The 56,972-nt window shown below is 69.0% G+C and carries 53 protein-coding genes (2 of these 53 only partly in view); 34 read left to right on the plus strand and 19 right to left on the minus strand.

Going from position 1 to position 56,972, the window contains the following annotated elements; translation table 11 throughout:
- The 6 genes in view from V5740_RS07795 to grxD are tightly spaced (at most 32 nt apart) and all read left to right on the plus strand, a layout consistent with a single transcriptional unit that may run on beyond the window.
- A protein-coding gene (locus V5740_RS07795; RefSeq protein WP_347301936.1) for a DNA-deoxyinosine glycosylase crosses the window boundary here: on the plus strand, positions 1-385 show its 3' portion. The gene continues 143 nt to the left of window position 1, outside the view; 385 of the gene's 528 nt are visible here — the last part of the coding sequence; its start codon lies beyond the left edge, outside the window; the stop codon is at positions 383-385.
- Between the two features lie 2 nt (positions 386-387).
- A complete protein-coding gene (locus V5740_RS07800; RefSeq protein WP_347301937.1) occupies positions 388-552 on the plus strand; it encodes an isopropylmalate isomerase in 165 nt (54 codons plus the stop codon).
- Complete coding sequence (leuD, locus tag V5740_RS07805; RefSeq protein WP_347301938.1) at positions 552-1,163, plus strand: 3-isopropylmalate dehydratase small subunit; 612 nt, start codon at positions 552-554, stop codon at positions 1,161-1,163. Before V5740_RS07800 ends, leuD begins: the two co-directional genes overlap by 1 nt.
- Positions 1,160-1,483, plus strand: coding sequence for a DUF1476 domain-containing protein (locus V5740_RS07810; RefSeq protein ID WP_347301939.1), 324 nt, complete (start codon positions 1,160-1,162; stop codon positions 1,481-1,483). The genes leuD and V5740_RS07810 overlap by 4 nt, the downstream gene beginning before the upstream one ends.
- 4 nt (positions 1,484-1,487) lie before the next feature.
- Positions 1,488-1,721, plus strand: a complete 234-nt coding sequence (locus V5740_RS07815; RefSeq protein ID WP_347301940.1) for a BolA family transcriptional regulator — start codon at positions 1,488-1,490, stop codon at positions 1,719-1,721.
- 32 nt (positions 1,722-1,753) lie between these two features.
- The gene (grxD, locus tag V5740_RS07820; protein ID WP_347301941.1) at positions 1,754-2,083 is read left to right on the plus strand and encodes a Grx4 family monothiol glutaredoxin; all 330 of its coding nucleotides are present in this window, start codon (positions 1,754-1,756) and stop codon (positions 2,081-2,083) included.
- Positions 2,084-2,141: 58 nt separating this feature from the next.
- Here the strand turns inward: grxD and V5740_RS07825 are convergent, their stop codons facing one another.
- The 6 genes from V5740_RS07825 to V5740_RS07850 form a co-directional block, all read right to left on the minus strand.
- Positions 2,142-2,648, minus strand: coding sequence for a DUF4142 domain-containing protein (locus V5740_RS07825; protein ID WP_347301942.1), 507 nt, complete (start codon positions 2,646-2,648; stop codon positions 2,142-2,144).
- A gap of 97 nt (positions 2,649-2,745) precedes the next feature.
- A complete protein-coding gene (locus tag V5740_RS07830) occupies positions 2,746-3,420 on the minus strand; it encodes a TIGR02281 family clan AA aspartic protease (protein ID WP_347301943.1) in 675 nt (224 codons plus the stop codon).
- Positions 3,421-3,461: 41 nt separating this feature from the next.
- On the minus strand, positions 3,462-4,415 hold the full coding sequence (gene egtD, locus V5740_RS07835) for an L-histidine N(alpha)-methyltransferase (protein ID WP_347304470.1): 954 nt from the start codon (positions 4,413-4,415) through the stop codon (positions 3,462-3,464).
- 23 nt (positions 4,416-4,438) lie between these two features.
- The gene (egtB, locus tag V5740_RS07840) at positions 4,439-5,665 is read right to left on the minus strand and encodes an ergothioneine biosynthesis protein EgtB (RefSeq protein WP_347304471.1); all 1,227 of its coding nucleotides are present in this window, start codon (positions 5,663-5,665) and stop codon (positions 4,439-4,441) included.
- A gap of 105 nt (positions 5,666-5,770) precedes the next feature.
- Positions 5,771-7,144, minus strand: a complete 1,374-nt coding sequence (locus V5740_RS07845; protein ID WP_347301944.1) for a 3-deoxy-7-phosphoheptulonate synthase class II — start codon at positions 7,142-7,144, stop codon at positions 5,771-5,773.
- Positions 7,145-7,233: 89 nt separating this feature from the next.
- Positions 7,234-10,221 carry an insulinase family protein gene (locus V5740_RS07850; protein WP_347301945.1) on the minus strand — a complete coding sequence of 996 codons (2,988 nt, stop codon included), beginning with the start codon at positions 10,219-10,221 and terminating at the stop codon, positions 7,234-7,236.
- A gap of 103 nt (positions 10,222-10,324) precedes the next feature.
- Here V5740_RS07850 and V5740_RS07855 point away from each other — a divergent pair, with 103 nt between their 5' ends.
- The 7 genes from V5740_RS07855 to miaB all read left to right on the plus strand — a co-directional run bounded on the left by V5740_RS07855 (position 10,325) and on the right by miaB (position 15,186).
- The gene (locus tag V5740_RS07855) at positions 10,325-10,906 is read left to right on the plus strand and encodes a NifU family protein (RefSeq protein WP_347301946.1); all 582 of its coding nucleotides are present in this window, start codon (positions 10,325-10,327) and stop codon (positions 10,904-10,906) included.
- 14 nt (positions 10,907-10,920) lie between these two features.
- Complete coding sequence (gene tsaB, locus V5740_RS07860) at positions 10,921-11,529, plus strand: tRNA (adenosine(37)-N6)-threonylcarbamoyltransferase complex dimerization subunit type 1 TsaB (protein WP_347301947.1); 609 nt, start codon at positions 10,921-10,923, stop codon at positions 11,527-11,529.
- Entirely contained in the window at positions 11,526-11,981 is a 456-nt protein-coding gene (locus V5740_RS07865) for a GNAT family N-acetyltransferase (RefSeq protein WP_347301948.1), read from the plus strand. Before tsaB ends, V5740_RS07865 begins: the two co-directional genes overlap by 4 nt.
- A gap of 144 nt (positions 11,982-12,125) precedes the next feature.
- Positions 12,126-12,575 carry a MucR family transcriptional regulator gene (locus V5740_RS07870; RefSeq protein WP_347301949.1) on the plus strand — a complete coding sequence of 150 codons (450 nt, stop codon included), beginning with the start codon at positions 12,126-12,128 and terminating at the stop codon, positions 12,573-12,575.
- A gap of 102 nt (positions 12,576-12,677) precedes the next feature.
- Complete coding sequence (locus V5740_RS07875) at positions 12,678-13,100, plus strand: Fur family transcriptional regulator (protein WP_347301950.1); 423 nt, start codon at positions 12,678-12,680, stop codon at positions 13,098-13,100.
- Positions 13,100-13,834 (plus strand): lysophospholipid acyltransferase family protein, encoded by a 735-nt coding sequence (locus tag V5740_RS07880; protein WP_347301951.1) that lies wholly within the window; start codon positions 13,100-13,102, stop codon positions 13,832-13,834. Before V5740_RS07875 ends, V5740_RS07880 begins: the two co-directional genes overlap by 1 nt.
- A gap of 11 nt (positions 13,835-13,845) precedes the next feature.
- Positions 13,846-15,186: a tRNA (N6-isopentenyl adenosine(37)-C2)-methylthiotransferase MiaB gene (gene miaB, locus V5740_RS07885; protein ID WP_347301952.1), complete on the plus strand. Its 1,341-nt coding sequence runs from the start codon at positions 13,846-13,848 to the stop codon at positions 15,184-15,186.
- A 135-nt stretch (positions 15,187-15,321) separates the two neighbouring features.
- Here miaB and V5740_RS07890 read toward each other — a convergent pair whose 3' ends face one another.
- Positions 15,322-16,266: a 2-hydroxyacid dehydrogenase gene (locus V5740_RS07890; protein WP_347301953.1), complete on the minus strand. Its 945-nt coding sequence runs from the start codon at positions 16,264-16,266 to the stop codon at positions 15,322-15,324.
- A gap of 125 nt (positions 16,267-16,391) precedes the next feature.
- On the opposite strand from V5740_RS07890, the gene V5740_RS07895 reads away from it, so the two are divergent.
- From V5740_RS07895 to V5740_RS07910, 4 genes are all read left to right on the plus strand, one after another.
- On the plus strand, positions 16,392-17,441 hold the full coding sequence (locus V5740_RS07895) for a PhoH family protein (protein WP_347301954.1): 1,050 nt from the start codon (positions 16,392-16,394) through the stop codon (positions 17,439-17,441).
- 3 nt (positions 17,442-17,444) lie between these two features.
- Positions 17,445-17,936, plus strand: a complete 492-nt coding sequence (gene ybeY, locus V5740_RS07900) for an rRNA maturation RNase YbeY (protein WP_347301955.1) — start codon at positions 17,445-17,447, stop codon at positions 17,934-17,936.
- A gap of 37 nt (positions 17,937-17,973) precedes the next feature.
- A complete protein-coding gene (locus tag V5740_RS07905) occupies positions 17,974-18,900 on the plus strand; it encodes a hemolysin family protein (protein ID WP_347301956.1) in 927 nt (308 codons plus the stop codon).
- A gap of 72 nt (positions 18,901-18,972) precedes the next feature.
- Entirely contained in the window at positions 18,973-19,851 is an 879-nt protein-coding gene (locus V5740_RS07910) for a LysR substrate-binding domain-containing protein (protein WP_347301957.1), read from the plus strand.
- 22 nt (positions 19,852-19,873) lie between these two features.
- Here V5740_RS07910 and V5740_RS07915 read toward each other — a convergent pair whose 3' ends face one another.
- Complete coding sequence (locus V5740_RS07915) at positions 19,874-20,335, minus strand: peptidylprolyl isomerase (RefSeq protein WP_347301958.1); 462 nt, start codon at positions 20,333-20,335, stop codon at positions 19,874-19,876.
- 99 nt (positions 20,336-20,434) lie between these two features.
- Here V5740_RS07915 and mgtE point away from each other — a divergent pair, with 99 nt between their 5' ends.
- Together mgtE and V5740_RS07925 are read left to right on the plus strand one after the other, a co-directional pair.
- Entirely contained in the window at positions 20,435-21,850 is a 1,416-nt protein-coding gene (gene mgtE, locus V5740_RS07920) for a magnesium transporter (protein WP_347301959.1), read from the plus strand.
- A 49-nt stretch (positions 21,851-21,899) separates the two neighbouring features.
- A complete protein-coding gene (locus tag V5740_RS07925) occupies positions 21,900-22,274 on the plus strand; it encodes a DUF1489 family protein (protein WP_347301960.1) in 375 nt (124 codons plus the stop codon).
- Here V5740_RS07925 and nudC read toward each other — a convergent pair.
- The 3 genes from nudC to V5740_RS07940 all read right to left on the minus strand — a co-directional run bounded on the left by nudC (position 22,271) and on the right by V5740_RS07940 (position 25,768).
- Complete coding sequence (gene nudC / locus V5740_RS07930) at positions 22,271-23,155, minus strand: NAD(+) diphosphatase (protein WP_347301961.1); 885 nt, start codon at positions 23,153-23,155, stop codon at positions 22,271-22,273. The genes V5740_RS07925 and nudC overlap by 4 nt on opposite strands.
- A complete protein-coding gene (locus tag V5740_RS07935) occupies positions 23,152-24,447 on the minus strand; it encodes a serine hydrolase domain-containing protein (RefSeq protein WP_347301962.1) in 1,296 nt (431 codons plus the stop codon). Before V5740_RS07935 ends, nudC begins: the two co-directional genes overlap by 4 nt.
- Positions 24,448-24,595: 148 nt before the next feature.
- Complete coding sequence (locus tag V5740_RS07940; protein WP_347301963.1) at positions 24,596-25,768, minus strand: A/G-specific adenine glycosylase; 1,173 nt, start codon at positions 25,766-25,768, stop codon at positions 24,596-24,598.
- Between the two features lie 14 nt (positions 25,769-25,782).
- Between V5740_RS07940 and V5740_RS07945 the strand changes: the two genes are divergently transcribed.
- From V5740_RS07945 to smc, 4 genes are read left to right on the plus strand one after another with little or no spacing between them, the layout of a single operon-like run.
- Positions 25,783-26,346: a DUF721 domain-containing protein gene (locus V5740_RS07945; protein ID WP_347301964.1), complete on the plus strand. Its 564-nt coding sequence runs from the start codon at positions 25,783-25,785 to the stop codon at positions 26,344-26,346.
- Positions 26,343-27,023: a thioredoxin domain-containing protein gene (locus V5740_RS07950; RefSeq protein WP_347301965.1), complete on the plus strand. Its 681-nt coding sequence runs from the start codon at positions 26,343-26,345 to the stop codon at positions 27,021-27,023. Before V5740_RS07945 ends, V5740_RS07950 begins: the two co-directional genes overlap by 4 nt.
- A gap of 28 nt (positions 27,024-27,051) precedes the next feature.
- Positions 27,052-27,798 (plus strand): thioredoxin domain-containing protein, encoded by a 747-nt coding sequence (locus tag V5740_RS07955; RefSeq protein ID WP_347301966.1) that lies wholly within the window; start codon positions 27,052-27,054, stop codon positions 27,796-27,798.
- Positions 27,799-27,805: 7 nt separating this feature from the next.
- A complete protein-coding gene (gene smc / locus V5740_RS07960; RefSeq protein ID WP_347301967.1) occupies positions 27,806-31,234 on the plus strand; it encodes a chromosome segregation protein SMC in 3,429 nt (1,142 codons plus the stop codon).
- A 6-nt stretch (positions 31,235-31,240) separates the two neighbouring features.
- Here the strand turns inward: smc and V5740_RS07965 are convergent, their stop codons facing one another.
- The 4 genes from V5740_RS07965 to V5740_RS07980 form a co-directional block, all read right to left on the minus strand.
- On the minus strand, positions 31,241-31,777 hold the full coding sequence (locus V5740_RS07965; protein ID WP_347301968.1) for a PilZ domain-containing protein: 537 nt from the start codon (positions 31,775-31,777) through the stop codon (positions 31,241-31,243).
- A 111-nt stretch (positions 31,778-31,888) separates the two neighbouring features.
- On the minus strand, positions 31,889-33,259 hold the full coding sequence (locus V5740_RS07970) for a glutamate--cysteine ligase (protein ID WP_347301969.1): 1,371 nt from the start codon (positions 33,257-33,259) through the stop codon (positions 31,889-31,891).
- Between the two features lie 47 nt (positions 33,260-33,306).
- Positions 33,307-34,053 carry a 16S rRNA (uracil(1498)-N(3))-methyltransferase gene (locus V5740_RS07975; RefSeq protein WP_347304472.1) on the minus strand — a complete coding sequence of 249 codons (747 nt, stop codon included), beginning with the start codon at positions 34,051-34,053 and terminating at the stop codon, positions 33,307-33,309.
- Positions 34,054-34,064: 11 nt separating this feature from the next.
- A complete protein-coding gene (locus tag V5740_RS07980; RefSeq protein ID WP_347301970.1) occupies positions 34,065-35,450 on the minus strand; it encodes a M20/M25/M40 family metallo-hydrolase in 1,386 nt (461 codons plus the stop codon).
- Positions 35,451-35,552: 102 nt separating this feature from the next.
- Here V5740_RS07980 and ubiA point away from each other — a divergent pair, with 102 nt between their 5' ends.
- From ubiA to V5740_RS08025, 9 genes are all read left to right on the plus strand, one after another.
- Entirely contained in the window at positions 35,553-36,458 is a 906-nt protein-coding gene (ubiA, locus tag V5740_RS07985; protein ID WP_347301971.1) for a 4-hydroxybenzoate octaprenyltransferase, read from the plus strand.
- Positions 36,459-36,672: 214 nt separating this feature from the next.
- Positions 36,673-37,008: a hypothetical protein gene (locus V5740_RS07990; protein WP_347301972.1), complete on the plus strand. Its 336-nt coding sequence runs from the start codon at positions 36,673-36,675 to the stop codon at positions 37,006-37,008.
- Complete coding sequence (locus V5740_RS07995; RefSeq protein ID WP_347301973.1) at positions 37,005-37,724, plus strand: ATPase; 720 nt, start codon at positions 37,005-37,007, stop codon at positions 37,722-37,724. Before V5740_RS07990 ends, V5740_RS07995 begins: the two co-directional genes overlap by 4 nt.
- Positions 37,721-42,142: a UDP-forming cellulose synthase catalytic subunit gene (gene bcsA / locus V5740_RS08000; protein ID WP_347301974.1), complete on the plus strand. Its 4,422-nt coding sequence runs from the start codon at positions 37,721-37,723 to the stop codon at positions 42,140-42,142. Before V5740_RS07995 ends, bcsA begins: the two co-directional genes overlap by 4 nt.
- On the plus strand, positions 42,139-45,435 hold the full coding sequence (locus tag V5740_RS08005) for a cellulose synthase subunit BcsC-related outer membrane protein (RefSeq protein ID WP_347301975.1): 3,297 nt from the start codon (positions 42,139-42,141) through the stop codon (positions 45,433-45,435). Before bcsA ends, V5740_RS08005 begins: the two co-directional genes overlap by 4 nt.
- Positions 45,419-46,483 (plus strand): glycosyl hydrolase family 8, encoded by a 1,065-nt coding sequence (locus V5740_RS08010; RefSeq protein ID WP_347301976.1) that lies wholly within the window; start codon positions 45,419-45,421, stop codon positions 46,481-46,483. The genes V5740_RS08005 and V5740_RS08010 overlap by 17 nt, the downstream gene beginning before the upstream one ends.
- 43 nt (positions 46,484-46,526) lie before the next feature.
- Positions 46,527-47,801 carry a serine--tRNA ligase gene (gene serS, locus V5740_RS08015; protein WP_347301977.1) on the plus strand — a complete coding sequence of 425 codons (1,275 nt, stop codon included), beginning with the start codon at positions 46,527-46,529 and terminating at the stop codon, positions 47,799-47,801.
- A 1-nt stretch (position 47,802) separates the two neighbouring features.
- Positions 47,803-48,558 (plus strand): 5'/3'-nucleotidase SurE, encoded by a 756-nt coding sequence (surE, locus tag V5740_RS08020; protein WP_347301978.1) that lies wholly within the window; start codon positions 47,803-47,805, stop codon positions 48,556-48,558.
- On the plus strand, positions 48,558-49,616 hold the full coding sequence (locus tag V5740_RS08025) for a potassium channel family protein (RefSeq protein WP_347301979.1): 1,059 nt from the start codon (positions 48,558-48,560) through the stop codon (positions 49,614-49,616). Before surE ends, V5740_RS08025 begins: the two co-directional genes overlap by 1 nt.
- 4 nt (positions 49,617-49,620) lie before the next feature.
- Here the strand turns inward: V5740_RS08025 and V5740_RS08030 are convergent, their stop codons facing one another.
- From V5740_RS08030 to V5740_RS08045, 4 genes are all read right to left on the minus strand, one after another.
- Positions 49,621-50,052 (minus strand): DUF1761 domain-containing protein, encoded by a 432-nt coding sequence (locus V5740_RS08030; protein WP_347301980.1) that lies wholly within the window; start codon positions 50,050-50,052, stop codon positions 49,621-49,623.
- Positions 50,053-50,143: 91 nt separating this feature from the next.
- Positions 50,144-51,061, minus strand: a complete 918-nt coding sequence (locus V5740_RS08035; RefSeq protein ID WP_347304473.1) for an NAD-dependent epimerase/dehydratase family protein — start codon at positions 51,059-51,061, stop codon at positions 50,144-50,146.
- A gap of 5 nt (positions 51,062-51,066) precedes the next feature.
- Positions 51,067-52,200, minus strand: a complete 1,134-nt coding sequence (proB, locus tag V5740_RS08040; protein WP_347301981.1) for a glutamate 5-kinase — start codon at positions 52,198-52,200, stop codon at positions 51,067-51,069.
- A gap of 49 nt (positions 52,201-52,249) precedes the next feature.
- Positions 52,250-54,988: a [protein-PII] uridylyltransferase gene (locus V5740_RS08045; RefSeq protein WP_347301982.1), complete on the minus strand. Its 2,739-nt coding sequence runs from the start codon at positions 54,986-54,988 to the stop codon at positions 52,250-52,252.
- A 93-nt stretch (positions 54,989-55,081) separates the two neighbouring features.
- Here V5740_RS08045 and lgt point away from each other — a divergent pair, with 93 nt between their 5' ends.
- Both lgt and V5740_RS08055 read left to right on the plus strand, forming a co-directional pair.
- Positions 55,082-55,960 (plus strand): prolipoprotein diacylglyceryl transferase, encoded by an 879-nt coding sequence (gene lgt, locus V5740_RS08050; protein ID WP_347304474.1) that lies wholly within the window; start codon positions 55,082-55,084, stop codon positions 55,958-55,960.
- A 62-nt stretch (positions 55,961-56,022) separates the two neighbouring features.
- Positions 56,023-56,972 carry the 5' portion of an SAM-dependent methyltransferase gene (locus V5740_RS08055; protein ID WP_347304475.1) on the plus strand. The gene runs 25 nt beyond the window's last position, so the window shows 950 of its 975 coding nt (coding positions 1-950); its start codon is at positions 56,023-56,025; the stop codon falls past the right edge of the window.

Consider the following 56,972-nt stretch of genomic DNA (forward strand, 5'->3'; position numbering starts at 1 on the left):
TGCTATCGGCCTGGACTTGCCCGCGCTCGCCTACGAGCAACGGCTGGCTGCGCTGCTGGCGCATGGGATCGGCCTGTGGGATGTGGTCGGCTCCGCCACCCGCAGCGGCAGCCTGGACAGCGCGATCCGCGATCTTGCCGCCAACCCGCTGGCGGAGCTGGCCGGCACGCTGCCGCAGTTGAGCGCGGTGGCGTTCAACGGCGGCGCGGCCGCGCGGATCGGCACGAAGCTGTTGGCTGGCCGCGGGCTGGAGCTGCTCTCGCTGCCCTCCTCCAGCCCGGCCTACGCCGCAATGACGCTGGCGGAGAAGGAACGCCGCTGGCAGGTGATAGGAATGGTTGCAGGCAAACGCTTGCGAGTCCCGCCGCGGCAAAGCATTGGATAGGCATGATGACCGACAAGGATCTGGGAACGGGCGGCAAGGCGGCGATCGCAGGGGCCATCGGCTCGGCCGCGCTCGCCGCGGTGCTGCTTTATGTCCGCCACCGCAAGGAGCGCGAGGAGCGATCGCGCTACACCAACCCCGCTGGCGAAGCGCCGGAGACCGATTGATGGAGCCGGTGCGCGCGATCGAGGGGCGGGCGATTCCGTTCGGCCTGAAGAATGTCGATACCGATCTCATCATCCCGGCCCGCTGGCTGAAGACGATCAGCCGCGAAGGCCTGGGCGCCGGCGCGTTCGAGGCGGTGCGCAGTGAGCCGGGCAACGTGTTCGACGATCCGCGCTTCGCCGGGGCGCCGATCCTGATCGCGGGCGACAATTTCGGCTGCGGCTCCAGCCGCGAACACGCCGCCTGGGCGCTGGCCGACATGGGCGTGCGCGCGGTGATCGCGCCCTCCTTCTCCGACATCTTTTCCGGCAACGCGTTCAAGAACGGCATCCTGACGGTCGCCCTGCCACAGGAGGCGGTTGATCGCCTGATGGAGGTCGCTGAGACCGATCCCGTCGCCATCGACCTGGAGCAGCAGAGCGTCACCACGCCGTTCCAGGATCGCTTCACCTTCCCCATGGACCCGTTCCGCAAGCATTGCCTGCTGAACGGCCTGGACGAGATCGGCTTGACGCTGGCGCGGGATGCGGCGATCGCCGGGTACGAGGGGCGGCTGGCGGCGGCGCAGCCATGGCTGGTGCGCGGCACCGGCCTGCAGGGGGAAGCAGCATGACCGATTTCGAAGATCGCCGTCGGGCGGAAGAGGCCAAGGCCGCGCTGGACCACGAGACCGCGTTCCGCATCCTCGCCCGGCGCAACCGCCTGCTGGGGCAATGGGCGGCCGAACGCATGCGGCTGACGCCGGAGGAGACCGACGCCTATGCGCGCGAGGTCGTGCATGCCGAATTCGACGAGGGCGGCGACGAAGCGGTGATCCGCAAGCTGCTGGGCGACCTGACCGCCGCCGGCGTCGATGCCAGCGAGGGCGACCTGCGCATCGCGCTGGAAGAGCAGGCCGTGATCGCCCGCCGTCACTTCATGGGCGAGGGCTGAGCCGATGGCGATGCCCGCGGCCGAGATCGAGGCGCTGATCCGCGCCGCCCTGCCCGACGCCGACGTGGCGATCGACGATCTGGCGGGCGACGGGGACCATTACCGCGCCCGCGTCACCAGCGCGTCCTTCGCCGGCCTCAGCCGCGTGAAGCAGCACAAGCTGGTCTATGACGCGCTGGGTGGGCGGATGGGCGGCGAACTGCACGCCTTGCAAGTGGTGACGGCTGTTCCCAACTGAGAACCTGCCACAGATCAACTGGATTACCCATCATGCCCGACGTCAATGCCCGCCTGTCGCAGATCGTGAACGACAACGAAGTCGTCCTGTTCATGAAGGGCACGCCCCTGTTCCCGCAGTGCGGCTTTTCCAGCCGGGCGGTCGCCATCCTGGACCACTGCGGCATCGCCTACGAAAGCGTCGACGTGCTGCAGGACATGGAGATCCGCCAGGGCATCAAGGCGTTCAGCGACTGGCCGACCATCCCGCAGCTCTACGTCAAGGGCGAGTTCGTCGGCGGCAGCGACATCATGATGGAGATGTACGAGGCGGGCGAGCTGCAGCAGCTGATGACCGAAAAGCAGATCGCCCGCGCGGAATAATTCACCGACGATAAGTTGAGGGGCCGGGTGCGATATGTCGCCCCCGGCCCTTTTTGCGTCAGGCGCGCATCTTGCCCAGCAGCGTCAGATGTTCCGTGATCTGGCCGCGCGCCAGCATCGCCACATGGCGCGTGGGCATGTCGCGGCCATTCGCCAGATAGGCTTCCTGGATCTGCAACAGCCGCTGGTGTCCGTCGATCTGCGCCGCGACATAGGCGCGGTCGAACGCACGGCCGCTGGCATCGTTCAGCCGGGCCATCACCTCCTGCTCCATCGCGCCGGGCGGGGGCGGGGTCATGTTCTTCGATTCGCTGATGATCTGCGCGATGGTGGTCTGTTCGGCGACCTCGAAGCCGGCGAATTCCTTAACTGCCGCGCTGCGGCCTTTCTGCAGGGCAAGCTGGCTGGTCATCAATGCCAGACCACCGGTGCGCAGCGTCTCCATTGCATGGGTGCGTTCCGCGTCACCCGTGGCGGCCTGCGCCCAAGCCGCCATCGGAACGCCCGCACCCGCCGTGGCGAACGCGCCCAGCAGCAAAGCTCCACCAAGTTCTCGCCTGTTCATGCCCGGCTCCTTCTCGTGCGACGGGATGGCCGCTACGGCGAAGAACCGGCACCTGCCGATTTGGAAACAAAGCTAACTTATCTGAACGACTTACGTGTCACCCGCCCGCCTCCAGCGGGGTCTGCGGATTGTGCGGCACCAGGATCATGGTGTCGCCTTCCACCCGCCAGCTGGCGAGGCGGGAGAGCAGGTTCATGCCGATCACGTTGGTCGGGCCCAATCCCGGCGCGATGATCGCGTCCAGTCCGCGCGCGGTGACGTTGCCGAACCGCAGCTCGCCAATATTGGTGAGTTGCGCCGCGACCGGGCCGTTCGCCGTCTGCATCCGCACCGGCAGCCCGCTGCTGCGCCCTTCCAGTCCGGCGGCAGCGGCAGTCTCTGCGGAGACTGCGGTCAGCGTGGCGCCGGTATCCACCAGGAACCTGGCAGGCGTGCCGTTGATCTCCCCGCGCAGCCAGAAATGGCCGTCGCGCGCCAGTTGCACCCGCGTCTCGTTCCCCGCCACGGTCTGTTCCGGCATGCCGAGTTCGGGCACCGCCAGTTCGAACCGGGGGTCCATGCGCGATAATTGCAGCACCACCATCGCCAGCACCGCCATAAGCCCCAGCGTACTGCCCGCGCGCAGCAGCCGGCCGACCGAAGGGATCCAGCGCATCAGCACGGACCCCAGAATGCCCACCACCATGGCGGCGATCGCCGCCATCAGCAGGCCCGACTTGGGCAGTTCGGCGATCGAGTGGGAAAGCTGATCCCAGACGGGGGCGAAGTCCATGATGCCTATCTAGGATCGGCCGGCCGGATTTTCACTATCCCTCACGGTGCGACATGCGGGGCCGCAGCCTCCGCCAGCAGCACGCTGAAGCGCCCTTCCCGATCGGTCCAGCGCTGCCGCGGCAACCAGCAGCCCGCATGCAGCAGCAAGGTCTGGCTGTACCTGTCGTATTTGTGGCTGTTCTCCGTGTGGATCGTCTCCCCCGCAGCCATTGCGAAGTGCTGCCCGGCGACCTCGAACGCGATGTCCCGCGCCGCCACCAGATGCATCTCGATCCGGGCAAAAGCATCGTTCCAGCGCGCCTCGTGCCGCAGATGCTCCAGCGGCAGGGTGCCGGCGAGGTCGCGGTTGATGCGGGCCGCCAGGTTCAGGTTGAAGCGCGCGGTGACGCCCGCCGCATCGTCATAGGCGGCGACCAGCACGGCCGGGTCCTTCACCAGATCCATGCCGATCAGCAATTGCGCCCCCGCGCCCAGCGTCTCGCGCATGGCCCGCAGCAGATCGACCGCCTGTGCCGGCACCATGTTGCCGATGGTGGAGCCGGGAAAGAAACCGAGCTTCGGCAGATGCGCGACTTCGCGAGGCAGCTTAACGCTTTTTGTAAAATCGGCCTCTACCGGATGGACAGGCAGATCGGGAAACTGCGCCTGCAGCGTCGCAGCCGACGCGCGCAGAAAGTCACCCGCGATGTCGAGCGGCACGTAGGCGGCCGGCCGGATCGCGTTCAGCAGCAGCGGCGTCTTGACGGAGGAGCCGGAGCCGAACTCCACCACCGCCCGCCCCGGCTCGATCAGCCGGGCAAAATCCGGCCCACAATCCTGCAGGATCGCGCGTTCCGCCCGCGTCGGGTAATATTCGGGGAGGCGGGTGATCTCCTCGAACAGCTCGCTGCCGATATCGTCGTAGAACCAGCGGGCCGGGATCGCCTTGTCCGGCAACGACAGCCCGCGCAGCACATCGTTCAGGAAGGGGGCATTGACCGCTTCGGCCGCCATGCGCGGCTCCGCCAGGTCGGCCCTCACAGGTCGCGCGCCAGCCGCACGCCGGTGAACTGCCAACGCTGGTGCGGGTGGAAGAAATTGCGGTAGGTGCCGCGCGAATGGCCGCGCGGCGTGGCGCAACTGGCGCCCTTCAGAACCCATTGGCCGGCCATGAACTTCCCATTGTATTCGCCCACCGCGCCTGCCGCCGGGCGGAAACGGGGATAAGGCAGGTAGGCGGAGCGGGTGAATTGCCAGCAATCGCCGAACAGGTGATCGCCGCCCACGGGCAGCGGCGGGGCGGCATCGTCCAACTGGTCGCCCCCATCGGCCGCGTGGGTCACGGCGATCGCCTCCCACTCGAATTCCGTCGGCAGGCGGTGGCCCGCCCAGCAGGCAAAGGCGTCCGCCTCCCAATAGCTGACATGCGTCACCGGGGCGGCGGGGTCGCGGGGTCGCCAGCCGGAATGGGTGAAGACCTCGTCTCCACGCCAGTAGAGCGGGGCGTCGATCCCGTCGCGCTGCACCCAGTCCCAGCCGTCGGACAGCCACAGCGACGCGGTGCGGTATCCGCCATCGGCGATGAAGGCGGCCCATTCGGCATTGGTCACCAGCCGGTCGGCCAGGGCGAAGGGCTGCAGCAGCGCATCATGCGCCGGCCCCTCGTTATCGAAGGCGAAGCCTGCGCCATCGTGGCCGATCCGCACGATCCCGCCATCATGCCGCCACCAGCCCTGTGGGCGCTGTTCGCTGAGGGCGACAGGCTGCGCCGGCCACATGGCTGGCGCGGCGGGGTTGCTCCAGAACGCATGCTTGATGTCGGTCAGCAGCAATTCCTGGTGCTGCTGCTCATGCGCGATGCCGAGTGCCACCAGCGGCGCCAGCGCCGGATCGTCCAGCAGCGGGTCCATGGCCGCGTCGACATGGGCGCGCCATTCCAGCACCTCCACCAGCGCGGGACGCGACAGCACGCCGCGGCTGGCGCGGGCGATGCGGGCGCCCTCCGCCTCGTAATAGGAGTTGAACAGGAACGGCCAATCCTGCCGGAACAGGCGGTAATCGGGCAGGTGGTCGCGCAGCAGGAAGGTTTCGAAGAACCAGGTCGTATGCGCCAGGTGCCACTTGGTGGGCGAGGCATCGGGCATCGACTGCACGGTGGCGTCGGCATCCGACAGCGGTGCGGCCAGCGCCGTGCTCAGCCCGCGCGTGGCCGAGAACCGCGCACGCACGGACGCGTGATGGTCCGGCGCCGCGTTGCGCGCAATGGTGGCCACGTGAACCTCCCCGTCCAGGCACCGTGCGAACGGAAGCCGGTACCTGGACTAACAAAGGTCGGGCGGCGGGGTTGTTCCCCCGCCCCACCACTGTTCTCAGGCCGCGCGGCGCTGCCGCTCCTGCCGTTCCAGGTTGAGCATGTCGGCCAGCAGGAACGCCATCTCCAGCGCCTGCCCGGCATTGAGGCGGGGGTCGCAATGCGTGTGGTAGCGATCGGCAAGGCCGGCATCGGTGATCGCCACTGCGCCGCCGGTGCATTCGGTCACGTCCTGCCCGGTCATCTCCAGATGGATGCCGCCGGCATGGGTGCCTTCCGCGCGGTGCACCGCGAAGAAGCCGCGCACCTCCGCCAGGATGCGTTCGAAGGGCCGCGTCTTGTAGCCGCTGTCCGACTTCACGACGTTGCCGTGCATCGGGTCGCAGCTCCAGATCACCGGGTGGCCGGACCGAGCGACGGCGCGCACCAGCCGCGGCAGGCCGGCTTCCACCTTGTCATGGCCGAAGCGGCTGATCAGGGTCATGCGGCCGGGCACGCGGCCGGGATTGAGCACGTCCAGCAGGCGCAGCAGCTCGTCCGGGTCGAGGCTGGGGCCGCACTTCACGCCGATCGGGTTGCCGACGCCGCGCAGGAACTCGACATGCGAGCTGCCGGAAAAGCGCGTGCGGTCCCCGATCCACAGGAAATGCGCGCTGGTGTCGTACCAGTCGCCGGTCAGCGAATCCTGCCGGGTCAGCGCCTGCTCGTATGGCAGCAACAGCGCCTCGTGACTGGTGTAGAACTGCGTGGTCTTCAGCTGCGGCACGGTTTCGGGCGCGACGCCGCATGCCTCCATGAAGTCCAGCGCCTCCCCGATGCGGTCGGCGATGTCGCCGAACCGGTCGGCCCAGCGCGACTGGCCCACGAAATCGAGCGTCCACTGATGGACCTGCCGCAGATTGGCGTAGCCGCCGCCGGCAAAGGCGCGCAGCAGGTTCAGCGTCGCCGCCGCCTGCGAATAGGCGCGCAGCATGCGCTGCGGATCGTTGCGGCGGATCGCGGCATGGAATTCGATGCCGTTGACGTTGTCACCCAGGTAGCTGGGCAGCGTTACGCCGTCGATCGTCTCCGTCGGGCTCGATCGTGGCTTGGCGAACTGCCCCGCCATGCGGCCCAGCTTCACCACCGGCATCTTGCTGGCGAAGGTCAGGACGACCGCCATCTGCAGGATCACGCGGAACGTGTCGCGGATGGTGTTGGGGTGGAATTCGGCGAAGCTTTCCGCGCAATCGCCGCCCTGCAGCAGGAAACCGCGGCCGGCGGCGACTTCCGCGAGCTGCGCCTGCAGGTCACGCGCCTCGCCCGCGAAGACCAGCGGCGGGAAGTTGCCGAGCTGCTGCTCGACCTGGGCGAGCTCCGCCGCATCGTCATAGACGGGCAGGTGCCGCGCCTCGTGATCCTGCCAGCTTTGCGGGGTCCAGTTCTGTGCCACTGCTTGCATTCTTTCAGACGTTTGCCGGTTCAAGGGTGATCGCGCGCCCTACACCCCGCGCGATCCCCCGGCAAATGTTACAAAAGTAATCAGCGGCCGACCGGCAGGGCCGCCGTCGGCGCACCCGTCTGCGCCGCCGCCGCGGCAGCGCCCTGCCCAGTCGCCGCGCCTTCTGGCGGCAGGACCACCAGCTTGAACCCGCCATGCTCGCCCAGGTACCGGGCCGCCAGCGCGCCGTACTCGGCCGGCGGGGTCTGGGTGTAGTCGGTCCACAGGCTGCGCAGGTTCTCCACCCGCGCGGGGTCCAGCGCCGCGCCGCTCAACTGGTTCAGCCAGAAGGTGTGGCCCGTCTGCGCCCGGTCCAGCAATTGCCGGATCGGTTCCACCACCCGCGCCAGCTCGTCCGCCTGCGGGCCGTTGGCGGCGAGATCGGTGGCAATCTCCTGCGCCTCCGCGAAGAAGGCCGGCACCGCCGATGGCGGCAACTGCGCCAGCGCCATCAGGTGCCCGCCGCCATTGACGTCCAATGGCCAGTCGCTGCCCACATAGGGGGCATAGCTGGCGCCCAGCCGTTCGCGCAGGCCGTCCATTAACCGGTTGGAGAAGACCTGTGCCAGCACTTCCAGCCGGCGCGATTCGGGCAGTCCGGCGCTGCCGCCGCCGGTCGGCCAGGCGATCACCGCCGCGGCCTGGTCGGTATCGCCGGTGTGGCGCAGCACGACGGGCTCGGCATTCGCGGCGGGGAAGTCGGTCGCGGGATCCAGCCGCTCCGCCGGAACAGCCTCGCGCGCCGGGATTGCGCCGAAGGTGCGGCCAAGCGCGGCCACGACTGCCTCCTTGTCGAAGTCGCCGAACACGTCGACCTCCACCGGCCCGTCCGCCAGCAGCCGCGACCAGACGCGCTGGAAGCCATCGGCATCTGTCGCCGCCAGCGCCTGCGGATCGGGCTTGCGGTAACGCGGATCGCGATCGTGCAGCACCCAGGGCAGGTCGCGGTTCAGCACGCCGTTGGCGTTGCCACCGAAGGATTCGTAGGCGAGCCTTTGCGCCGCGCGCGCGCGCTCGAACGGCTGCGCGTCCCACCGGGGGTCGGCCAGCTTGGCCGCGAACAGATAGAGCTGGTCGGCGACGTCTTCGCGCCGCGTCTGCCCCTCGAACACGAAGCTGCCGTCTTCCGCCTGGAACTCCCAGCCGAACTTGCGGCCGGTGGCAAGATCATCCAGCCCGTTCTGGTCCACCTCGCCAAAACCCATGCCGACCAGCGCCTGCTTGCCCAGCTCCACATAGGTGGCATCGTCGCTCGACACGCTCTGCACCCCCTTGCCGAAGCGGACACGCACGGTGGCGCGGCCGGGTTCGTTGGTGGTCGGCCACAGCAGCGCGGTGACGCCGTTGGCGAAGGTCAGCTTCTCGATGTCGAACACGCCCAGCGGCGCGCGGGTGACGGGCGACGCCTCCACGCCGATGGCCGGCAGCTCGGCGAAGCTCGCCGCCTCCGCCCCGCTGCGCGCGCTGCCTTCGCTGGTAACGGGGGCGAGCATCGCGGCGCGCAGGTCGTCCGCATCGCCATCGGTCGAATCGGGCGTCAGCAGCATGGCGCGGATCACCTCCCCGGTGAACAGCGCCTGCGTATGCTTGTGGATGGTATCCGGGTTGAAGCGGTCGCCCATGCCGCGGAACAGTTCCAGCAGCGTTTCCGGGCTGGCGATGGATTCGCGGATGTCGACCGCGTTGACCAGTTCGGTCGCCAATTCGGACCCGGCCTGGATCGCGCTCTGTTCCACCGCATTGGCGAAGGCGATGTCGAACTCCGCGACCTCCCGGTCGATCTCCGCCTGTGTCGGCGGGGCAGCGACGGCATCGGCGATCACCCCGCGCACATCGGCGAGCGCGGCCTGCCAGTCCTCCGTCAGGGGGGCCAGCGTCACGAAGGTGCCGTCGGCGGACCGGCTGGGCTTGTCCCGGTCGACGCCCGCGAACAGGAAGCTGCCGCCGCCCCGCGCCCGCGCTTCCAGCCGGCGGTTGATGATCGCCAGCGCGACCTGATCGGTCAGCAGCCCGCGATTGTATTCCTGGTTGTCCGTCACCTGCACGAACGGGCGCAGCCAGGCGAAGGTCAGGCCGCGCTGCTGGCCGGGTTCGACCACCACCCGCGTCTCGCCCACCGGGTTCTCCGGATCGGCGCCGGCGGGCGCCTCGGGCTCCCCGAAGTCAGGCTCCGACGTGGCGCGGCCCGTCGCCTGCCAGTCCGTGAAGTACTTCTCCACCAGTGCGGCGAGCAGTTGCGGGTCGGCATCGCCGACGACCGACACGACCGTGCGTTCCGGCCGGTACCACCTTTTGTGGAAGGCGCGCACGCTGTCCTGTGTCGCGCCCTGCAGCGCCTCCACCGTGCCGATCGGGTTGCGTTCGGCCAGCGGCTGCCCGGCGAAGAACAGCTCGCGCGTGGCGTTGGCGATCCGCTGGTCCGGCCCCAGCCGTTCGCGCCGTTCCGCCAGCACGATGGGCAGCTCGGTACGGATATTGTCGCTGCTGAGCAGCGGCTCGCGGATCATGCCGGAAAAGCGCCGGATGCTGTCCTCCAGCGTCTGCCGCGTCGCGTTCGGCAGGTCGAGCTGGTAGGCGGTCTGCGTCGGGCTGGTGGTCGCATTGGTATCCGCGCCCAGCGCCGCGCCCAGCCGCTGGAAGTACGGGATCGCCTCCCCATTGCCGAAGTCGCGCGACTGGCGGAACACCAGATGTTCGATCAGGTGAGCAAAGCCGCGCTCCTCCTCCTTCTCGTAGATGGAGCCGGTGTCCACCGCCACGCGGATGGAGATCTGCCCCGGCGGCACGCCATTCTCGCGCACGGCATACCGTACACCATTGGGCAGTTCGCCCATCAGCCATTGCGGATCGACCGGGATATCCGTGCCGCGATAGATCCACGGGTCGGTCGGCCGGGCATATTGCGGTGCCAGCACCTCCCCAGCCGCGGGCGCGGCGGCAGGCGGTTGCACCGTCTGGGCCTGTGACAGGGAGGGGGCCAGCGCCAGAAGGGCGACGACGGCAACGGACCGGCAGAGGATGGATCGCATGAAGGCCCTAGAACTGGCGGGGGATGAAGCACCAGTGAATAGGGTGCCGCGATACAATAGCGAGTCCTTGCGGGCAGTTCCCGGCACCACTAAATCGCGCAGCATGTTCATCGAGACCGAGCTCACCCCCAATCCCGCCACCCTGAAGTTCCTGCCGGGACAGGCGGTGTATCCCGCCGGCACGCGCGACTTCGCCAGTCCGGAGGATGCGGAGGCATCGCCGCTGGCGCAGGGGCTGTTCGACACGGGCGAGGTGACGGGCGTGTTCTTCGGCCGCGACTTCGTGTCCGTGACCGCGGCTCCAGGCGTGGACTGGAGCCTGCTGAAGCCGCAGGTCGTCGCCATCCTGCTCGACCATTTCGTCAGCCAGGCGCCGCTGTTCACCGGCGGCGGGGCGGACGGCTTCAGCGTGCCCGATGCTGACGACGATCTGGTGGGCGAGGATGATCCGGCGGATGCGGACATCGTCGCCCAGATCAAGGACCTGATCGAGACGCGCGTGCGCCCGGCCGTCGCCAATGATGGCGGCGACATCCGCTATCGCGGCTTCCGCGACGGGGTTGTCTACCTCGCCATGCAGGGCGCGTGTTCCGGCTGCCCCAGCTCCACCGCGACGCTGAAGCAGGGCATCGAAGGCCTGCTGCGCCATTACGTGCCGGAAGTCAGCGAGGTTCGCGCGGCCTGACCGGCGCGACACCCATGCGCCTGCTGGCGATCGACACCGCGACGCCGGCCTGTTCCGTCGCCCTGTTCGACGATGATACCGCTGTCGCGGCCGATCACCAGGTGATCGGCCGTGGTCATGCCGAACGGCTGGTGCCGATGATCGCCGCCCTGCCCGGTCGCGGCCGGGCAGACCGCATCTGCGTGTCACTCGGCCCCGGCAGCTTCACCGGCACGCGCATCGGCCTTGCCACCGCCCGTGCGCTCGGCCTCGCCTGGGGGGCCGAGGTGTTGGGCTATCCCACGCTGGCGCTGCTGGCGGCGGGCGCGCGCGCCGGGGCACAGCAGGCGGTGGCGGTCGCGACCACCGGGGGCCATGGCGAATGGTTCGTGGCGCAGTACGACGCGGCGGGCCTGCCCACCGGCGAGACGGTCGCCCTGCCCCCGCAGGGAGCGGCCCGCTTCGCCACCGCCCCGCTGGTCACCGGCGACCGGGCGGCTGAACTGGTGGCGCTGCGCGGACATGGCGAGGGGCGCGATGCCCTGCCCGATGCGCGCCATTTCCCCTGGCTGCCCCCAGAACTGCTGACCCCCTCCCTTGCCCCGCTCTACGGCCGTGCGCCGGATGCCCGGCCTGCCGCATGACGGACGCGCTGGACGCGGCCATGGCGGTGATGGAAGCCGCGTTCGACCCCGCTTTTGGCGAGGCGTGGACGCGGCGGCAGCTTGGCGACACGCTGCTGCTGCCGGGCACCGGCCTGCTGCTGGCGGGTGCCGATGGGGAGGAGCCGGCCGACGGCGAGACTGTCGCCGGCTTCGCCCTGACCCGGCAGATCCTGGACGAGGAGGAACTGCTGCTCCTCGCCGTGCATCCGGACTGGCGGCGATGCGGCATCGGCGCGAGTCTGCTGCAGCGGGTCATCACGGCGGCACGAGCCCGCGGCGTCGCCCGCCTGTTCCTGGAGATGCGCGACGGCAACCCGGCCATGCACCTGTATGCTGACACCGGTTTCCAGCAAAGTGGACGTCGGCGTGACTATTATCGGCGGGGTATTTCAGGCCCGTTCGACGCGATTACCTGCGATCTGGCCCTGTAATCTGTCTCTTCGTCGAACAGGGCGATCTGGTTACAGAAAATACTCTTGTGTTCCGATGCCCGCGCTGGAATAGCGCGCGGCGGGATAGAACGGCGCGCGTAATCACCGGCCGCCGCTGCCTACTTGAGAACAAAGAGGGTCCGAATGAATAATGTAGAGCACGACATGGGCGAGACACTTATCTCCCTAACCTCCGACATCGTCGCTGCCCATGTCAGCAACAACAATGTCGCGGTGGAGGATGTGCCGCTGCTGATCCAGAACGTCTATGGCGCGCTGCAGAGCCTTGGCACCGTGCAACCCGTTGAAGAAAAGCCGGAACCTGCCGTGTCGATCCGCGCCTCGGTCAAGCCTGACTATCTGGTGTGCCTGGAAGACGGCAAGAAGATGAAGATGCTGAAGCGTTATTTGATGACGCAGTACGGCATGACGCCGGACCAGTATCGTGCGCGCTGGAACCTGCCCGCCGACTATCCGATGGTCGCGCCCGATTATGCGGAAAAGCGCCGCAAGCTGGCCAAGGATATCGGCCTTGGCCGCAAGCCCGGCCAGAAGCGCGGCCGGCGGCCCAAGGCGGCGACCGCCGCCCAATAAAGCCTGCCGCAGTTGCAAAGGCGCCCCGCGGCTTCCATAACAACGGGGCGCCGATGCAGCTTCCCGCCGCATCGGCGGATTGCGTAACAGGGAGCCGTCGGCGTGCAGCAATTGATCGATCTGGAAGCGCTGTGCGCCGAACGCGGGCTTAGGATCACCGAACAGCGCCGGATTATCGCGCGCGTTCTCTCCGAATCCGATGACCATCCGGATGTGGAGCTGCTGCACAAGCGGGCCAGTGCGATCGACCCGCGCATCTCCATCGCCACCGTCTACCGCACCGTCCGCCTGTTCGAGGAAGCGGGCATCCTCGACCGCCACGATTTCGGCGACGGCCGCGCCCGGTATGAGGCTTCGCCGGAAGCGCATCACGATCACCTGATCGACGTGGAGACCGGCAAGGTCGTTGAATTCGTCGATCCGGAGGTTGAGGCGCTGCAACGACAGATCGCGGAAAAGCTCGGCTACCGCCTGGTCGATCACCGGATGGAACTGTACGGCGTGCGCATCGACCGGGAGGGTTGATGCCCTCGCTGGTGGCGGGCCTCCGCATCGCCGCCATCCTGCTGCTGTTCGCACTGATCGCGCTGCCGCATCTGCTGCTGACCGTCATCGGCCTGCGCCACTGGATTCCGCCGCATTTCCTGGGTGGTGTCGGCCGGCTGGCGGGCCTGCGCGTCCATGTGGAGGGGCGCCCGGTGCGCGGCACCACCCTGCTGGTGGCCAATCACGTCAGCTGGCTGGACATCCTGGCGCTCGGCGGCGCGGCGCGCGCGGCCTTTGTTGCCAAGGGGAACCTGCAGGCCAATGCGCTGCTCGGCTGGCTCTGCCGGCAGAACGACACCCTGTTCGTCGATCGTGAACGGCGCGGCGCTGTGGGTCAGCAGGTGGGGCAATTGGGCAGGCTGCTGGCCAAACGGCGTATGTGCATCTTTCCCGAAGGGACCACCGGCCCCGGCACCGCGCTGCTACCGTTCAAGAGTGCGCTGCTCTCCGCCGTGGAAGGCGCCGGGGAGGTAACGGTACAGCCCGTCGCTCTCGCCTATGCCGATGCGCCGGCCATCGCATGGACTGATGCCGAGGACGGCGCGGCCAATGTCCGGCGCGTTCTTGGCCGCATCGCTCCGATCCACCTCACCATCCGTTTCCTGCCACCACTGTCGGGGGCGGAGATGGCGGGGCGCAAGGCGATGGCCGCGGCCGCGCAGGCCCGGATCGCCGGGGCGCTGGCGCTTCCAATAAGGGCCGCAAACGCGTAAGCGCCGCGGCCATGCAACGCCGCGAACTGCCCCGGACCTACCGCATCAAGAGCTTTGGCTGCCAGATGAACGTCTATGACGGCGAACGCATGGGCGAGCTGCTGGCGGCGCAGGGCATGGCCCCCGCGGCGGAGGGCGAGGAAGCCGAACTCGTCGTCCTCAACACCTGCCACATCCGCGAAAAGGCGGCGGAGAAGGTCTATTCCGATATCGGTCGCCTGCTGAAGACGGATGGCGATGCGCCCGCGCCGATGATCGCGGTCGCCGGCTGCGTCGCGCAGGCCGAAGGGGAGGAGATCATGGCCCGCGCGCCCGGCGTTGGCGTGGTAGTCGGCCCGCAGGCCTATCACCGCCTGCCCGATCTGCTGGCGCAGGCTGCCGGGGGCACCCGCGCGACGGACACCGACATGCCGGCGGACGCCAAGTTCGCCGCCCTGCCCCGTCGCCGGCGCAGCGCGCCCGCCGCGTTCCTGACGGTGCAGGAAGGGTGCGACAAGTTCTGCACCTATTGCGTGGTGCCCTACACCCGCGGGGCGGAGATCAGCCGCCCATTCGGTGACCTCCTGGCGGAGGCGCAATTGCTGGTGGAGGCCGGCGCGCGCGAGATCACGCTGCTGGGCCAGAACGTCAATGCGTGGGCGGGTCAGGACGAGGCTGCGCGCCCGCTCGGCCTGGACGGGCTGATCCGGCGGCTGGCGGCGGTCGATGGGCTGGAACGCATCCGCTACACCACCAGCCACCCCAACGACGTGACCGACGGCCTGATCGCCGCTCATGGGGAGGTGGCGAAGCTGATGCCCTACCTCCATCTGCCGGTGCAGAGCGGATCGGACCGGGTGCTGCGCGCCATGAACCGCAGCCATACAGCGGACAGCTATCTGCGCGTCTTGGAACGTTTCCGCGCAGCGCGGCCCGATCTGGCGCTGTCGGGCGATTTCATCGTCGGCTTCCCGGGGGAGACGGAGGCGGAGTTCGCGGAGACGCTGCGGATCGTGGAGGCGGCGGGCTATGCCCATGCCTTCTCCTTCAAGTATTCGCCGCGCCCCGGCACGCCCGCCGCCACCATGGACGGGCAGGTCGCAGCCGAGGTGATGGACGATCGGTTGCAGCGCTTGCAGGCGACCATCGCGCGCGGACAGATGGCGTTCAACGCGGCCAGTGTCGGCCGCCGCTGCACCGTGCTGGTGGAACGCCGGGGCAAGAAGCCGGGTCAGTGGCTGGGCAAGTCCCCGTGGCTGCAATCGGTGTTCTTCACTGGCGACGCCGCGATCGGCGACCTGGTGGAGGTGGAGCTGGCGCAGGCGGGCCCCAACTCGCTGGAAGGTCGCCTGCTGCAACTCGCAGCGGCCTGACAACAAAGCGCTTTCCTACAGCCCCCGGCATGTGCCCCAAGCTGGCCCATGCCCGCCGCGCGCATCTTGCCTGATTCGCTCCGGATGCCCGCGAATGGCCGTGCGGGAGGTGTCAACTTAGTGTAAACTTCCGGCCTAACCGACTGGCGTCACGGCCTTTCCGGTATCGAACCACGCCACCAGATTATCCACCACCAGCCGCCCCATCGCATCGCGCGTGTGGGTGGATGCGCTGCCGAGATGCGGCAGCAGGACCACGTTGGGGAGGTCGATCAGCGCCTGCGGCACCTCCGGCTCATGCTCGAACACGTCCAGCCCGGCGGCGCCGATCGTGCCCGCCTGCAGCGCGGCGATCAGCGCCCCCTCGTCCACCACGCTGCCGCGCGCGACATTGATCAGCACGCCGTCGGGCCCCAGTGCAGACAGCACCTCCGCATTGACCATGTGCCGCGTCGCCGCCCCGCCCGGCACGATGGCGATCAGCACGTCGCACGCCGCCGCCAGCACCACCGCATCGGGATAGTAGTCATAGGCGATCTCCGGCTGGGGGGTGCGCTTATGGTAGGCGATCTCCACGCCGAAGCCTTCCAGCCGCCGCGCGACGGCCTTGCCGATATCGCCCAACCCCAGGATGCCGACCCGGCGCCCGCGCAGGGTCGGGGACAGCGGGAACGGCCCCTCGGGCCAGCGCCCCTCCCGCACGAAGCGGTCGCCCTGCGGCAGCCGGCGGATCGTCGCCAGCAGCAGGCCCAGCGTCAGGTCGGCGACCTCCTCCACCAGCACGCCCGGCGTGTTGGTCACCGTGATCCCCCGCGCCTTTGCCGCAGCGACATCGATATTGTCGTAGCCGACGCCGAAATTGGCGACCACCTCCAGCGCGGGCAGCCGGTCGAACAGCTCCGCCCCGATCGGCCCCGCCAGCGTGCTGGCCGCCATCCCGCGGATGGCGGGGCCATGCGCCTGCAGGAAGGCGTCTGGGTCAGACTGCTCCCATAGACGGTGGAGGGTGAAGCGGCGGTCCAGCGCGTCGATCACGCTGGGCAGCATCGGGGCGGGCATCAGGATCGCGGGATTCGTCATACGACCGTGCTAACCGCCTTGCCCCCGGATGGCACGGCTTAATCCACCGCTCGTTCAGCAGTGCCCTTGCACCGTCATGCAGGCGGCATAATCTTGGCAATGCAAGTTCTGCCTGAAAGGAGCGCATGGCACGCAAGGCACACCGCACCGGGGGCTATCCCGGTGCAGATCCGCTGGGGTTCCACCCGGAAGACCGCCGCGACGCCGCCCGGCGATCCCGGATCGAGGTGCTGTTCGACGAACAGATCATGCTGGGCAGCCTGTTTGGCGAGTTCGACGCCAATCTGGTGCAGATCGAGAACCGGCTGGGCGTGTTCATCGCGGCGCGCGGTAACCGGGTCGTGATCGAAGGCACGCAGGACGATGTCGCCCGCGCCCGGCAGGTACTGACCGCCATGCACGAACGCATGCTGAGCGGCCAGGTCATGGATGCAGGCGTGATCGAATCACTTATCGGAATGAGTAACGAACCCGTGCTGGAAGGCATCATCACCGGCGACGCCAAGGGTCCGCCCGTCGCCATCCGCACCCGGCGCAAGACCATCGTGCCGCGCACCGCCATGCAGGCGGACTACATGCGCGCGCTCGCCAGCCGGGACATCATCTTCGCGCTGGGCCCGGCGGGCACCGGCAAGACTTATGTCGCCGTGGCGCAGGCGGTCAGCCAGCTGATCACCGGCAGCGTCCAGCGCCTGATCCTGTCCCGTCCCGCTGTGGAGGCGGGCGAGCGGCTGGGCTTCCTGCCCGGCGACATGAAGGAGAAGGTCGATCCGTATCTGCGCCCCCTGTACGATGCGCTGTACGATTGCCTTCCGGCAGAGCAGGTCGAGCGCCGGATCGCATCGGGCGAGATCGAGATCGCGCCCATCGCCTTCATGCGCGGACGCACGCTGGCCGACGCCTTCATCATCCTGGACGAGGCGCAGAACACCACGCGCGAACAGATGAAGATGTTCCTCACCCGCTTCGGCCAGAACAGCCGCATGGTCGTATGCGGCGATCCACGGCAGGTCGACATTCCCGGCGGGGTCAATGCCAGTGGTCTCGCCGACGCGGTGACGCGGCTGGAGGGGGTGGAAGGCATCAACGTCACCCGCTTCGCGGCGAGCGACGTGGTCCGCCATCCCATCGTTGGTCGCATCGTCGAGGCTTACGAGGGCGAAGGCGCAGCCTGAGCCATGGAACTCGACATCGATGTGGAGGAGCCGTGGCCGGCGGGTGACTGGCACGGCCTGGCCGCCCGCGCGGCCGAAGCGCTGGCCGGGATCGCACCCGAACTCGCCAATCCGCGCCTGTCCGCCAGTCTGCTGTTCACCAGCGATGCGGAGGTGCACCAGCTGAACCGCGAATGGCGTGACCGGGACAAGCCGACCAACGTGCTGTCCTTCCCCATGCTGGAGCGGGATGATCTGCTGGACCTTGCCGCCGACGGCCCGCCCGAGATGCTGGGCGACATCGCACTGGCGCACGAGACCTGCGCCCGGGAAGCGGCGGACAAAGGGGTCCCCTTTGACCATCATGCCGCACACCTGATCGTTCACGGCCTGCTGCATCTGGCCGGCCACGATCACGAGATCGGCGAGGCGGAAGCCGACGCGATGGAGGCGCTGGAAACAAAGGCGCTTGCGATCCTGGGCATCGCCGACCCATATGGGGGCGTCCCGGCCTGAGCCGGTGGTGAAGAACAGCAAGGAATAGACCGGGGCAATGCCCGAACCTTCCAATACCGCCGCCGGAGACGCGGACAGTAAACGCGGCCTCTGGCATGCCATCCGCTCCTTCTTCGACGAGGAGAGCGAACTGAGCCTGCGCGCGCAGATCGAGGAAGCGATCAGCGAGGCGGAGGACGGGAACGCCAGCGGCGAGCGGGAGGGCGACCGCAACGACCTATCCCCGGTCGAGCTGGTGATGCTGCGTAACCTGCTGCATTTCAGCGAACATGACGCGGACGACGTGGCCATTCCGCGCGGCGAGATCATCGCCGTGTCCGCCGATGCCAGCTGGGACGACCTGGTCGCCCTGTTTGCCGAGCATGGCCATTCTCGGGTGCCGGTCTACCGCGATACGCTGGACCGGGTGATTGGCATGATCCACATCAAGGACGTGTTCGGATATCTGGCGGCGGGCCGCACGCCGCCGGCGGACTGGACCGTGCTGATGCGCCAGCCGCTATATGTGCCGCAGGCCCGCGGCGCGCTGGACGTGCTGGCGGACATGCGCGCCAGCCGCACGCACCTCGCCATCGTGGTGGACGAGTTTTCCGGCACCGACGGGATCATCACGATCGAGGACTTGGTGGAGGAGATCGTCGGCGACATCGAGGACGAGCATGACGATGCCCCGATAGAACTGGTCGTGCCGATCGGGGCCGGCATGTGGGACGCCGATGCCCGTGCCGAACTGGACGACGTGGCCGCGGCGATAGGCGATCCCCGCATCGCCGAGGTGGAGGAATCGATCGATACGATCGGCGGCCTCGCAGTAGTGCTGGCGGAACACGTCCCCTCCCCCGGGGAAGTCGTGACGCATAGCAGCGGCTGGCGGATCGAGGTGACAGACGGAGACGAGACCCGCGTCACCCGGCTACGCCTGCACCAGCCAGAGGAGCAGCTTGATCCAGCGGAAACCGCCTGATCCATGCCCGGTTAATGCTGCACTTGCGAGAAACCACTCGACACAGGTTGCAAATTTTAGAACAGTGAAGTCATGCGTCGTCTGCCACCTCTAAGGGCGCTCGAAGCGTTCGTCCGCGTGGTGCGTCTGGGTTCCGCTCGCGCGGCGGCGGACGAGCTGAGCCTCAGCCCCAGCGCGCTGTCGCGCCGTGTCGCCAATTTGGAAGATTTCATCGGCAAGAAGCTGTTCAGCCGCAGCGGGCAGGTGATGAAGCTGACGGATGAAGGCCGCGCCTTCTACGACGCGGTCGCGCCGCATCTGGAATCGCTGGCGGTGGCGGTGGAATCGCAGTCGGAAAACCTGCAATTGCTGCGGCTCAGGATCGGCGTGCTGCCGCTGTTCGGTACCCAGCGGCTGTTCCCCCGCCTTCCCGAACTGCGCACCCGCCATCCACGGCTGCATATCGACATCGACACGCAGCCCGACCCGATCGAGCGGGTGGGCGACACGCTGGACGCCGCGATCGTGCTCAGCACCGAACCGCCCAAGCCACTGTACCGGGTGGAGCTGAGCAAGAACACGGTCCATGCCATCTGTAGCAAGGCGCTGGCCGAACAGCTCGGCCCCGAGCCGTCGATGGATGCGCTGGCGGAGCAGACCTTCCTGGTCCACACCGAAATGCCGCTGAGCTTCGAGGCGTGGAAGAACGCCTTCGGCCTCGCCGACCTGGCGCCTAACGCCATCGATCATTATGATTCCGGGCAGTTGATCCTGGAGGCGGCGGCGCAGGGTCTGGGCATCGCCATCCTGAACGACGATTATACCAAGCGGCTGAACGATCCGCGATTGGCGGGCCTGTTCGACATGCCGGTGCCGAGCCCGTACAGCTACTTCTTCGTCTGCCGCCCGGCCGACCTGGAAAGCCGGCCGGTGCGAATTTTCCACGATTGGGTCGTAGGCGCGGAGCTTTGATGCCGCCCCGCGCCGGCGGGGATCAGGAAATGGTCGCCTTGACGATCTTGCCGGGGCTGCGCGGCGGCTCGCCCTTGGGCAGCGCGTCGACATGCTCCATGCCGCTCTCCACCTGGCCCCAAACGGTGTACTGCTTGTCCAGGAAGCGAGCATCGTCCAGGCAGATGAAGAACTGACTGTTGGCGCTGTTAGGCGCCTGCGTGCGCGCCATCGAACAGACGCCGCGCACATGCGGCTCGGCGTTGAATTCCGCCTTCAGGTCCGGCTTCGGGCTGCCGCCCATGCCGGTGCCGGTCGGATCGCCGCCCTGCGCCATGAAGCCGTCGATCACGCGGTGGAACACCACGCCATCGTAGAAGCCCTCGTTCGCCAGTTCCGTGATCCGCTCCACATGGCCTGGGGCGAGGTCAGGGCGCAGCTTGATGACGACGTCGCGCGCCTCGCCATCGCCGGTGTCGAGGGTGAAGGTCAGGGTGTCGGCCATGCTGTTGCTCCCAGTAAATGCGTTGGTCGCGGCATATAGGGACCGCCCGCGCGAAGTCACGCGCTTGCTTTTGTGCCCCGCCCGCATAGACCGCAGCCCATGGCCGATCCCGACGATACCGACCTGCTGCCCGACGCCGCCCCGCGCGACGAGGACGAGCAGCTGGACGAGGACAACCGGCTGAAGCCCGCCTTCGTCGATGCCGTGCGGGAGGCGGTGGCGGAGGGCGACACCGGCCGCGCCTACGAACTGGTGGAGCCGCTGCACCCGGCCGACATCGCCGACCTGCTGGAACTGCTGGAGCCGGGCGACCGGCACGCGCTGGCCGCGGCGATCACCGACCTGATGACTGGCGAGGTCATCGCCGAACTGAACGATTACGTCCGCGACGAGATGATGGAGGCGCTACCCGCCGCCGCCGTCGCCACCATCGCCGAACAGCTCGACACCGATGACGCCGTCCAGCTGATCGAGGATCTGGAGCCGGAGGACCAGCGCGCCGTTCTGGCCGAGCTGGACCCGGAAGACCGCGCCGCGATCGAGAGTGCGCTCGCCTACCCGGAGGAATCCGCCGGTCGCCTGATGCAGCGCGAGCTGGTCGCCGTGCCCGAGCACATGAGTGTCGGCGACCTGATCGACTATCTGCGCGAGCGCGAGGACCTCACCACCGAGTTCTGGGAGGTGTTCGTGGTCGATCACCGCCACCGCCCGGTCGGCACCTGCCAGTTGTCGTGGGTGCTGCGATCCCCGCGCCATATTCCGCTGGCCGACGTGATGAAGCGCGAACAGACGCTGATCCCCGTGGCGATGGATCAGGAGGAGGTCGCGCTCCGCTTCCAGAAATACGCGCTGATTAGCGCCGCGGTGGTTGACGAGAGCGGGCGGCTGGTGGGGCAGCTGACCGTCGACGACATCGTGCACATCATCCAGGAAGAGGCGGGTGAGGACGCGCTGCTGATGAGTGGTGCGGGCGAAGGCGACATCAACGAGCCTTTGCGCGAAACCTACTCGGCACGCGTGCGCTGGCTGATCGCCAATCTCGGCACCGCCCTCATCGCCAGCCTGATCATCAGCGCGTTCGGCGCCGCGATCGAGCAATTGGTGGCGCTTGCGGTGCTGATGCCGATCGTCGCCAGCATCGGCGGCAATGCCGGGACGCAGACCATGGCGGTGACGGTGCGCGCAATCGCCACCAACCAGCTGACGCAATCGAACACCCGCCGCATCCTTGGCCGTGAACTGCGTGTGGCGATGATGAACGGCGTCACCGTGGCGGTGCTGGTGGGACTGGCGACCGCGCTGGTGTTCACGCCGCAACTGGGCGGTGTGATCGCGCTGGCGGTGGTCATCAACATCCTGACCGCGGGCATGGCGGGCGTCATCGTGCCGGTGCTGTTCGACCGGCTGGATCAGGACCCGGCGGTGGCAAGCAGCGTGTTCGTGACGATGATCACGGATTCCATGGGCTTCTTCGCGTTCCTGGGGCTGGCGGTCGCCGCCGGATTGACCGGCTAGGCCGCGTTCCTATCTGCCGGTCATGCCGCTCAACATGACCCCCCTCAACATGACCAAGGTCGCGTTCGCCTGCCCCAACCTGGATGTGCTGCGGGATCGGCTGGCGATCTCCGGCCACACCACCACCCGGTTCCTACCCAAGCGGCACACGGAAATGGTCGGCGGATCGCTGTTCTGGATCATGGATCATGCGCTGGTCGCGCGCAGCGAGATCACCGGCTTCGACCAGCCGGAGGCGGGCGGGCGCTGGGCCATTCGGCTGAGCGGGCTGATCCCGGTGCAGCCGCGCGCGCGCCGCGCGCATCAGGGCTGGCGCTATCTGGAGGCGGCCGACGCGCCGCCCGACCTTGCCGCGGGCGAGCTGGCCGGCGCGGTACTGCCGGGCAAGCTGCTGCGCGAACTGGCGCGACTGGGCCTCGACTAGATCGGCCGATCCGTCCACCAGCGCAGGAGGTTGTAGGCGACCGCAGTGGCAGGTGGTGGATCGAACGGTCCCTCGCCCACATTGTCCAGCGCCCGGCCCACCTCCGCCCGGGTGAACCAGCGGGCATCCTCCAGTTCATCCGGGTCGAGGGTCAGGCGGTGGTCCGTGGCCTGTGCCACGCAGGCGAGCATCAGCTGTGACGGGAATGGCCATGGCTGGCTGAACAGGTAGCGGACGTCGCACACTGGGACGCCGGTCTCCTCCCGCACTTCGCGCGCGACTGCTTCCTCCAGCGTCTCGCCCGGCTCCACGAAGCCTGCCAGCGCCGAATAGCGGCCCGGCGGGAAGCGCGCCTGCCGGCCGAGCAGCAGGCGGTCCTGATGCTCGACCAGCATGATCACAACCGGATCGGTGCGCGGGAAATGGCTGGCGCCGCAGCCGGTGCAGTCACGCTGCCAGCCACCCTTGGCAGGCACGGTCGGCGAGCCGCAATTGGCGCAGAACCGGTGGCGAGCGTGCCAGTCGATCAGGCTGCGCGCGCCGCCATACAGCGCCAGGTCCGCCGCCGACAGCGCTCCGATCAGGTGCCACAAATCCTGCCGGGCGAGCAGCGGCAGCGCATCGCCAAGCTGCGGCACCGCCGCGAAGCGCGGTCGGCCGTCCAGCAGGCCGAGGAACACCAGCTCCGCAGCATCAGGCACCAACGGCAGCCAGCGCAGCCGATCCCGTTCATCTATTCGCGGCAGGAGACCGTCGAGGTCCAGCACCAGCGCATCGCCGCCCGCAGCCAGCGCGGCGATGGCGGCGGGATCGCGTCGCAAGGCATCGGCCCGGTCCATCGGCGAGCCGGCGAAGCCGATTGCCGGAGGCGCAGCCATCATCTTGCCGGCAGGCCGAGGTTGCCAGCGACGACGCGGAGCAGTTCCTCCTGCAAGCCATAGGCCTGGCCCGGCATGAACTGGGTGTAGAGCGACAGGCGCGTGGCGCTGGGCAGGTGGACGAAGCCGATTGTGCCCGCCGCGCCGGACCAGCCGAACAACCCCGCCTGCGCCCCGCGCCCGACCATGCCTCCAGCGCCATAGCCGGCCGCGCCGCCGCCGAACTCGCCGCCGGGCACCAGCGTGTCTGGCAGCAGGTCCGCCGTGGCGAGGCGGACCGCCGCCTCCGTCATCACCCGTCGACCGTCGATCGCCCCGCCGCCGACGATCATCTGCAGGAAGCGGTCGTAATCATGCGGAGTGGATACTAGCCCTGCCCCGCCAAACGGAAATGGCGGCGGGTCGAGATAGATGGAGCTGGCCGCAAGGTCGATCGGCAACAGCGTCTCCCCCACGATCAGGTAATTGTCGGTCAGGCGCGCCACGTCCGATGCCGGCACCTGGAAGCCTGTGTCTGCCATGCCGCACGGATCGAAGATGCGCTCTTGCAGGAAGTGGTCGAACGGCGTGCCGGTGACGACCTCTATCACCCGGCCAATCAGGTCGAGACCCACGCCGTAGCTCCAGCGTTCGCCCGGCTGGTATACCAGCGGCACGGTGGCAAGATCGTCGGCGAAGCGCTCGAGGCTGGACGTGGGCGTACCGGTGAAGTTGTCCGGCCCCTGGACCCGGCTGACCAGCGCGGGCACCAGCCCCTTCTGCCGGTAAAGATCCGCGAGAGGGCCTTGCTGCACGATCGAATAGCCGAGCCCGCCGGTATGCGTCAGCAGGTGGCGCATGGTCAGCTGGCGGGTCGCAGGCTCCAGATTGTCGGGCGTGACCGCGCCGTCAGGCTGCTTCTGCACCTGCATCTGCGTAAACGCGGGCAGCACGTCGGCGACCGGCTGGTCCAGCGCGATGCGTCCATCGTCCAGCAGCATGGCCGCGGCCATGCCGGTGACGGGCTTGGTCATGGAATAGATGCGATACAGGCTGTCGGACGCCACCGGCACGCGGCTGGTGAAACTCAGCGTACCCCGCTCGATCATCTGCGGTGGCTGCTGGCCCTGTCCAATGGCGATGATCATGTTGGCGACCTTGCGCTGCGTCACGTAGCGTTCGGCAAGCGCCGCCAGAGCGGGCCATTCCTGCGCCTCCTGCGCCAGCAGTGCGACCGGCGCGGTGCCCAGCAGCGCCAGCGCGCCAATCCCTGCGCCGCGCACCAGCAAGGCCCGGCGATCGATCGATCCGTTCATCGGCAGCATCCTTCAGGTCCTTCGCGAAAGCGTAGCACCGGCGGCATGCCCGGCAAGCTTGCGCAACCGATGTGTCTTGCCTACATAACACACCATGAACGTCCTCGCTTTCCTGATCGGCCTGTTCGCTTTCGCGCTGGCGATCCCGTCAACCATCCCCTTCCTCGGCTGGGGCAACTGGTTCGTGCTGCCCATCGCGCTGACCGGCGCGGTCGTTGGAGCGCTGTCGTCGAGGAACGGCGGACGCAATTTCTGCCTGATCGTGTTCGTGCTGGCGACCATCCGCCTGATGCTGGGCGGCGGCATCTTCTAGGCCGAGCAGCGCCGCCTTGCGGAACAGGGTCGGCAGGCCGGCCCCCTCCACCTCGGCCAGCGGCACCCACTCGCCTGCGGGCTGCGCGGTACCGATCGCCAGCGCGCGGACGGACAGGTCGAGATCGAAATGGGTGAAGCCGTGGCGCACCACGCCCAGCCTGCGCCACGCGCCCGGCACCGGCGGCAGGCCTGACCCGTCCGCCCGCGCGCTCCATCCATCATCCGGCAGTGCGCGCATCCCGCCCAGCATGCCCGTGCCGGCTCGCTGCACCAGCAGCACCCGGCCGTCGCGTTCGATCCACCAGGCGATACCGCTGCGCTGCGGCTTGACCTTCTTCGGCGCCCTGACCGGCAGCTCCTCCTGCCGCCCCGCGGCGCGCGCCAGGCATGCGTCGGCGAGCGGGCAGAGCAGGCAGCGCGGGTTCCGCGGCAGGCAGATCGTGGCACCCAGATCCATCATGCCTTGCGCGAAATCGCCAGCGCGCCGGTCCGGGGTCATCCGGTCGGTCGCCGCGCGGATCGCCGGCCGCGCCTGCGGCAATGGGGTGTCGATGATTTGCAGTCGGCTGACGACCCGCTCCACATTGGCGTCGACCACCACGGCCCGACGGCCAAAGACGATCGCCGCGATGGCGGCGGCGGTGTAGTCACCGATGCCGGGCAGTTCGCGCAGGCCCGTCTCCGTATCCGGGAAGCCGCCGCGCGCCGCCACGACCTTGGCACAGGCGTGCAGGTTGCGGGCGCGCGAGTAATAGCCCAGCCCGGCCCACTCCGCCATCACCGCCTCCGCCGGGGCGGTGGCGAGCGCGGCGACGTCGGGCCAGCGGTTCGTGAAGCGTTCGAAAAAGGGGCGCACCGCCGCCACGGTGGTCTGCTGCAGCATGACTTCCGACAGCCAGACGCGGTACGGATCGACCTTCCCGGCCGACCCGGGCGGCACGCGCCAGGGCAGCGTGCGGGCGTGGCTATCATACCAGCGGAGCAATGCGGCGGCCCTATCATCCATGCCGCGCCTATGGCATGGCGACGGGCGTGACGGAACGCAAAGCCACCCCCCGCAAATCTTCTACCGGCAAGCAACCGGAACGCCCGCGCGGCGGCCCCGCGCGTGCCGTCGCCGACCTGGTGCCGCAGATCGGCCGCGCCGCGTTCCGCCGCTTCGGCTTCGTGCAGGCGAGCGTCGTCACTCGCTGGCCGGAGATCGTGGGCGAACGCCATGCGCGTGTCTGCCGCCCCGAATCGATCCGCTTCCCGGTTGGCGAAAAGAGCGAGGGCGTGCTGCAATTGGTAGTGGTGCCGGCGCATGCGCCGATCATCCAGCATCTGGTGCCCGAGATCGTGGAACGGGTGAACCGCTTCTTCGGCTATCGCGCGGTCGCCCGCGTGAAACTGCGGCAAGGTGCGATTCCTGCTTCCGCCACGCCGGCCGCGACGGGCCGTACCGCGCCCCCGTCGCTGAAGCCGATTCCGGCGGACATGGGCGATACCTTGCGCGACGTGGCCGATCCTGAATTGCGCACCGTGCTGGAAAGTCTCGCCCGCAGCCTGGGTGCGCAGGCCGAATCGAAGGGTACGGTGCGATGACCCGCCGACTGGCGCTGGCCGCGCTGCTGCCTGCGGCGATGGCGATCGTGGCGGCGGCGGGCAACTGGCTGGCCACCGTCAGTCCGCAGGCAGGCGGTCACACCATCGGCAATCCGGCGGCGCCGGTCACGTTGACCGAATATGTCAGCTACACCTGCCCACATTGCGCCGCCTTCACCCGGGCGGCGGAAACGCCCCTCGCCGCCGGCTATGTCACGCCCGGCCGGCTGAAGGTGGAGGTACGCCACCTGCTGCGCGACCCTGTGGATCTGGCGGTGGCGCTGCTGGTCAATTGCGGGCCGGCGGCGAAGTACCCGCAGAACCATGCCGCCTTCATGCTGGCGCAGCCGCAATGGCTGCCGCGTGCCACCGCTGCCAGTGCGGCGCAGCGGGCGCGGTGGACCAGCGGCGACAATGGGGCGCGCCGCCGGGCGATCGCCGGCGACGTCGGCCTGTATACCATTGCCGAGCGGCGCGGCTATTCACGCGTGGCGGCCGATCGGTGCCTGGCGGACGAGGCGGTCGCCACGCGCCTCGCCGCGCAATCGGAAGCAGGATGGAAGGTGCCCGGCGTCACCGGCACGCCCGCCTTCGCGCTGAACGGCACGGTGCTGGCCGGCACACATGACTGGGCGCTACTGGAACCGCAGCTGCGCGCGCGCTATCGCGCGAATTGATCTCCCTTACTCCGCCCAAGGATCTGCGATGACGACCACCCGTACCCTGACCATGCTGGCCCCGCTCGCCATGTTGCTGGCCGCCTGCGGCTCCAACACCGGTGACACGCCCGCCGCGCTGCCCAGCGGCGATGCGATCGCGGCGGTGCCCGCGCCTACCGGGCAGAGCTGGACGGAGACGGCGACCGCCACGCCCGAAGGCGGCTTCATGGTCGGCAATCCGAACGCGCCGCTGAAGCTGGTCGAGTTCGCCAGCCACACCTGCTCGCATTGCGCGGATTTCGCGGCGGAGGCAGCCGCTCCGATGGAGGAATACATCGCCAGCGGCCGCGTCAGTTACGAGATCCGCAACCAGATCCATGACGGCCTCGACCTCACCATCGCGGTGCTGGCACGCTGCGGCGGCGACCCGGCAAGCTTCCACCCGCTGGCGAATCAGGCGTGGGGCAACTTCGCCGAGATCTTCGCCAACGCACAGGCGAACGAGGCGGCAGTGACCGCAGCGATGCAGTCCACTGGCCCCGACCGGCTGCAGCGGGTGGCGGAAAGCGCCGGCCTGCTGGACTTCTTCGCCGCGCGCGGCATCGCCCGGGATCAGGCGGTGCAGTGCCTCGCCAACGAGCAGTTGGTGCAGCAGATCGTCCAGAACTCCCAGGAACAGTCGGATCGGCTGGGCGTGACCGGCACGCCGACCTTCTTCCTGAACGGCGCGCGGGTCGATGGCACCATGTGGGAAGGCGTCAACGCCGCCCTGCAGCGCGCGGGCGCCCGCTGACGCAGCCATGCTGATCCGCCGGCTGAAGCTCAGCGGGTTCAAGAGCTTCGTCGAGCCGGCGGAGCTGGTGATCGAGCCGGGGCTGACGGGTGTCGTCGGCCCCAATGGCTGCGGCAAGTCCAACCTGCTGGAAGCGATCCGCTGGGTCATGGGCGAGAACTCGCCCAAATCCATGCGTAGCGGCGGCATGGAGGACGTGATCTTCGCGGGCACCGCGCAGCGCCCGCCTCGCGATTTCGCGGAGGTGGTGCTGCAGGCACAGGCCACCGATGGCGAACCGCTGGAGGTGACGCGCCGGATCGAGCGCGGCGCGGGCAGCGCCTACCGCGTCAACGGCCGCGACGTACGGGCGAAGGACGTGGCGCTGGTCTTCGCCGATGCGGCGACCGGCGCGCATTCGCCCGCCCTTGTCAGCCAGGGGCGGATCGCGGCGATCATCGCCGCCAAGCCCGCCGAACGGCGCATGATGCTGGAGGAGGCGGCGGGGATCGCCGGCCTGCATGTCCGTCGCCGCGACGCGGAGAACCGGTTGCGGCAGACCGAGACCAACCTGGCCCGGCTGCAGGACCTGCTCGCCGGGCTCGATACTCGCATCGGGGCGCTGCGCCGGCAGGCGCGACAGGCGGAGCGTTACCGCACCCTGAGCGAGGCGATCCGGGTGGCCGAGGCGCGGCTGCTGTTCGCCCGCTGGCGCGATGCGTCCGCCGCGGCGGACGGCGCGCGCAGGGAGGCCGCCGCGGCCGAGATCGCCGCGACGGAGGCTCAGCAGGCGCTGAACGCGGCACAAGTGCTACAGCGCAAGCATGCCGAGCAACTCGCCACCGCGCGGGAGGAGGTCGCGGACCGGCGCGACGATGCCGGAGCGCACGGCCACCGCATGGCCGCGCTCGCCAGCCAGCTGGAAGCGGCGGAGCAGCGGGTGGCCGATCTCGATCGACAGCATGCCCGACTGGAGGAGGATCGCGGCGATGCCGACCGACTGACCCGCGATGCCGCCGCGGCGCTGACCCGGCTGGAGGCGGACCTCGCCACCGCGCAGGAGCTGCTGGCCGCGCAGGAAGCGGACCGCCCGGCCATCGCACGCGCGGTCGAGCAGGCGGAAGCCGCGGCCCGCACCGCCGAACTGGCGCAGGCGCAGGCGCTGGCCGATCACGCCGGAGTCGAGGCCGAGTGGCGCGTGGCGGAAGCTGCGCTGGCGCAAGCGCGCGCGCGGCTAGACCGGCTGGACGGAGAAGCGCAGCGGCTCGCGTCGCACCGCGCGGCCTTGCCGTCGGAGGCGGACGAGGCAGCGGCGCTGGCCGCGGCGCTCCACGCCGTGGCACAGGCTGCCGACCTGCTGGCGGAGCGACGGCAGATCCTGTCGGACATGCAGACGCGCAAGGACACGCTGCGCCAGCAGGGCGATGCCGCCGCTGCCGCGCTGTCCGCCGCCCGCGCCGATCTCGCCGGGGTTGAGCGGGAGTGGCAGGCGCTGCAGCGCGACCGGGAGGCGCGGGCGAAGCAGGCGGCGAAGGCTGCCGGTGGCCGGGCCACCGCGCTGGACCGGGTGCGCGCGGCACCCGGCTACGAACGGGCGCTGGCCGCCGTGCTGGGGCGCGATGCGCGTGCCTTGCTGGGTGCGGCGGATGCGGGCGAAGGGCGTTTCTGGACCGGTGCGGAGGCGCCGCCGCAACTTGCCGGTAGCCTGTTGGCGCATGTGCCGGACGCACCGGCGGAACTCGCGGCGCGGCTGGCGCTGGTGCATGTCACGGATGATGATGACGGGCGCACGCTGCGGCCCGGCGAATGGCTGGTGACGCTGGCGGGCACTCTGCGTCGATGGGATGGCTTCATCGCCCGCGGCGAAGGCGCGGCGGAGGCGGCAAGGCTGGAGGCGGAGAACCGCTGGGCGGAACTCGACGCCGCATTGCCTCCGTTGCGGGCAGCCGCCGACCGGGCCGAGGCCGAGCAGCGCCGGACGGCGGAGGAGTTGTCCGGGTTGCAGCGGACGTTGATCGGCGCCGAACGCGCCGTTGGCGAAGCGGCGGAAGCGGAACGAACGGCATTACGCCGGCGCGACCAGGCGGAGGCGGCGCGCGAACGGTCCGCCGGGCGCCTTGCCGAGCTGGCGCGTGCGGATGAGGAACTGGCCGGGCAGCGCGAGCAGGCCGGGCGCGAGCTCTCCACCGTCGAAGCGACAAGGGCCGCCCTGCCCGATCCCGCAACCGGGCGTGCCGCATTGGATGCCGCACGCAGCCGCTATGATGCGGCGCGTTCCGGACTACAGACCGCCAGCGCCGCCCTCGCCGCACATGACCAGGGCCTCGCCATCCGGCGGGAGCGGGTCGCGGCGGGGCGCGCCGACATACGCGGGTGGCAGGCACGCGCGGGCGATGCGGCCAAGCGGCTGGCGGGCATGGATCGGCGCTTTGCCGAGATCGCGGAGGAGCGGTCGGTGATCGCCGCCAAGCCTCCCGCGCTGGCGCGCGAAATCGCCGCGGGAGAGGAGGTGCGCACCCGGCTGGCGACGGCCTTGGGCCAGGCGGAAGCCGCATTGGCACAGGCGACCCTTGCCGCCGCGGCAACAGACAAGGCGCTCACCACTGCGAACGACGCGCTGCTCGCCACGCGGGAGGCGCGCGCCGGTGCGGCGGCGCGGGCGGAAGGCGCGGACGCGCGCCGGGTGGAACTGGCGGCGAATGCCGGCGAGCGCTTCGGCTGCCCGCCGCCGCTGCTGACCGAACGCTTCGCCTTCGCGCCCGCCGATGTCGGCGCGGCGGAGGCGCAGGCATCGGAGCTGGACCGGCTGAGCGCGGAGCGGGAGCGGATCGGACCGGTCAACCTGGTGGCGGCGGACGAATTGGCAGCGGCGGAAGCCGAACAGGGGACCGGCGCGGCGGAGCAGGCCGAATTGCTGGAGGCGGTCAATCGCCTGCGCGGCTCTATCGGCAGCCTCAATCGCGAAGGGCGGGAGCGGCTGCGCGCCGCGTTCGAGCAGGTGGACGAGCATTTCCGCCGACTGTTCGCGCAATTGTTCCAGGGTGGGCAGGCCAACCTGGCGCTGATCGATGCCGACGACCCGCTGGAGGCGGGGCTGGAGATCTATGCCCAGCCACCCGGCAAGCGGCTGCAATCGCTGACGCTGCTGTCCGGCGGGGAACAGGCGCTGACCGCAGTTGCGCTGATCTTCGCACTGTTCCTGACCAATCCTGCGCCGATCTGCGTGCTGGACGAGGTCGATGCCCCGCTGGACGATGCAAATATCGACCGGTTCTGCGACCTGCTGGACGCGATGGTGCGCGAAACCGCGACCCGTTACCTGATCGTCACGCACAATGCCGTCACCATGAGCCGGATGCACCGGCTGTTCGGCGTGACCATGGTGGAACAGGGCGTCAGCCGCCTGGTCAGCGTCGACCTGGTCGCGGCAGGGGAATTGCTGCTGGCGGCGGAATAGCCCACTTCAGATCAGGGCCACCAGCACACCGCCGATCGCAACCCAGGGCAACACGGCGGAGGCGCCGATGAACAGCAGGCGGCGGCGCAATGACCATTTCTCCTGCGCGCCGGTTTCGGCGTCCAGCATCCAATCGGGATCGGCCACGTCGATCGTCGGCGTCGGTGCCGGCGGAGTATCGGGCAGCAGCGGCAGGCCGCGTTCCTCCGCCATCTGGCGGATCTCGCTGCGCAGGCGCGCGGCGCTGAGATCGGCGCGGGTCAGCGGTTCGGCAAAGGTGCAGCCCGCCAGCACGCCGCTGCGCCAGACCACTTCGGCACGCCTTGTGCCGCCATGCGGCAGCGCCACGTCCAGCAGGCCTGGCACCTCGCCTTCGTCGGTCAGCTGCGCCAGAAAGCCGGTGGCGGATAGGTTCTGGATGGCGGCGGGTATCACCCGCCCGCTGTCGCCGGCGGTCAGCGTGACACCCAGCCACAGGCCGGTGCGCGGTCTGGCGCGGCGATCGGCGTTTTCGCCAGCATGCAGATCGGGCAGGCTTGCCATGCGTCTTCTCCGGCTTCGCGGGCCCACTGGAGCGGACCGTCATAGCCAGAGGGACTAGCGCCTCGTCGGTAAAGAAATGGTGACGCGCACCCTACGTGGCGCGGGCAGGCGTCAGAAGCTGTCCTCGTACACGCGGGCGATATCGCCGGCCCATTCGCCATGGAACCGGTCGAGCAGCCGTTGCGCGGGCACCTTGCCGCTGCTGACTATCTCCTCCAGCGGCTCAAGGAAGCCGGCCTCGCTGTCGCCACTGGCGTTCAGGCGACCTCGCGCCACCAGCCCGCTCCGGGCGATCGGCAGCACTTCGCGCGCGAGCTCCTGCAGGCGGCGTCCGCCCGGTATTGGTGCGTCGAGACCCAGCCGCGGCACGGCGGTGCGCAGCGCCTCCCGCTCCTCCATCGACCAGTGCCTGACGAGGTCCCATGCGGCATCGAGCGCCGCACCGTCGTACAGGAGGCCGACCCACAAGGCAGGTAGCGCGCAGATGCGGTTCCAGGGGCCGCCATCGGCGCCGCGCATCTCCAGGAAGCTCTTCAACCGCACCTCCGGGAAGGCGGTGCTGAGATGGTCCCACCAATCGCTGGCTGTCGGCTTCTCCCCCGGCAGTGCGGGCAGGCGGCCATCGAGAAAATCACGGAAGCTCTGCCCGGCGGCATCGATGTAGCGCCCGTCGCGGAACACGAAATACATCGGCACATCGAGCATGTAGTCGACATAGCGTTCGTAGCCGAAGCCCTCGTCGAACACGAAGGGGATCATGCCGGTGCGGTGCGGATCGGTGTCCGACCAGATATGGCTACGATACGACAGGAAGCCGTTTGGCTTGCCTTCGGTGAACGGCGAGTTGGCGAACAGCGCCGTCGCCAGCGGCTGCAATGCCAGCGAAGTGCGGAACTTCTTCGCCATGTCAGCTTCCGACCCATAATCCAGGTTCACCTGGATGGTGCAGGTGCGCAGCATCATGTCGAGGCCCAGCGTGCCCACGCGCGGCATGTGACGCAACATGATCTCGTACCGGCCCTTGGGCATGATCGGCAGTTCGCCCCGCCGCTTGTCGGGCCACATGCCGAGGCCGAGGAAGGCAGTGCCGGTCTCCTGCCCGATGGCCTTCACCTGCGTGAGGTGGCGGCCGGTCTCGGCACAGGTCTGGTGCAGGTTCTCCAGCGGAGCGCCCGACAATTCGAGCTGACCCGCCGGCTCCAGGCTGACGGTGCCGTCCGGCCCGCCCATGGCGATGACCTTCCCGTTCTCCTCGATCGGAGTCCAGCCGAAGCGTTGCAGCGCCAGCAGCAGGTCGCGAATGCCGCCCGGCTCGTCATAGGAGGGGGCATGATGGTCGGCCGTGGCGTAGACCAGCTTCTCGTGCTCGGTGCCGATCCGCCACGCCTCGCACGGCTTCTCCCCGCGCTGCATGGGGGCGACCAGATCGTCGCGGCTTTCAATGACCGGTTCGGCCGCATCGGTCGCGGTGCGCGTGCTCATGCGCGGGCCGTTAATGGCAAGGCCACACGCGCGCCAGCGCTAAAGCATCAGGACCAGTCCCCCGCCACACCCATCCACAGCGCGGTAGCAGCGATCGCGGCGGTTTCGCCGCGCAGGATGCGCGGGCCGAGCGTGATCGGCCGGGCCTGCGGATGGGCGCGGATCAGCGCGCGTTCCGCATCGTCCCAGCCGCCTTCCGGGCCGGTCAGCAACGCGGCCGGACCGGGTTCACCGGCGAAGCTGGCGCGAGCCGGCTCGCCCCCGGCCTCGTCCGCGAAGAACAGCCTGCGGTTGGCCGGCCAGTCACGCAGCAGTGAATCCAGCTTCGTGACCGGGGTGAGGTCGGGCAGCGCGGTGCGCGCGCATTGCTCCGCCGCCTCCACGATGTGCGCCCGGGCACGATCAGGATTCAGGCGATCGGCAACGCAGCGGCGCGCCAGCACGGGCACGATGCGCGCAGCACCCAATTCCGTGCCTTTTTCCAGCAACAGATCGAACCTGTCCTTCTTCAGCAGGGCGGCGCACAGCCAAAAATCCGGCACGGCCTCGCGCTCGCGCAATCGATGCTGCGGGGTCAGAACCAGCGCTTTCTTGCCCGTGTCCGTTACCTGAGCCGCCCATTCGCCGGTCTGATCGTCGCACAGGATCACGGTGTCGCCCACGCCCACGCGCATGACCCGCAGAAGGTAATGCGCCTGCGCCTCCGCAATGGACACGGGCGCCTCTTGGGACAGCGTGTCGGGGACGAACAGGCGCGGGGCGCTGCGCGGGGGCCAGGCGGGGGTGGCGGGCACGAACGATCCGGTCATCGCGCGATGGTGGTCAGCACCTTGCGCCATTGCTGCACGCCGGGGTCGAGCGTCGCCAGCGGCAGCCGTTCGTTGAGGCCGTGGGCGAAGCCATCCTCCGCCCGGATGAAGGTGGCACCGACGCCCAGCGCCGGGATGTCCTGTGCTCGGAAGTGCATCGAATCGGTTGCGCCCGCGCTCATTCCGGGAACCACCGGCAGGCCCGGCGCACGCTCCTCCACCGCGGCGCGGATCGCCGCCATGATCTCCGGCTGCAAGGGCGACTCGATCGATTCCAGCGTGCCGTTGTCGATGAATTCGATGGCGATTGCCGGATTGCCGATCACCTGCGTCAGCGTCGCCATGACCTCCGCCCGGCTGGTGCCGGGAAAGATACGGCAATTGACGTTCGCCCGAATTGATTGCGGCAACGCATTGGGGGCATGGCCACCCTCGACCATGGTCGGCACGCAGGTGGTACGCACCTGGCCGACATATTCCGGCCGGGCGGACAGGGTGGCGATCGCGGCCTGGTCCGCCGGGTCGGCGGCATAGGCCTGCATCGCAGCGGCGATCTCGGGCGAGGCGGTGGCCGCGGTGCCTTCGAAATAGGCCTTGGTCAGCGGGCTCAGCTTCGGCGGGAACTGGTAGGCGCCGATGGCGGACAGCGCCGCGCTCATGTCGACGATGGGGTTGGTGTCGTCAGGCCGGCTGGAATGGCCGCCCGCATCGGTCAGCGTCAGGCGGTAATCGGCGTAGGTCTTCTCGCCCGCCTGCACCGTATAGACGAAGGGCTTGCCGTCGGCATCAAGCTGCCCGCCGCCGGAATCCGCATTGAGCACCAGCGCCGCGTTCGCGAATGCCTTTGCCGCCGCGGCTGTAGTGCGCATCTGCGTCTCCTCGTCGCCGGTGAACAGCAGCACGATGTCGCGCGCCGGAATCCAGCCTTCGCGCTTCAGCCCCATCAGGGCGGCCATGACCATGGACAGGTCGGCCTTGTTGTCGAGCGCGCCGCGCCCGAATACAAAGCCATCCTCCACCACTGCGGTGAACGGGTCACGCTCCCAATCCTCCGCCCGCGCTTCGACCACGTCCATGTGGGCCAGCACCACGATCGGCCCCGCGCTGCGGTCACGCCCGGAGTAGCGGGCGGTGAGGTAGCCAGTCTCCCCCAGCGGGACGAAGGAGACGTCGTCCTGGGCGAAGCCGGACTGGACCAGCCGGTCGGTCAGCAGCGCCGCCAGCCGCGGCACCTCCCCCCGGCCGGCGACGGTGGGCACCTCGATCGCCTCCGTCAGGATCGCCAGCGCCTCCTGCCCGGCGGTGGTCGCCGGCACGTCCTGCGCCTGCGCGGTCACGGCAGCGCAGAGCAGAGCGGGGGCGGCAAGCAGGGTGAGGCGCATTTTAGTTCCCGGACCTTGGAGGGGACGATGCTTGTCGCGCCCTGCCCGGCGGCGCGCAAGCCCGCACTTCCGGCAGCGGCCCGCTTGCTCTAGGTGCCAGCCATGGCCCCGACCATCCTGACCCCCGACAGCCAGCATCGCGGGCTGGTCGCCCGCCTGCCGCAGCGCCCCCGCGACCTGGCGCTGCTGGCGCGGTTCGATCGGCCGATCGGCTGGTGGCTGCTGTTCTGGCCATGCGCCTGGGGCGTGTGGCTGACCGGCACGGGGTTGCAGGCGGAGCTGGTGTTGTGGCTGCTGCTGGGGGCGATCGCCATGCGCGGTGCGGGCTGCGTGTACAACGACATCGTCGATGCCGATCTGGACCGGCAGGTAGCGCGCACCGCAGCGAGGCCGATCGCCAGCGGCCGGGTCAGCGTGAAGGCGGCCTGGGTGTGGCTGGTGGCGTTGTGCCTGGTCGGGCTGCTGGTGCTGTTCCAGCTGCGCTGGCAGGCGCAGCTGGTGGCGCTGGGCAGCCTTTTCCTGGTCGCCGCCTACCCCTTCATGAAGCGGATCACCGGCTGGCCGCAGGCGTGGCTGGGGCTGGTGTTCACCTGGGGCGTGCCCGTCGGCTGGGTGGCGCTGCGCGGCGACCGGCCGGAGGTGCTGGCGGCGCTGTATCTCGGCAGCATCTTCTGGTGCATCGGCTATGACACGATCTACGCGCTGCAGGACCGGGAGGATGATGCGCTGGTCGGCATCCGATCGAGCGCGCTGACGCTAGGGCCCCGGGTCCGCGCGGGCGTGTGGACCTGCTACTCCCTTGCGATCTCCGGCTGGGGCGCAGCGTTCTGGCTGCTGCGAGGCGATCCGCTGGCATTGCTGGCGATCGCGCCGGCGGCGGCGCACCTGGCATGGCAGGCGGCGACCTTGCAGGCCGACGACCCGGTCAACCCGCTGGCCCGTTTCCGATCAAATCGCTTCGCCGGCCTGCTGGTTGCGTCCGGGTGCCTGGTAGTCGGCAACGCCTGACGGCCAGAGCCAAGCCGCCCCCTTCAGACAATAACACGGTCCACTTCTCCCCGTCCTTGCGACAGGCGGTCGCGGCCATGCGTTACCCCCGATGTCTGCTGGAAGACAAACTTCACGTCTTCGCAATACTTTGCCGCAGATACATGAAAGATCGTCGTGACCTTGGTTAAGGCACGGCGGTCTTAGCGGCCCGATCCGAATGGGGGATCTGACGATGGCAGTTCGCAATGACATCAGCAGCCTGCTGGCCAGGTTGGGGCGCACCGACCTGCAATATCGTGAATTCGCGGATCCATTGGGTGACATGGAGATGTGGCCCATTTTCGAGGCACTGCTGCAAGATCCGCGCATAGTCGGTCGCGCGCCCACCTTGCTGGACCAGCGGCGCCGCGGCCACCCGCCGGCCGCACGGCATCCGGCAGAGGCATCTGCCGCGATGGACACACCGGCGCCGACAGCTCCGCCACAGGCCGCGGCGGTCGATCCGCAGGTGCGCGCCTTCTCCGGCCAGCTTGGCGCCCAGTCCCGCCGGCACGAGGGCTCGCAATGACCCTGATCCTGTTCCATTCGCCCAAAGGCGGCGTCGGCAACACCTTCCTGGCGGCGCACTGCGCCATGGAATTCGCCGCGCGCGGCCACGAGACCGTCGCCATCGACTTCACCTACCAGGCATCGCTGAAGCTGTTCTTCGGCCTGCTGCCCGACCAGCCGCTGGTGAAAGCCGGCGACCCCTCCGGCGACGAAATGGTAGTGGCCGGGGTGGAGCTGTTCGATGGCGAGGAACTGGGCCGCTCCCCCGCTTTCCGGCAGCTGCTGACCCAGTCGGGTGCGCAGCCGTTCCCCGCCGACAAGGTGATCGTGGCCGACATCGCCGCCCACGACCGGGCGCTGCGCCAGCTGCTGATGCCGCATGCAGCGCTGCATGTGATCCCCATCGTACCCCGACCCGCGGCGCTGGCGACGCTGGTCCATGTCGATCCCGACACTCCGCTGATCGAGTTGGAGCGGACCGCGCTGGTACTGAACATGCTGGACGACACCCGCACCCTATCACGCCATTCACGGGTCTTCCTGGCGCAGGGGTTCGGCGGCCTGCTGGCCGGGTCGGTCCGCCAGGACGAATGCGTTGGGGAGGCGGTCGCCACCTTCGACTCGCTCGCCAGGCTTTTCCCGCATAGTCCCGCACTGGCCGATATCGGTCATCTTGCGGCGGAGCTCGAGCTGCGCGCCGGTCTGGTCCAACCGTCGGTCGAGGCCACGGCATGACGCGCCTGCACGGTCCGGCCGCCTGGGTCCTGTATGCTCTGCTAGCCGTTCTGGCGGTGCTGGTCGTAACGGTGCCGCTGGGACTGGGCGATCAGTGGATCTTCGCCGCGCTGACGGTCGCAGGCGCCGTCTGGCTGGCCAGCCGGCACACCCGCCCGGCACTGCTGACGCTCGGCATCCTCAGCCTCATCATTTCCACCCGCTACATCTTCTGGCGTACGACCCAGACGCTGTCGTTCGACAGCCCGCTGGAAACGGTGCTGGGCTTGGGCCTCTACGCGGCGGAGCTGTATGCGTGGGCCATCCTGGTGCTGGGCCTGCTGCAGACCGCCTGGCCGCTGGAACGCCGAAATGTCGCCATCCGGGGGGAGCCGGACAGCTGGCCGGTGGTCGACGTGTTCATCCCGACCTACAACGAAAGCCTCGCCATCGTGCGGACGACGGTGTTCGCGGCACTGGACATGGATTACCCGCCTGACCGGTTCCGGGTGTTCATCCTGGATGACGGGCGCCGGGCGGAATTCCAGGCCTTCGCGCGGGAGGTCGGCTGCGGTTACCTGACGCGGGCCGACAACAACCATGCCAAGGCCGGCAACCTCAACACCGCCATGCGCAAGACCAATGGCGATCTGGTGGCGATCTTCGATTGCGACCATGTGCCGACGCGCGCGTTCCTGCAGCTGTCGGTAGGCTGGTTCCAGCGGGATGCGCGGCTGGCCCTGCTGCAGACCCCGCACCACATGTATTCGCCCGATCCGGTGCAGCGGAACCTGCGCTCCGTGAAGGATCAGCCGGGCGAAGGCGACCTGTTCTACGGCCCGATCCAGAAGGGCAACGACCTGTGGAACGCGGCGTTCTTCTGCGGGTCATGCGCAATCATCCGGCGCGATGCGCTGAGCGATATCGGCGGCTTCGCGTTCGAGACGGTGACGGAGGACGCGCATACCGCGCTGAAGCTGCAACGGCGCGGCTGGAACACCGCCTATCTCGACAGCCGCCTTGCCGCGGGGCTCGCGACGGAGCGGCTGGTGCTGCATATCGGGCAGCGCATCCGCTGGGCGCGCGGCATGACGCAGATCCTGCGGATCGACAATCCGCTGATGGGCCGCGGCCTCAACTGGCCGCAGCGGCTTTGTTACCTGAATGCCATGCTGCATTTCCAGTTTCCGCTGCCCAGGATCGTGTTCCTGACCAGCCCGCTGGCCTACCTGCTGTTCGGCGCGAACATCATCCATGCGTCGGCCTCCATGATCTTCGCCTATGCCCTACCGCATCTGTACTGTTCCATGGTCGCGGGCAGCCTGACGCACGGGCCGGACCGGCGCCCGTTCTGGAGCGAGATCTACGAAACGCTGATCGCCTTCCACCTGGTGCGGCCGACGGTCGTCACCTGGTTCCAGCCGCGCAAGGGCAAGTTCAACGTGACCGACAAGGGCGACACGCTGGAACAGAGCTTCTTCGACCGGCAGGCGGTGCGGCCGCATCTGCTGTGCATCGCGCTGGTGGTGATCGGGGTGATCTGGGGCGCGGTGAAGCTGGTGTTCTACCCCCACCTGTTCGACATCCAGGGCGATACCTTCGCGCTGAACGCCGCCTGGGCGACCTTCAGTCTGCTGATCCTGACCGCCGCTGTTTCCGTGGCCTACGAATCGCGTCAGGCACGCAGGTTCGTGCGCATTCCGGCGAACCTGCCCTGCACCATCCACTTCGCCAACGGCCACATCCTGGATGCGCGAACGGAGGAAATCTCGATGGGCGGGCTGACCGCCCGGCTGCCGGGCGACATCCTGGCCGATATCAGCGGCTGGCAGCCAACCCACCTGTCCATGCCCATGGCGGACGAGCGGCTGACCCTGCCGGTGCAGCCGGTCAGCCAGAAAGGCGGCCAGATCCGCCTACGCTTCCCGGGCCTGGACCTCAGACAGGAACGCCAATTGGTACGCGCCGTGATGGGGCGCGCCGATGCATGGACCCGTGCGACTCCGCGCCGCCAAGTCTCCGCCCTGACCGCCTTCAAGGACATTGTCGTGATCGCATTCGTGACCATCGGCCGTCTGTTCCGCCTCAACAAGGCGGAACGCCGGGCGGAAGCCGCCGCCATTACCCTGCATGAGGAGGAGACGCGCAACTTCGTGCCGGAACCAGCCAGCCGCAGCCCGGCGCTGCGCGGTGCCGGACGCCGCCCGCTCGCGGCAGGCGCGGGTGCGCTGGCGGCGCTGCTGTTCGCCGGGCTGCTGCTCGGCCCGCAGGCCGCCTTCGCGCAGGCACCGGGGGAGGATGCGGCACCTGCGGGGCAGGCAGGCACCAGCCGCCGCGTCATGACGCTGCGGGACCTGCGCATCCTTCGCCCGATCCGCCTGGAAGGCACGCGGGGAGAGATCGGCATCCCGTTCGGCATGCGGCAGGACGAGGTCGTGACCGGCGCCCGGCTGGTGCTGAACTTCGCCAGCAGCCCGGCCATGCTCGCCGACCTCAGCCAGCTGGTCGTGTTGCTGAATGACGAAGTGGTGCAGACCATTCCGCTGACCCAGGCGGAGGCGGCCGGCCGTGTCCTGACGATCCCGGTCAACCCGGCGCTGTTCCTGCCGGGCGACAACCGGCTGAACCTGCGGCTGGTCGGCCATTACACCCGCGATTGCGAGGACCCGTTCCACTCCTCGCTATGGGCCAATGTCTCCAATGTGCGATCGTGGCTGGACCTCGATGTGCAGCGGCTGCGCCTGCCGCCCGACCTGGCGCGTCTGCCCCGCCCGCTGTTCGATCCGGGCCAGACCGGCGCGCTGGTGCTGCCGTTCGTCTTCGCCACGGCGCCGGACAATGCCGCGCTGGAAGCGGCGGCCGCGATCGCCGGCTGGATGGGATCGGAGGCGAGCTATCGCGGGTTCGACTTCCCGCCTGTGGTCGGTCGCCTGCCGCGCGGCGATGCCGTCGTGTTCCTGCGCGCCGGCCAGTCGCTGCCCGGCCTGCCGCTGCCGGTCGGCGGCGCACAGGCGCGCATCGTGGCAAATCCCGCCGATCCGTTCGGCCAGTTGCTGGTGATCAGCGGTGCCAGCAGCCGGGAACTGAAGCTGGCCGCGGCCGCCATCGCCAGCGGTCGCACCGCGTTCCGCGGGCCGGAGGCGCAGCTGGGCGGCGCACGCATCCCCCTCTACCAGCCCTATGGCGCGCCGCGCTGGCTGCGGACCGACCGGCCGGTCGCGCTAGGCGAGTTGGTCACCGCCAACACCCTGCAGGGCGGCGGCTTGCGGCCCGGCCCACTGGCGGTGCAGTTCCGGGCCGCGCCCGACCTGTTCTTCTGGCCGCGCGACGGTGGCTTCACCGACATCGATTACCGCTTCCCGCAGGCAGACTGGCTGGACACCCGCGCCAGCCGGCTGGACGTGTCGCTGAACGGCCAGTTCCAGCGCAGCCTGCCGCTGGCCCGCGCGAACTGGTGGCAATCGCTGTTCGGCAATTCCGCTGCTGCATCCATGACCAACGACGCGCGGGTGCCCCTGCCCCGTTACGACCTGTACGGCCAGAATGAGCTGGTGTTCGACTACAACATGGTGCTGGCGAACAAACAGGAATGCACCGGCACCCTTCCCGAGAACGTCCGCACCGCCGTGCTGCCGACCAGCACGATCGACCTGACGAACGCCTATCATGCGCTGCGCATGCCCGACCTCGCCAGCTTCGCCAATGCGGGCTACCCCTTCACCATCCAGCCTGATCTGGCGCGCACCGCCGTGGTGCTGGGCCGTGCGCCCAGCATGGAGACGATCCGCGCCTTCCTGATGCTGATGGGCCGGTTCGGCGATGCGACCGGCGCCCCCGCGACCCGCGTCCGCGTGCTGGCCGACGGGAGCGAGCAGCAACTGCGCGACCTCGATGTTGTCGTATTGGGCGACACCGATCTGGCGGCGGACAATCCGCTGTTCGCCGACGCGCCCATATCTGGCAGCGGCGGCCGCCTGAACGTGGTGCAAGGCCCGGCGGCGCGCCGCATCTTCGATGGGCACAACCCCTTCACCGATCAACAGGCGGAAGCAGGCCAGTTCGTGTCCGGGCTCGACGGCTTCCAGGGACTGGTCGGCTTTGAATCGCCCTATGGCGACGATCGGTCCGTGGTGGCGATCCTGGCGGACGATCCGGCGTTGCTGCCGCTGCTGGTGCAGAACATGGCGGACCTGCAGATCAATGCGCAGATCGGCGGCGACCTGTCGGTCTTCAATGGCGAGGGCATGACGAGCTACGCCATCGGGCGCAGCTATTGGAGCGGCTCGCTGCCGGTGTGGGTACGCATCTCCTACTGGTTCAGCCAATACCCACTGCTGCTGGCTGCCGGTGGCTTGCTGATCGCGTTCCTGGTGGCGGGACCGGTTCTGCTGCTGCTGCGCCGCCGTGCGGCCAGTCGCCTGGCCGGAGATGAGGCATGAGCCGGCCGCTCTCCCGCGGTCTGGCGCTGTTGCTGGGTACGGGTACGCTGGCGCTGACCGGCGTGGCCCTGCCGGCACCACCGGCCTGGGCGCAGGCCGCGGGGGTTGAGGCATTGCTGGCGCAGGCGCGATACTGGCGGGCGCAGGGGCGGGAGGATCGCGCCCGCGATGCATATCGCCGCGCGTTGCAGATTGATCCGAACAATGCGGAGGCACGCCGCGGCCTCGCCGGTGGCGGCAGGCCAGCCCCGACGCCAGCACCGCGTCCGGCGCCGGCACCTGCACCGGCGCGGCAAGGCGCCGCCCCTCGCGTCGCCAATCCGGCACCGGCTGCGCGGCCAGCTCCGGCCCGACCAGCTCCCGCCCCGGCCCAGGCGACGCCCCGCCCGGCAGCGCGCGATGTTGGCGGCGAACAGCGGGCACAAGGTTTCCGCGCGCTGGAGGCCGGGCAACTGGACCGCGCGGCCGACCTGTTCGGACAGGCGCTCGCCCGCAGCCGTAGCGATGACGAGGCACTGGGCGGCCTCGGCATCGTGCGACTGCGCCAGGGCCGCTTCGTGGAGGCGCGCGACCTGCTGACCCGCGCCAGCACGCTGGGCAACGCCGCCCAATGGGCGGACGCGCTGCGCAGTGCGCGATATTACGGCGGGATCGAGGAAGCCCGCGCCACGCTCGCCGCCGGCAATCTGCAGGCGGCTGAGGCGCAGGCGCAGGAACTGGTGCGCAGCGGTTTCGACACGCCCGCCCCGGCATTGCTGCTGCTGGCCGAGGTGTACGAGCGGCAAGGACGCTACGCTGATGCTGCCGACGTGCTCGGCCAGGCCGGCGCCACTCCGGGAGAGGAGGCCGGACAATTGCAGAGCCGTGCGGCGCGCAATCGGGCGCTGGCGGCCAGCCGGTTCGGCGATGACGACGCGGCGGAAGAGGCATTCCTGTCGGGCCTGATGCTCGATCCGGCGGACCCGTGGACGCGGTACGAATTCGGTCGCTGGCTGATCGCACGCGGGCGCGTCGCTGAAGGCGAATCGATGATCGCCGCTTTGGACGGTATCGGTTCGCCCGATGCGCTTTACGCCGCGGCGCTGCTGCAGCAGGAACTTGGGCGTCCGGTGGAGGCGCAACGGCTGATCGACCGCATTCCCGACAACCAGCGCACGGCCCTGGTGCGCGATCTGGCTGGCAGCCTCGCCCTGGACCGGCAACTGGATCAGGCGCGGGCACTGGCAGCGCAGGGACAGGCGGCGCAGGCGGGCGCGACCCTGCGCCGGCTGGCCGCCGATCCGGCGCAAGCGTCGGCCCGCCCGCAAATCGCGCAGGCGCTGCTCGACGTCGGGGATCGCGCTGGCGCGGCGGAGGTGGCGCGCGCAACTCTGGCCAGCGGGAATCCGGATGCCGCCGGATACGAGACGCTGGTGCGGGTTCTGTCCGGCGCGGGTGCGGAACTGGAGGCACGCGGGGCGCTTGCCGCCGCCCGCCAGCGTCTGGATGCGGGTTCCGCCGCGCGGCTCGACGGCGTACTCGCGGTGTCTCAGGCGGACCGGCTGCGGCAGGATGGCCAATTGGCCGAAGCGTTCGACCTGCTCCAGCAGGCATGGCGGGCGAATCCGGGCAGCACCGACGTGCTGTTCGAGCTCGGCCTGCTGTACGAAGCCGGCGCGATGCCCGCGCAGGGTGCGCAGACCTTCCAACTGCTGCTGGCGCGGGAACCTGACAATGTTCCGGCGCTGCTCGGCTTGGCGCGCACCGCCATCGCGGCCGGTGACAATGGCTTGGCGGACGACGCGTTGCGACGTGCGATGGCGCAGGCGCCGGAGGATTACGAGGTCTACCTCGCCGCGGCGGATCTGGCCCGCGCGCGTGGCGACGAAGGGCGCGCGGTGCGCCTGCTGCAGCAGGCCCGTATGTTCTACGGCCGCAGCCATGGAGTGGCGCTGGGCGACCTGTCGGCCGACAACCCCTTCGCCAGCAGCGCGCTGGGCAACAATCCCTTCCGCGCCCGTGCCGAGGTGCAGACCGCTGCGGCGATCAATCCCTTCGCGCTAGACGGGGGCGGTACGCGCCTTCCCGCTGGCGGACTTTCCACCGCTTTTCCACAGGGCGATGCACAGACGTCAGCATCGGTCACGGGCGATCCCGTGCTCGCCCGGATTGACCGGGACATCCGTACGCTGCGCAACGAGGCGGGTCCGCGAGTGGAGGTCGATGCCGGCTTCCGCGATCGTTCGGGCGAGGAAGGCCTAAGCGCGTTGAGCGAGTTGAAGGGCACGGCCCGCATCTCGACCGATCTCGGGCCGGGACGCATCGGGCTGGAGGCGGAACTGGTGGCGCTCGACAACGGGGTTCCCTCCCGCTCCGGCCAGGCGCGCTTCGGCCGCAATGCCACGGCGGAGGCGCAGGCAATCGTCGACCAGTTGCCGACGCCGCTGGCGCTGGCGCCCACGCAACACGCGGCAGGCGTCGCGCCGACGCTGTTCTATGTCGGCGACCGCTTCGATGCGCGGATCGGCGTGACGCCGCTGGGCTTCGACCATCAGGAGATTACCGGCCGGCTGGAGGCGCGGCCACGGCTGAGCGCGAACGGCAATCTGCGCGCCTGGGTCGAACGGCGCGCGGTGGACGATTCGGTGCTGTCCTACGCCGGCACCCGCGATCCCGTCACCGGGCAATTATGGGGCCAAGTGATGCAGACCGGCGGAGGCGTGTCGCTGGGATGGGATCGTGACGGCAGCGGCGTCTATGGCGATGTCGCTTACCATCAGTATCGCGGGCGCGAGGTGGCCGACAACCACAGCATCCAGGGCAATGTCGGCGGATATCTGCTGCTGCACCAGGGCGCGCGCGATCGGATCGTGGCTGGGGCGAACTTCAACTATCAGTCATACGACAACAACCAGAACAATTTCACCTTCGGCCACGGCGGCTATTTCAGCCCGCAGACCTTCCTTTCCGTCAGCTTCCCCATCCGCTACATCCGCAGCGGCGAACGGTTCGAGCTGGAGCTGCAGGCGGCACCCGGATACCAGAGCTTCGATCAGGATCAGGTGGCGATCTTCCCGACCGATCCCGCGGCGCAGGCGCAACTTGATGCACTGAAGCTGCTCAATACCGATGTGCGCAGCTTCTATGACGGGATCAGCGAAACGGGGCTGGCCTTCTCCGGTCGGGGCCGGCTCGGCTATCAGGTAACCCCGCGTACACGTATCATCGGCGATATGGGGTACGACACGTTCGGGGTTTACAATGAATTCACCTCCACGATCGGCATTCGGCAGCAGCTTGGCGACGGGAACTAGGATTGCGGCCGGGCGCCGGCTGTTCTGCATCGGCGCGGCCAGCGCGGTGGTGAGCGCATGCTTCGGCGGCGACGGCTCAGCCACGCCGGTCGCGGTGACCCCGTCGCCGACGCCTTCATCCTCGGGTGCCTCGACCACGATCAGCTGGGCCGCCTTCGCCCGCCGGTTCCTCGACGGATCGGGTCGCATCGTCGATACCGGCAACAACCAAGTCAGCCATTCCGAAGGCCAGGGCTACGGCATGGTCATGGCATACTTCGCCGGTGATCGGGATGGCTTCGCACGGATGTGGGAATGGACGCGCACGACGCTGCTGCGGCCTGACGGTCTGCTGTCCTGGCGCTACGTCCCTGGTGCCAATCCGCCGGTCGGCGATCGCAACAACGCCACCGACGGCGACATTCTGGTTGCCTGGGCGCTCGGCCTGGCAGGACAGGCATGGAGCCGGGCCGAATGGTCGGCACAGGCGGCTGCGATGCGCGCGGCGATCCTGCAGCGCGCCACCGTCACGCTGGCGGGTCGCCGGCTGCTGCTTCCAGCGGAGATCGGCTTCACCGCTGATGGCGGCGCGACGCTGAACCCCGCCTACTACGTATGGCCCGCGCTTGATTCGTTTCGTCGGATCGCTCCGGCGGAAGGGTGGGACCGGATCATCACGGACGGCTCCTGGCTGCTGACCGGCGCACGGTTCGGCGGGGCGCAATTGCCGACCGACTGGGTCGACATGGCCGCCGACGGCACCTTGCGCCCGGCGAAGGGACGCGACCAGTGGTTCGGGTTCGACGCGGTACGGGTGCCGCTCTACGCCCAGCTCGGCGGCCGCAGCGGTTTGGCCCGTCCGGCGGCGGAATGGTGGGCCGGTCGCCGCACTGCCGGGCAGGTGATACCGGCATGGGTGAACGTGACCAACGGCGCCATCGCGGACTATGCCGCCAGTGCGGGCGTGCAGGCGATCATGGCGCTGGTGGCGGGCGGTACCGCGCCCGCTGAACTGTCGGACGACTACTACGCAGCCGTCCTGCAGGTGCTGGCGACGCTCCGCCCGTGAGCGCACTGGACAACCGGCCCCGCGCCCCGGCATAGGCGCGGCCATGCTAGACCTGCGCCTGCTCCGCGACGATCCCGATGCATTCGATGCGGGTCTCGCCCGCCGTGGCGCCGCGCCCGCAGCCTCGCACATCCTGATGCTGGACGAAGCGCGGCGTGCCGCCGCCACGCTGGCGCAGGAATCGCTCGCTCGCCGTAACGAGGCGTCCAAGGCGATCGGGCAGGCGATGGGCAAGGGCGATACCGCCACGGCAGAGGCGCTGAAGGCGGAGGTCGCCACGCTGAAGGCCGATCTGCCCGCATTGGAGGAGGCGGAGCGCAACGCCAGCGCCGCGCTGAACGATGCGTTGGCCGCCCTCCCCAACCTGCCCGCGGCTGACGTGCCCGATGGCGCGGACGAAGCCGGCAATGTCGAGATCGCCCGCTGGGGCACGCCGCGCGCCTTCGACTTCACGCCGAAGGAGCATGCCGATCTCGGCCCGGCGCTGGGCCTCGATTTCGAAATGGGCGCGGCGATGTCGGGCGCGCGCTTCACCTTCCTTCGGGGGCAGATGGCGCGGTTGAGCCGGGCACTGGGTCAGTTCATGCTCGATGCGCAGACCGGGCGTGGCTACACCGAATGTGTCGTGCCGCTGCTGGTGCGGGACGAGGCGGTGTTCGGTACCGGGCAATTGCCCAAGTTTGCGGACGACCTGTTCCGCACCACCGATGGCCGCTGGCTGATCCCTACGGCGGAGGTCAGCCTGACCAACTCGGTCCGCGAGCAGATCCTGCCCGACCTGATCCAGGCGATTCGGCTGACCGCGCTGACTCCCTGCTTCCGCTCCGAAGCGGGTGCGGCGGGCCGCGATACCCGCGGCTACATCCGTCAGCACCAGTTCGAGAAGGTGGAGCTGGTCGCCATCTGCCGGCCGGAGGATGCCGAGGCGGAACACGCACGCATGGTCGCGAGCGCCGAGTCCGTGCTGGAGGCGCTGGAGCTGCCCTACCGGCGCATGCTGCTGTGCGCGGGCGACATGGGCGCAACGGCGAAGCGGACCTTCGACCTGGAGGTCTGGCTGCCGGGGCAAAGCGCCTATCGCGAGATCAGCTCCATCAGCTGGTGCGGCGATTACCAGGCGCGACGGATGAACGCTCGCTATCGACCTGACACCGGCAAGGGCACGGCGTTCGTCCACACGCTGAACGGCTCCGGCCTCGCAGTCGGCCGGACGCTGGTGGCGGTGCTGGAAAACGGCCAGCAGGCGGATGGCAGCGTGGTGCTGCCCACCGCCCTGCACGCCTACATGGGCGGTATCGAAGTGCTGGAGCCCGCCTGACATGCGCATCCTGCTGACCAACGATGACGGTATTCACGCCCCCGGTCTCGCTTTGCTGGAACAGGTTGCGGCGACCCTGTCGGACGATGTCTGGGTCTGTGCACCCGCGCTGGAACAGTCAGGCACCGGGCATTCGTTGACATTGCACATGCCGGTGCGCCTGCACGAACATGGGCACCAGCGCTTCGCGGTGGGCGGTACGCCGACGGATTCGATCAACCTCGCGCTGCGCAAGCTGTTCACCGACCGCAAGCCGGACTTGGTGATCTCCGGCATCAACCATGGCGAGAACCTGGCGGACGACATCACCTATTCCGGCACGATCAACGCCGCGATGGAGGCCGCGCTGGCGGGCATCCCGGCCATCGCGATGAGCCAGGCGCTGCGCAATGCCGGACATGGCTTCGCCGCGGCCGAAGGCTGGGCGGCGAAGGTGATCGAACCGCTCAGCCGCTTCGCCATGGCCAAGCGGACGCTGGTGAACGTGAACTTTCCCGCCTTGCCCGCGGCCGAGGTGCGCGGGGTCAAGGTCGCGCGGCAGGGCTTCCACGATTATGCCCGCGGATCGCTGGTCGAAGGCGTCGATCCGCGGGGCCGGCCGTATTACTGGTTCGGGCTGGAGGATGTGGAGCACACGCTGGACCACGGCACCGATCTGGAGGCGGTCAATGACGGGTTCGTATCCGTGACCCCGCTGCAGGTGGACCTGACCGACCATGGGGCGATGGGCCGCTTGGCGGAGGCGCTCGACACCTAGTGGCGGAAAAGCGCGACAGCCACGCGCAACGCATCCGGGCCCGGCGGTTCACCCCGCTGAAGCGGGCGATCAAGGTGCCGGTGTGGGCGGATGTGGGCCTGCGGCTGGGCGGCGCGCTGTCGCTGGTATTCATCGTGGTGCTGATCCATTGGCTGGACCGTGACGGGCTGGTCGACAATTACGACGGCAACATCACCTTCCTGGATGTCGTCTACTTCACGATGATCTCCATCACCACGACCGGCTTCGGCGACATCGCCCCGGTCAGTCCGCAATCGCGGCTGGTGGAGGCGGTGATCGTGACCCCTATACGCTTCGCGGTGATCTTCATCTTCGTGGGCGCGGCCTACAATTTCGTCATCAAGCGCAGCTGGGAGAGATTACGCATGGCGCGCATCCAGGATCAGCTGACCGGCCATTATGTGGTGCTGGGCTTCGGTGTCTCCGGGTCGGAAGCGGTGGGCGAACTGATCGCCCGCGGCACCGACCCCGCCTGCATCGTGGTCATGGACATGGACAAGGATCGCCTGCTCCAGGCCGAGGAGCTGGGCTGCAACGTGATGGAGGCGGACGCCACGCGGGACGAGCATCTGCTGGCGCTGCGCATCGCACAGGCAAAGACGGTGCTCGTGTCCGCGGGGCGCGACGATGCCAATATCCTGATCGTGCTGACCGTGCGTCACCTCGCCCCCCATGTGCCGATCAGCGTGGTGGTGCGCGCCGCAGACAACGAGCTGCTGGCACGGCAGGCGGGGGCGAACAACGTCATCAACCCGGTGCGCTTCACCGGGCTGCTGCTGGCCGGCAGCGCGCAAGGGGCGCATGTCGCCGACTACCTGATGGATCTCGCCAGCTTCGGCGGGCGGGTTCAGCTGGTGGAACGGCCGGTCATGGCCGAGGAGATCGGCCGGCCGATGACGAACCTCGCGACCGGCGGCTATGCGCTGCGCGTCTATCGCAACGAAGAGGCGATCGGCTTCTGGGAATCGGGTACCTGCACGCTGCAGGCGGGTGACACCGTGGTGGAGATCGTCCCGAACAAAGGCGGGCCCGGCTGATCCTTCAGTCCAGCCAGCAGTGGATCGCACCCAGCAGGGTGGTGCCCGCGGTCAGGTAGGCGGCGTCGATCGCGAACAGTTTGCCCGGGCGCATCTGGAACAGGTACATGATGCCGATGCCCGGCGTCAGCAGCATCGCGCCATAGCCGAAGGCGATCATCATCTTGGCCCGGTCGGACGGCCCGGTCATCGCATACTGATGCCCCAGCGTCAGCGAGATCAGCAGTTCGAAGGCAAAGCACAGCGTCAGGACCAGCCAGGTCGGATTGCGCCGCATCGGCCGGCCGCCGATCGTGTTGCCACGGCTCGCCATCTCGTCCCCGATGCCGGTCAGCCGGCCCCAGGCGCCGCCGAACAGGATCGTGTACCACAGCACGCCCAGCACGAAGAAGGCGACCGCGCCCAGCAGCACGGCGGTGAAGTTCAGATTGCCCATGATGCCGCCTGTTCCTGATCCATGTTGTTTTTTGAACAGCACCGCTTCGCCAAGCGCAAGCCTCATGGCCGGTTGGTGCGGCAGGCGCGTGCTACAGCCAGCCCTGTTGCCGGTACCAGGCGGCCGTCGCCGCCAAGCCTTCGGGCGTGGCCACGCCTGCTTGCCACACATCGGCTGGCGGCGCCTTTTCCGGCCGGCAGACCCAGTCCGGGTGGCTCATGTAACCGACGCGATCCGGTGTCAGCTTGGCCCGGCTGCCCCGCGCCATGCGGTCCAGCCTGGCGGCCAGCGAGAGCAGGCGCGCCGGCAGGTGCGGGACGCGCACACGGCGACCCACCGCCGCACCGATCGCGCGGGCGATGTCGCCATGGCTCCAGCCGCCGGCATGCCCGTCGTCGGGCTCGAACAGGCGCTGCGACACGGCCGCGCCTGGCGGCAGGAGCGCCAGCAGCAGGCGGGCAAGATCGGTGACGTGGATGTAGGACGCGCGGCCCGCGGCGGGCGGCATGGGCACCACGCCCAGCTTCGCCGCCGCGCGGAACAGTTCCAGCATCTCCCGATCGCGCGGGCCGTAGATCGCCGGTGGGCGTACGATCGTCCAGTCGAGCCCGCTGACCCGCACCAGCTCCTCCGCCAGGAACTTGGACCGGCCATAGGCGGACAGCGCAGGCTCGCGCGCGGACAGGCTGGAGACGAACACGAAGCGACGCACCCCTGCCCCTGATGCCGCGGCAAGCACCGCCTCCGTGCCGGAGACATTGCCGGCGGTAAAACCGGCGGCGTCGGGCGGGTTCACCACGCCGGCGACGTGCAGCACCGCACCCGCGCCCGCCACCAATTCTTCAAGCGCGGCGTTGTCGGCGAGGTCGCCGCGTATCCAGGTGACGCCATCACGCGGCGGCTGGGCGGCGCGCGCAAGTGCGCGCACGGTCATCCCCTGCCGCACGGCGAGGTCGATCACCGAGCTGCCGACAAAGCCCGTACCGCCGGTCAGTGCCAGCGGCGGCATGCTGGTCACAGCAGCACCAGCTGATCCCGGTGGATCACGGCGGAGCGGGGCGCGTAGCCCAGCAATTGCTCGTGCTCTTCCGAACGGTGGCCCATGATCCGCTCCACCTCGGCGCTGCCATATTCGGCAAGACCCTGCGCGAGTTGCAGGCCGTGTTCGTCACGCACACCCACCGGATCGCCCCGGCGGAACGTGCCCTCCACCGCGCGGATGCCGCTCGCCAGTAGGCTCTTGCCGTGTTCCAGCGCATCGGCGCAGCCACCATCGACCACCAGCGCGCCCTTCATCCGCTGCCGCCCGCCCAGCCACGCCTTGCGCCCGCGATCGCTGCGGGTGGGCAGGAACAGGGTGCCGGTATCATGGGTGATCGCGCGGCCGAGCGGGCCGGGATGGGTGCCGTTGATGATCCCCAGCGTGATGCCGGCGCGGGTGGCGATCTTGGCGGCGATCAGCTTGCTGCTCATCCCCCCCGATCCCATGCCCGATCCACTGTCGCCACTGGCCATGGCCTGCACCGCCGGGGTCACCCCCTTGATCCGCGGCACCAAAGCGGCGTCCGGCTCCTTGGGATGACGGTCGTATAGCCCGTCCACATCGGACAGCAGCATGACCACCTGCGCGTTCGCCGCCTGCGCCACGCGCGCGGCCAGCCGGTCGTTATCGCCGAAGCGGATCTCCTGCGTGGCGACCGAATCGTTTTCGTTGATGACGGGCACCGCGCCGGCCTTCAGCAGGCGGCCCAAAGTGGCGGAAGCGTTGAGGTAGCGGCGGCGATCCTCCAGATCGTCCACCGTCAGCAACAATTGCGCGGCCACCAGCCCATGTTCGGCCAGCAGGTTCGACCACAGGCCGGCCAGCGCGATCTGGCCCACGGCGGCGCTCGCCTGCGCATCCGCCAGGCTGCCGCGCCCGCCATGCGGCAGGCCCAGCTTCGCCGCGCCCAGCGCCACGGCGCCCGACCCGACCAGGATCACCTGCTGCCCGCGGCTGCGGGCCTCCGCGATCTCCGCTACCAGCCCCGCCATCCATTCGGCCTGCGGCACCCCACCGGGACCGAACAGCAGGGCGGAGCCGACCTTCAGCACGAGACGGGGTACGATCTGCGGATCGGCGAGGTCGGACAGTCGGGTAATGCTCATGCCGGCAGGCTGTAGGATCCGTAAGTAGAGGGGGCAACCACCCCCGCGATCATGCCGGCACCGGCTGCCCGGCGGCGGCGAGCAGCGCAGCCTCGATCCGGGAGAGCCGCTCGGAACTGGTCAGCTTCGCACCGGTCAGGTCGGTGATGTAGAACGTGTCCACCGCCCGTTCCCCGTAATGGGTGATGTGAGCGGAGTTCACCATCAGCATCTCTTCGAACAGCACCCGCGCCAGGCGGTTCAGCAGCGCGGGGCGGTCGGCGGCGCTGACCTCCAGCACGGTGAAGCGGTCCGATGCCTGATGGTCCCAGAACACCTGCGGGTGGACGTGGAAGCTGTCCGCACGCGGCCGCGCCAGCGGACGACGGGCGAGTTGCGGCAGCAGGTCGATCCGCCCGGCCAGCGCGTCGCGGATCGCATTCTCCAGCCGATCCAGCTGGTAGCTTTCGCGGAATGGCTGGCCCAGCGGGTCCTGCACCAGGAAGTTGTCCACCGCCTTGCCCATGCGGCTGGTGTGGATGCGCGCGTCGATCACGTTGCCGCCGGCCAGATGGATCGCGCCGGCGATGCGGAAGAACAGGCCCGGATGGTCATCGCCGATCACCGTCACCAGCGTGGCCCCGCGCGCCGGATAATAGTGCGCATGGATCGACAGCGGGTGCTGCAGCCGCTTCGCCTCCGCATAATGCGGCAGGTTCAGCGCGATGATATCCTCTGGCTCCGCGATCCAGTAATTGTCGTCGAAGCGGTCGCCGATCTCCGCCATGACATGCGCGTCCGCACCCAGCAGGTCGGTGACGCGCGCCTGCTTGGCAGCGACACGCTGGCCACCGGGCTTGCCGGGGGCGCCGCGCATCCGCTCCTCCGCCAAAGTATACAGGTCGCCCAGCAGCTGGCGCTTCCAGCTGTTCCACACGCCCGGGCCGACGGCGCGGATGTCGACCACGGTCAGCACCATCAATTGCCGCAGCCGTTCGGCATCCTGCACCACGCCCACAAAGTCGGTGATGGTCTTGGGATCGGTCAGGTCGCGCTTGAAGGCGGTGTGGCTCATCAACAGGTGGTGCAGCACCAGCCAGCTGACCAGCTGCGTCTCCACCTCGTCCAGCCCAAGCCGTGGGCACAGCCGCAGCGCGACCTCCGCCCCCAGGATCGAATGGTCGCCGTCGCGCCCCTTCGCGATGTCGTGCAGCAGGGTGGCGACGTACAGCACGCGGCGGTGGGTCAGCCGGCCGATCAGCTGGCTGGCGAGCGGATGATCCTCCACCAGCTCCCCCTTCTCGATACGGGAGAGCAGGCCGATGGCGCGGATCGTGTGCTCGTCCACCGTGTAATGGTGGTACATGTCGAACTGCATCTGCGCCCCGACCCGGCCGAAATCGGGCACGAAGCGGCCGAACACCCCCGCCTCGTTCATCCAGCGCAGCACGGTTTCGGGATCGTTGCGGCCTGCCAGCACGTCCAGGAACAGGGCGTTGGCGCGTGGATCGCGGCGCACCTCGCCCCGGATCAGCGTCGCGTCGCGCAGGATCAGGCGGGTGGTGGCGGGGTGGACCTCCAGCCCTTCAGCTTCCGCGATGCGGTAGATTTCCAGCAGGCGCACCGGATCGGCCCGGAACCACTCGTCGTCAGGCGCGGCGATGCGGCCATTGACCAGCGTGTAGCCGTCCGCGCGCGGGCGCCCGTCGCGGCGCAGCGCCTGCAGCAGCCGGCTGGGGCGGCGGGGTGCGGTGCCTTCGTCGAAATGGGCCAGGAACACGCCGGTCAGGTGGCCCACCAGCCGAACCTGCAGGAAGTAGAACTGCATGAACCGTTCCACGCTGCTCTTGCCCGGGCGTTCGGCAAAGCGCATCCGGGCGGCGACCTCCCGCTGCAGGTCGAAGGTCAGGCGATCCTCCGCCCGGCGGGTGATGGTATGCAGGTGGCAACGGACGGCCAGCAGGAAGCTTTCGGCCCGGCGGAAGCTGCGATATTCGGCGGTCGACAGCAGGCCCGCCTCGACCAGATCGGCGCCCCGGTCGACCCGGTGCAGGTACTTGCCGATCCAGTACAACGTCTGCAGGTCGCGCAGGCCGCCCTTCCCGTCCTTCACGTTGGGTTCGACGACGTAGCGGGTGTCGCCCATTCGGCGGTGCCGGGCGGCACGTTCCGCCAGCTTCTCGCTCACGAAGCGGGTTTCGGAGCCGGGCACCACCTCCGCCCAGAAGCGGCGGCTGGCTTCGGCATACAGCTCCTCGTCACCCCACAGGTACCGGCCTTCCAACAAAGCGGTGCGGATGGTGAGGTCGGCGCGCGCCATGCGCACCATCTCGTCCAGGCAGCGGCTGGAGTGGCCGACCTTGAGCCCCAGGTCCCACAGGTAATAGAGCAGCGCCTCGATCACCTGTTCCGACCATGGCGCCTTCGCCACGGGCGTGATGCAGGCGAGGTCGACGTCCGAATGCGGAGCCATCTCCGCCCGGCCATAACCACCGACGGCGATCAGCGTCAGCCGCTCCCCCGCAGGGCGGTCGGGATAAAGGTCGGCGATCACATGATCGTGCAGCACGCGGATCAGCTGGTCGATCAGCCAGGCGTGGCCGCGGGTGATCTCGTGTCCGGCGGACGGCCGTTCCGTCAGGCGCTGGGCCAGTTCGGCGCGGCCGGCCGCCAGGGCGTCGCGCAGCAAGGCGACGATCTGCGGGCGGGCACCGACGGCGCCATGCTGCGCCACCAGCGCGGTCAACTGGTCCACCAGCGGCTGACGATCGAGCACCTTGCGCCCGTTGGGTATCTGCAACTGCTTCACGCGGGCAGCAGATAGGGCAAGCATGCGCCGGCGAACAGATGGTGGTGATGCTCTTTTGCTCCGCCGCGATCCGTGCCAAGGCCCGTGCCCATGATGATGGACGTGCTGGCAGGCGCCGCGGCGCAAGCGATCCGCTGGGAAGACCTGGGCCTGCGCCCGGGGATCGAGCTGGGGTTCTTCACCCTGCGCTTCTATTCGCTGGCCTACCTTGCGGGCATCCTACTCGGTTACTGGCATCTGTCGCGCATGGTCCGCGCCCCCGGCGCACCGATGGCGCAGCGCCATGTGGACGACCTGTTCTTCTGGTGCACGCTCGGCATCATCCTGGGGGGGCGGCTGGGCTACGCCGCGTTCTACCAGCCCGCTTTGTTCACGACATGGGACAGCGGGGAGACCGTGCCCTGGGCGCTGCTGCGGCTGTGGGATGGCGGGATGAGCTTCCATGGCGGGCTGATCGGCACGACGCTGGCGATGGCGTGGGTCGCGTGGCGGGGCAAGCTCAGCTTCATCCGCGTGACTGACTACGTCGCGGTCAATGTCGGTTTCGGCATGCTGTTCGGGCGCCTCGCCAACTTCATCAACGGGGAGCTGTGGGGTCGCCCGACCGATGTCGCCTGGGCGATGATCTTCCCGCGCGATCCGCTGGGGCTGCCACGGCATCCAAGCCAGTTGTACGAGGCGGTGCTGGAAGGGCTGGTCGTGATCCTGGTCATGCTGCCGCTGTTCTGGAAGACGCGGGCGCGCTGGCGTCCGGGCGTGCTGACGGGCTGTTTCGTCACGCTGATCTCGCTGGGCCGGTTCACCGCCGAATTCTTCCGGGAGGCGGACGCGCAGCTCGCCTGGGTGCCGCAGCAGACCGGCCTCAACATGGGACAATGGCTGACGATCCCGCTGATCGCGGCGGGCGTGCTGCTGATGATGGCGGCGCTGCGCCGGCCGGAGATCGGCGCCCGCCCGCCCGTGACGGCGTGAATGGTGCGGAACGCTTCCGCCGGCTGATCACGGCCAGCGGACCGATCGGCGTCCACCAGTTCATGGGGGAGGCGAACGCGCTGTACTATGCGGCGCGCGACCCGCTGGGTGCCGCCGGCGACTTCGTGACCGCGCCGGAGATCAGCCAGATGTTCGGCGAGCTGCTGGGACTGTGGCTGGCCGATGCCTGGCATCGCGCGGGCGCGCCGGATAACGCCTTCTATGCGGAACTTGGCCCCGGGCGCGGCACGCTGGCGGCAGATGCACTGCGGGCGATGGCGGGCGCGGGCCTGCACCCGCCGGTGCATCTGGTGGAAGGATCGCCCGCCTTGCGCAAGGTGCAGGCGGCGGCGGTGCCCGGCGCCCGCTTCCACGATGACCTGGCCGGCCTGCCGGATGATGGCCCGCTGCTGCTGCTGGCGAACGAGTTCCTGGACGCGCTGCCGGTGCAACAGATGGTCCGTACCGCGGATGGCTGGCGCGAACGGATGGTCGGGCTGGACGAAGGCGGCGCCTTCCGGTTCGAAGCCGGTACCCGGCCGATGGACACCGCCATTCCAGCCGGGCACGCCGATGCGCCGGAGGGAACGATCATCGAGACCTGCCCCGGCGCGGCGGCGGTCATTGAGGAGGTGGCGCTGCGGCTGGTCCGGCAAGGCGGCGTGGCGCTGTTCGTCGATTACGGCCACCTGCGGTTCCGCACCGGCTCCACCCTGCAGGCGGTCCGGGCGCACCGCAAGGTCGCGGTGTTCGACACCCCGGCGGAGGCGGACCTGACCGCGCATGTCGATTTCGCCACCCTGGCCGATGTCGCCCGCGCGGCCGGCGCGCGGGTCAGCGGCATGACCGAACAGGGCGCCTTCCTGCAGGCGCTGGGGCTGGAGGCGCGTGCCGCGCAGCTTTCCGCCCGCAGCCCGGCGCGCGCGGGCGAGCAGGCGGCGGCGGTCGACCGGCTGGCCGGGGCGGAGCAGATGGGCACCCTGTTCAAGGTCATGGCGCTGGCCGCGCCCGG

The organism is Croceibacterium sp. TMG7-5b_MA50 (assembly GCF_039830145.1).
Taxonomy (GTDB): Bacteria; Pseudomonadota; Alphaproteobacteria; order Sphingomonadales; family Sphingomonadaceae; genus Croceibacterium.

Coding starts and splice junctions, on each gene's coding strand:
- proB (WP_347301981.1), bottom strand. CDS start 52,200: ATGAGCATTACCCGACTGTCCGACCTCGCCGATCCGCAGATCGTACCC.
- V5740_RS07980 (WP_347301970.1), bottom strand. CDS start 35,450: ATGCGCCTCACCCTGCTTGCCGCCCCCGCTCTGCTCTGCGCTGCCGTG.
- leuD (WP_347301938.1), top strand. CDS start 552: ATGGAGCCGGTGCGCGCGATCGAGGGGCGGGCGATTCCGTTCGGCCTG.
- ubiA (WP_347301971.1), top strand. CDS start 35,553: ATGGCCCCGACCATCCTGACCCCCGACAGCCAGCATCGCGGGCTGGTC.
- V5740_RS07965 (WP_347301968.1), bottom strand. CDS start 31,777: ATGGCAAGCCTGCCCGATCTGCATGCTGGCGAAAACGCCGATCGCCGC.
- V5740_RS07955 (WP_347301966.1), top strand. CDS start 27,052: ATGACGACCACCCGTACCCTGACCATGCTGGCCCCGCTCGCCATGTTG.
- V5740_RS07970 (WP_347301969.1), bottom strand. CDS start 33,259: ATGAGCACGCGCACCGCGACCGATGCGGCCGAACCGGTCATTGAAAGC.
- V5740_RS07905 (WP_347301956.1), top strand. CDS start 17,974: ATGCCCGAACCTTCCAATACCGCCGCCGGAGACGCGGACAGTAAACGC.
- miaB (WP_347301952.1), top strand. CDS start 13,846: ATGCAACGCCGCGAACTGCCCCGGACCTACCGCATCAAGAGCTTTGGC.
- V5740_RS07830 (WP_347301943.1), bottom strand. CDS start 3,420: ATGGACTTCGCCCCCGTCTGGGATCAGCTTTCCCACTCGATCGCCGAA.
- egtD (WP_347304470.1), bottom strand. CDS start 4,415: ATGGCGGCCGAAGCGGTCAATGCCCCCTTCCTGAACGATGTGCTGCGC.
- V5740_RS07890 (WP_347301953.1), bottom strand. CDS start 16,266: ATGACGAATCCCGCGATCCTGATGCCCGCCCCGATGCTGCCCAGCGTG.
- V5740_RS07995 (WP_347301973.1), top strand. CDS start 37,005: ATGACCCTGATCCTGTTCCATTCGCCCAAAGGCGGCGTCGGCAACACC.
- V5740_RS08005 (WP_347301975.1), top strand. CDS start 42,139: ATGAGCCGGCCGCTCTCCCGCGGTCTGGCGCTGTTGCTGGGTACGGGT.
- lgt (WP_347304474.1), top strand. CDS start 55,082: ATGATGGACGTGCTGGCAGGCGCCGCGGCGCAAGCGATCCGCTGGGAA.
- nudC (WP_347301961.1), bottom strand. CDS start 23,155: ATGATGGCTGCGCCTCCGGCAATCGGCTTCGCCGGCTCGCCGATGGAC.
- V5740_RS07800 (WP_347301937.1), top strand. CDS start 388: ATGATGACCGACAAGGATCTGGGAACGGGCGGCAAGGCGGCGATCGCA.
- ybeY (WP_347301955.1), top strand. CDS start 17,445: ATGGAACTCGACATCGATGTGGAGGAGCCGTGGCCGGCGGGTGACTGG.
- serS (WP_347301977.1), top strand. CDS start 46,527: ATGCTAGACCTGCGCCTGCTCCGCGACGATCCCGATGCATTCGATGCG.
- V5740_RS07940 (WP_347301963.1), bottom strand. CDS start 25,768: ATGGATGATAGGGCCGCCGCATTGCTCCGCTGGTATGATAGCCACGCC.
- V5740_RS07865 (WP_347301948.1), top strand. CDS start 11,526: ATGACGGACGCGCTGGACGCGGCCATGGCGGTGATGGAAGCCGCGTTC.
- V5740_RS07855 (WP_347301946.1), top strand. CDS start 10,325: ATGTTCATCGAGACCGAGCTCACCCCCAATCCCGCCACCCTGAAGTTC.
- V5740_RS07925 (WP_347301960.1), top strand. CDS start 21,900: ATGACCAAGGTCGCGTTCGCCTGCCCCAACCTGGATGTGCTGCGGGAT.
- V5740_RS07915 (WP_347301958.1), bottom strand. CDS start 20,335: ATGGCCGACACCCTGACCTTCACCCTCGACACCGGCGATGGCGAGGCG.
- V5740_RS07910 (WP_347301957.1), top strand. CDS start 18,973: ATGCGTCGTCTGCCACCTCTAAGGGCGCTCGAAGCGTTCGTCCGCGTG.
- V5740_RS07935 (WP_347301962.1), bottom strand. CDS start 24,447: ATGAACGGATCGATCGATCGCCGGGCCTTGCTGGTGCGCGGCGCAGGG.
- surE (WP_347301978.1), top strand. CDS start 47,803: ATGCGCATCCTGCTGACCAACGATGACGGTATTCACGCCCCCGGTCTC.
- V5740_RS08035 (WP_347304473.1), bottom strand. CDS start 51,061: ATGCCGCCGCTGGCACTGACCGGCGGTACGGGCTTTGTCGGCAGCTCG.
- V5740_RS07810 (WP_347301939.1), top strand. CDS start 1,160: ATGACCGATTTCGAAGATCGCCGTCGGGCGGAAGAGGCCAAGGCCGCG.
- V5740_RS07850 (WP_347301945.1), bottom strand. CDS start 10,221: ATGCGATCCATCCTCTGCCGGTCCGTTGCCGTCGTCGCCCTTCTGGCG.
- V5740_RS07870 (WP_347301949.1), top strand. CDS start 12,126: ATGAATAATGTAGAGCACGACATGGGCGAGACACTTATCTCCCTAACC.
- V5740_RS07815 (WP_347301940.1), top strand. CDS start 1,488: ATGGCGATGCCCGCGGCCGAGATCGAGGCGCTGATCCGCGCCGCCCTG.
- V5740_RS07880 (WP_347301951.1), top strand. CDS start 13,100: ATGCCCTCGCTGGTGGCGGGCCTCCGCATCGCCGCCATCCTGCTGCTG.
- smc (WP_347301967.1), top strand. CDS start 27,806: ATGCTGATCCGCCGGCTGAAGCTCAGCGGGTTCAAGAGCTTCGTCGAG.
- V5740_RS07825 (WP_347301942.1), bottom strand. CDS start 2,648: ATGAACAGGCGAGAACTTGGTGGAGCTTTGCTGCTGGGCGCGTTCGCC.
- V5740_RS07950 (WP_347301965.1), top strand. CDS start 26,343: ATGACCCGCCGACTGGCGCTGGCCGCGCTGCTGCCTGCGGCGATGGCG.
- V5740_RS07945 (WP_347301964.1), top strand. CDS start 25,783: ATGGCGACGGGCGTGACGGAACGCAAAGCCACCCCCCGCAAATCTTCT.
- tsaB (WP_347301947.1), top strand. CDS start 10,921: ATGCGCCTGCTGGCGATCGACACCGCGACGCCGGCCTGTTCCGTCGCC.
- V5740_RS08030 (WP_347301980.1), bottom strand. CDS start 50,052: ATGGGCAATCTGAACTTCACCGCCGTGCTGCTGGGCGCGGTCGCCTTC.
- bcsA (WP_347301974.1), top strand. CDS start 37,721: ATGACGCGCCTGCACGGTCCGGCCGCCTGGGTCCTGTATGCTCTGCTA.
- mgtE (WP_347301959.1), top strand. CDS start 20,435: ATGGCCGATCCCGACGATACCGACCTGCTGCCCGACGCCGCCCCGCGC.
- grxD (WP_347301941.1), top strand. CDS start 1,754: ATGCCCGACGTCAATGCCCGCCTGTCGCAGATCGTGAACGACAACGAA.
- V5740_RS07895 (WP_347301954.1), top strand. CDS start 16,392: ATGGCACGCAAGGCACACCGCACCGGGGGCTATCCCGGTGCAGATCCG.
- V5740_RS07990 (WP_347301972.1), top strand. CDS start 36,673: ATGGCAGTTCGCAATGACATCAGCAGCCTGCTGGCCAGGTTGGGGCGC.